The organism is Peptostreptococcus sp. MV1 (assembly GCF_000758885.1).
GTDB lineage: Bacteria > Bacillota > Clostridia > Peptostreptococcales > Peptostreptococcaceae > Peptostreptococcus.
The window spans coordinates 57,672-115,342 of record NZ_JRNB01000119.1 but is presented as its reverse complement, the minus strand read 5'-3'; the positions used below and the strand labels follow the sequence as shown (position 1 = coordinate 115,342).

The window sequence follows — 57,671 nt, the reverse complement described above, 5'->3', positions numbered from 1 at the left end:
TCCCTAATCTCTTATGCCACTAAGCCTTCATCACACTGCCAAGTATGCCATTAATATACTTGTAGGCATCGTCATCACAATACTTCTTGGCTATATTTACTGCCTCATCACAGGCTACAACCTCCGGTATCGTGAACATAAACTTGATCTCTGCAATTGCCAATCTCAGTATAGCCACGTCCACTGCAGGCATAGTATCTGTAGTCCAGTTTCTAGCAAATTTATTTATATAGGTATCAATTGCCTCTATATTCTCCTCCACAGCCTTGGCTACATCCATCAAATATGAAGAATCTAGAAGAACCTCCCTATATGATTCCAACATATCTATATCCTCGCCACCATGTGACTTATGAATTTCTAGGGCGTCATCCTCTACTGAATCCAAAAAAGTATCCAGGTCCTGGCACAGACCCTCCCATCCAACATTTGATACAGACCTACTATAGAGATACTTCATAAATATTTCTCTAGAAACCTTCCTCTGCATTATTAAATTATTAGCTCTAGTCATTTTCTTTCTTTTCTACCTTTTCTTTTTTTAGTACTAGGCTGTCAACATGAACATTGACCTGGGCAACCTTAAGACCTGCCATAGTTTCAACTGCATTTACTATATTTTCCTGAACCTTCATAGATACGTCTGGTATTACCTGACCAAACTTGACAGCTATATCGATATCTATTATGGCCTTTTCGTCTTCTACCTTTACCTTTATTCCGTGGTTTCTAAATAACTTGTCTGTAAATGAAGTAGACTTGTCTATTCCATCTATTTCTAGTGCTGCAAAACCAGCGATTGTCTGTATTACATCATTCGAAATCTTTATCTGACCTAAATTTTCCATTGTACACCTCCATGATTATTCCACTATTATCTATGCTACAATAATACCAAAATATACTTATTTTTGCAAATTATTTTTCCTTAATTAGACCGCTCCTGTAGGCTGCTAGTAGGTCTTTAAGATCTTCTACCATCTCCAATAGTTGCTGGCCATCATTTGTATCCTTAATCATCTTCCTCTTGGACTTGTGCTCAACCAAGACTGTAGACGATATGATATCTCTCTCGTTCTTTACAGCATCCTCCTTTGATGTAAAAGGTTCGTGAGCTACTAGCTGTAAGGTCCTTGAGTTATATATCAGTGTATAGCCTGCCATACCTGTCTTGCTCTGATAGGCCTTGGAGAAGCCCCCATCTATTACAAAGACCTTGCCCTGGGCCTTAACTGGGCTTTCCCCCTTCTTGTACTTGACAGGTACATGACCATTTATAATATGGTCTTCTTCAAAATCCATATCAAACTCATCAAATATTTTTTTGAGTATAGTCATATCCTCTCTAAGACTGAAGTATGGATTTTTATTTTCCTTGTGGGTGACCTTGTCCTCTATAAAGTACCTCTCATAGGTAGTCATATCGTCCTTACCAAAGAGTGATGAACACTTACCAGTCCATAGGTACCAGAACATATCCAAGCCATAAGACCTCTTGTCTTCATCCTCTTCATAATAGGCCTCTCTTACTAGGGACTCCATCTTGTCAAGTAGGGCCTTGCCTGAATACTCCTGTCCTCTTAGTTTCATCGACATAAAGCTACCATCGTCCTTTAATGGAAGACCACCGTGAATTAATAGGTTGCCATTGTACTTTAGGTAGATACTTCCCTTTGAAAACAGGAAGTTGATATGCTTTTGAAGCTTGTCACTGGACCTAAAGGCATCTGCCAGCTTGTCTATGATTTCCTCTTCTTCAGATGTCAACCTATAAGGGTCTGCAGGATCTATAGTCGGGAAGTTAGTATCTTTCAAAGGGTATGTCTTGCCCTTGATGACTATAGTTCCCTTGTCGTAGTCCACCTTGTCTAAAAGGAGCCTATGGTCCATCTCATACTCTGGCCTCCTGCCAATAATAGCCCCTTCTAACTTGAACTGTATGATGCTGATAGCCTTGTGAATCTTGGCTATCATGGATATTTCCCTCAAATTGGAGTCATCCCTGTCCACCTTAGGTTGGAACTCACTACATGGGTCATTCTTATATGTGCTTATGGCAAAACTCGCCAGCGGTAGGAGGTTTATACCGTATATATCCTCTATGATATCTAGGTTATCATACCTTGAAGAAATTCTCAGGGCATTGGCTATGCAGGTTTTCTCACCGGCTGCTGCCCCCATCCACAAGATATCGTGGTTACCCCACTGGATATCGACACTGTGGTGGTCCATGAGACGGTCTATAATCAAGTCTGGCCTTGGCCCCCTGTCATATATATCACCCACTATGTGTAGCCTGTCTACAACCAACTTTTGTATAGCCTTGGCAAGGGCACCTATAAAGTTTTCAGACTGGCCTAGGCTAATTATTGATTCCACCAAGGATACATAGTACTCTTCCTTGTGCTCGCTCTTCCTGTGCTCATGCATTAGTTCTTCTATTACATAGGCATAATCCTTTGGCAAGAGCTTCCTAACCTTAGACCTAGTATACTTACTAGAACAGTATTTGCAAAGCTCTACCAGCCTGTATATAGAAATCCTATAGAAGTCTTCCATACTGCTCTCAGTCCTTTTTACCATCTCCATCTTGCTGTAGGGATAGTAGACCAAGGTAGCTAGAGACCTTTTTTCCGAGTCCCTCATTGTATTGGTAAAGAGTTCGTCAATCTTCCTCCTTACTACTCCTGAGCCGTTTTTTAATACATGAATAAAGGGCTCGTGCTCACCATGTATGTCTGATAAAAAATGCTCTGTCCCCTTTGGTAGGTTCAATATTGCTTCCAAATTGATTATTTCTGTACTTGCTTCAGATATTGTCGGATATTGGTTGGCCATGAGTTTCAAGTATTTGAACTTTAGGTCCCTATCGTCGACAGCTAAATTATCTCTCATATCTACCTCCAAAATACTAGTTCACCAAATCCTATCATATTATCCACATATTTAAGCTGATACCCACTCATATTCATATAGGATTTGTTCTTCACTCTTTTATATATTATTTATCTTCATTTTCCTTGTCACTTGATATATAGGCCCTGATTTCTTCAACCACATTTCCATCTACAAACTGTATAGCCTGCCTGATAGCATTTTTGATGGCTCTGGCATCAGAACTACCATGGGCTTTTATTAGGCCACCCTCAACTCCCAAGAATGGGGCACCACCATGTGATGAATAATCAAGTGAGTCCTTCAAACCTTTTAGACTATCCTTCATCAAGAGGGCTCCTATCTTGGCCTTAGTTGATGACATAATAGTTTCCTTCATCTTCTTGAAAAGTGATAGGACTGTTCCCTCTAGGGTTTTCACTATGACATTACCTATAAAGCCATCACATATTACTACATCACATACACCATTTAATATTTCCCTAGTCTCCATATTACCTATAAAATTCATATCTTTCCTGTCCTTTAATAGGTCATATGTAGTTTTTAACAATTCGTTTCCCTTGCCCTCTTCTGTACCTATATTGGCTAGGGCAATCCTTGGATTATCTATCTTCATAACCCTCTTGGCATATATATTGCTCATGGCTGCGAAGTCAACCAACTGCTGGCCATTACAGTCAACATTTGCTCCTGTATCTGACAGTAGGCTGACACCACCATCCATAGTAGGTATAGCAGTACATATGCAAGGTCTACTGATACCCTTAATTCTCTTTATGACGAATACTCCTCCACTTAGCAAGGCTCCTGTACTACCAGCCGACACCATTGCATCAGCCTCTTTATTTTTCACCATGTTTAGGGCTACAACCATAGAAGAATCTGTCTTTCTCCTGATGGCTGCTACAGGCTTTTCATCGTTTGTGATTATCTGAGTCGTGTGCACTATCTCTATCTTTGACTTGTCACAATCGTGCTTGGCTAGCTCTGCCTCCAACTGGTCCTTGTCACCTGTAATTACTATATCAACACCGTATTCCTTGACGGCCATGCAGGCTCCCTCTACAGGTGCCATAGGTGCATTGTCACCGCCCATTCCATCTATAACTATTTTCATATTTACCTCCATAAATCTAAGTACTATAATTATACCATATTTTCAAACGTAAAAATAGCGTAAGCAAAAAGCCTACGCTACCTAACAATCATATTCTGTTTTCTAAAATCTAATTAGTCAACTGATACTACTTCTTTACCATCGTATGATCCGCAACTTGTACAAACTCTGTGTGGTAACTTTGGTTCGTGACACTGTGGACACTCTACAAAACCAGTAGGAACCATCTTTGAATTAGACGCTCTTCTCATTTTAGTTTTAGATTTAGATGTTCTACGCTTTGGTACTGCCATGAAGACACCTCCTTACTCTATTTTAACAATTCTTTTAATTTAGCAAATCTAGGATCAATGTCATCTTCGTCCATGGAGTCTTCACACACGCAGTCATGGGTATTTAAATCTACCCCACAGCCCGAACATATTCCTTTGCAATCTTCGCTACACAACACTTTTTGAGGCATATTATAAGTCAGTGTACTATCTACAAGTTCCAAGAGGTCAACCTCTGTACCTTCTAGAGGAAATACGTCTACATCTTCATAACTATCCTCATCATATTCTTCCTTCATTAGGTATGCATCTATCTCATAATCAACCGGAACCTTCATGTCCTTTAAACACCTCGAGCAGGCTCCTTCATAATCAAAGGCAACGCTAGCCCTTAGCAAAAAGTTCCTTCCAGCCCTGGATATCCTACCAGTCAGATGCAGTGGTGATATCAAATTATATTCCACACCATAATATTTAACCGACTCTAGTTCTTCACTAAAATCAAAGTCTATACTTTCTCTCTCTTTATTAGTTAGAGAATCTATATTTAGCTTCATAAATTTATCACCTCTAAAACATTACTTATCTATTATACATATTTGAAACCAATTTGTCAAGTATTTTTAACTATTTAGACAGTCTCAATGTATCTCTTGCTATCATCAATTCTTCATTAGTTGGTATCAACAATACCTTTACTCTTGAATCGTCAGCAGAGATTATCCTGTCCTTGCCTCTTACATCATTCTTTTGGGCATCTAGCTTGATTCCCATAAAGTCCATGTCGGCACAGATCATTTCTCTCATTCCTATACCATTTTCTCCAAGACCAGCAGTAAATACAATTGCATCCACACCGTTCATCTCAGCAGCATAGGCACCTATGTACTTCTTTACTCTCTGAGCATAGGCAGCTAGGGCATTTATAGCTAGCTCATTTCCTTGAGCAGCTGCATCCTCTATATCTCTAAAGTCTGAAGATATACCAGTCATACCGTATACTCCTGACTCCTTGTTCATCAACTTGTCAACGCCATCAGCATCTAGACCTTCCTTCTTCATTACGAAAGGTATGATAGCTGGATCTATATCACCACATCTTGTTCCCATTATTAGACCCTCTAGTGGAGTTAGACCCATAGATGTATCAACTGACTTTCCTCCGTCAACTGCAGTTATAGATGCACCATTACCTAGGTGGCAAGTGATGATCTTTAGGTCTTCTGGCTTCTTGCCTAGCATTTCAGCAGCCTTCTGTGATACATATAGGTGAGAAGTACCGTGGAAACCATATCTTCTAACACCATGCTTCTTATATAATTCATGAGGTAGACCATACATAAAAGATTTTTCTGGCATTGTCTGGTGGAAGGCTGTATCAAATACACCTACCATTGGGACATCAGGAAGTATAGCCCTGCAAGCTTCTACACCCATTAGGTTGGCTGGATTGTGTAGGGGAGCAAGGTCACTACAATCCTTGATTGCAGCTATTACTTCATCAGTCAATACTGCAGAAGAAGCAAACTTTTCTCCACCGTGAACTATCCTGTGTCCAACAGCATCTATTTCCTTCATTTCCTTTACAGCTCCAACAGCTGGATCTGCAACAGCAGTAAGGACGTGGTTTATTGCATCCTTGTGGTCCTTCATTGGCTGCTCAACAATATGCTTGCCTTCTAGACCTTCCTTTTCATGCTTAAGTATAGAACCTTCTATACCAATTCTTTCTACCAATCCCTTACAAAGTACTGCTTCATTATCCATATCAATTAACTGATACTTCAATGATGAACTACCACAATTTAACACTAAAACTTTCATTTATTACTTTCCTCCACTTAATGATTAATTATTATACCTTTGTTAATATAACACTTTTTTTAGAAAAAGTACATATACTTCTTAAAAAAACAAACTTAAAAATTCTACTTGAATCAAAAGTTAAACCTTGTATCAAAAAAGTCTGCCTGCCCCCTTGCTAGTAGGTCTGGATTCTTGGCATGATACTTCTGATAATATATGGCTGAGGTTCTGAGATCTATATCTAGAAGCTTCCTGTACAAGGAATCCTCCCTATAGATATGACTATTTATAGCCTTGGCTGGACTAGTTATTATATTTATGCTAGACCTTTCTTTTGCCATCCTCAGTATATCTCTGCCCTTATTATTCATTCCTAAAACTCTAGCATAGGGAAGGGATTTTATAACTTTGGCCTGGTCCATATCCGACTTTGTGATTCCTAAAAGGATATTATATATGGCCCTTCTAATTTTTGAGTGCGTATGGGACTTGTTGCTGAGACTTGCTAGAACACCTGCCATGCTGGTAGATGTCAGTACAGCCCTCCTTATAGAGTGCTCAAGTCCACCATTGACTTCAAAATATTTTCCTAGACCCTGGTCCTCTCTGGCAAGTATATAGGATATTTCTTGGAAAAAACTATCCTCTCCCATAAAATCTATACCTTGTCCACTCAGGGATTTTAATATATCCAAGACAGACTTGTCTAGAAGCTTGCCTAGGATTTGATCTATGTTTTGCCCTATAGCGTCTCCATACTTACATTCGTCTTCTAGCTGTCCAATATTTTCAAATTTTCCTAGCCCTAGTATTGACCTTCTAATTGCACTTGCTGATGGCATAGGCCCATCCATATCTTGACTATTGTAGGAAGCTCCCTGTCTCTTTATTGTGACTGCCTCCATGCCTGAGTCCAGCCTCCTAGCCTCCTTTAGATATTCTAGTCCCAAGATATTATTAGATTGACTGAGGATAGCCCCAATATCGAAAGACTCAAAACCTTGTCTGATTGCCTCTTCCCTCGCCTTGGCATAGGACATGCTATTTTTCATCAGTAGTCCCGCCCTCTCATCTATCAAAGCTGCCTGGTCGTATATATAGCCTGCAAGCTCTCTTAACCTGTCTATATTGCCATCTTCTGAACCAAAACAAAAAGAATCTACACAGCCCAATGAATTTAGACTGAGTAGACCCCCTCTAGCAAATATTTCAGCAGTTTGTCCGGCAAATATGCTTGGTATCTCTATGACCAAGTCAACCCCATTATCCAGGGCCATCTGTGTCCTGGCATACTTATCTACTAGGGCAGGACCTCCCCTTTGGACAAAGTTACCACTCATGGCCACCACAAGATGGCTGCAAGACGATATCCTCTTGAACTCTTCTATTTGGTAGCTGTGACCCTTGTGAAAGGGATTATATTCTGCTATTATTCCACCAATCTTCATAGGCCTATAGCTGAGACTTACCCTTCCTAACATCAGACAGGATTTCTACCAAGGTAGCTTCCACGCTCTCCAACTGTTCTATAGAGTAATTTCTTGCCCCTGTTCTCAAGTCTCTAGAATAATCTGTGGCTTCTTTTATCATCTTCTCAGACCTGGCCTTGGCATCCTTATTTATCTTGCTCTCAGATACTAGCTCTTCAGCCCTCATTGTAGCTTCCTTCATCATGCTTTCGATTTCTGAATCTACCTGCTTGTTTTTGATGATTATTTCGTCGTTACATTCTCTTATCTTCTGTTCTCTTTCTCTCTTTGCCTCTTCCCTAAGGAAGTCTGCATCATTCCTAGCAGATTCAAGGATAGAATCCTGTTCCTTTATAATCTTTAGGGCAGTGTCAAGTTCATAAGGTAGGGCTTCCTTCAACTCATCAATCAAGTTTAACATTTCTTCCCTATCTACACCTACTTTTTTTGAAAGTGGAAAACCACTAGCCTGGTTTAGCATTTCTTTCATCTCAGCAAGTATTTCCATAATCTTAATATCTTCGCTCATATTTATCCTCCAAATTCATATACTTATTTATTTTTTTCTTTTAATTTCTCAATCACACAGGTTGGTACTAGGTTACTCACATCAGCATCAAAGTGAAGCACTTCTTTAATAAGTGATGAACTAATAAAAGAATATGTCTTGCTAGTTGGCAAGATAATGGTTTCCAAGCCGTCATTTAATTCCTTGTTCATATGTGCCATCTGTAATTCATACTCCATATCTGCTATGGTCCTAACCCCTCTGACAAGTACACCTATATTATTCTTCATACAGTAGTCTATCAACAAGCCATCAAAGCTAATAACACTCACATTGTCCAAATGTTTGGTTGCCTCTCTTATCAGGTCCACCCTCTCATCCATGGTAAAAAGTGTCTTCTTGTTGGGATTTATCAATAAACCAACCTCCAAGTGGCTGAACATCTTGGCAGCCCTCTCAATTATATCTATATGGCCATTGGTAATTGGGTCAAACGATCCAGCAAATATGGCCCTAACATCCTTACTCATTGCAATCCTCCAAACAGTAGAAAGTCAGCATTGTAATCCCGTACTTTTTTTCCTTGAAAACGTCTAGACCCTTTATATGACCTATACTAGTACTGGCATCGTGCTCAACTATGACTATTCCGTCCTTATTCAATATATTACAGGCCCTTATGGTTTCAAGAACATCTTCAAACAAGTCCTTGTAGTAGGGAGGATCCACAAAGATCAAGTCAAAAGTCTGACCCTTGACCTCCATATCACTGAGACATTTCTTGAAGTCACAATTTAGCAAGTGGCTCCTATCAACCAGCCTGGCCTTTTCAATATTTGATTTTATTATCTTGATACTGTCGAGACTCTTATCACAAAATACTGCCTCTTTGGCCCCCCTCGACAAGGCTTCAATACCTAGGGCTCCACTGCCTGCAAATAGGTCCAGAACCTGACTATCGTAGACCCAGTCCTGTATAATGTTAAACATGGATTCTTTTACCCTGTCAGTAGTAGGTCTTATCCTGTCATCGCTTGGTGTATTGAGTTTTAGCCCCCTGGCACTTCCGGATATTACTCTCACTCCTAATCCTCCTAATAAAATCTTTACTTAAATATATTCTATCATACAATATAGTATTTAACTAGATTAATGTTCTTATTTCAGACAAAATATTAGATAGGCAAACTATGTCTACGCAGTCTGCCCTAGCATACCTACCTATAATCATGCCTAGCTCCAATTAATCTAGTATAAGACCTATCCTTTAGAACAAACACCTATATGGATATATTACCACCTATTGTATTGAACATCTCTTCGACCTTTATCCTGATACCTTCATTGTCTCTTAATCTTAGGGATGGGTCTGATGAATAGATTTCTCTGGCCTCTTTTTGGACTAGCCTAAGTATCTTTATATGCTTAAATAGGTTGGCTACCCTTAATTCTGGTAGACCATGCTGCCTAGTTCCAAAAAAGTCTCCAGGCCCTCTTAGTTCAAGGTCTCTCTCGGATATCTTAAAACCGTCATTAGTCTCTTCCATTATAGACATCCTATTTTTACATATTTCAGTCTTTGAACCGTATATAAGTGTACAGTAGGATTTTTCACTTCCCCTGCCTACACGCCCCCTCAACTGATGAAGCTGGGCCAGACCGAACCTCTCAGCATTTTCAATAATCATCAGGCTGGCATTTGGAACATTTACCCCTACCTCTATTACCGTAGTAGATACCAGTATATCCAATTCGTGATTTTTAAAGGCCTCCATAACCTGGTCCTTTTCACTAGCCTTCATCCTACCGTGTAGAAGACCTATTCTCAGGTCCTTGAAAAAGGCATACCTCAATTCATCATAGACCTCCGTAGCAGACTTTAGGTCCATAGTCTCGCTCTCTTCAACTAGGGGACATACCACGTAGACCTGCCTTCCCTTTTCAATTTCTGACCTAACCTTGGACATATAGTAGGACTCTCTCTTCCTCTTCTCTATAGCTAGGGTCTCTATAGGCTTCCTACCTGGTGGCAATTCGTCTATCACAGAAATATCTAAGTCACCATATAGAATAAGGGCCAAAGTTCTAGGTATAGGTGTTGCAGTCATAACTAGGACATCTGGATTTTCTGACTTAGATGTCAGCCTCCCCCTCTGCCTTACTCCGAACCTATGCTGCTCATCTGTAATGACCAATCCCAAATTGGCAAAGTCTACCCTATCCTCAATCAGGGCATGGGTACCGATTAAGATGTCAATCTGACCACTTGCTAGGTCTTCTAGAATTTCCCTAGCCTCTTTCTTGGTCGAACTACCTGTTAGGACCTCTACCCTTATACCACTTCCATCAAAAAATTCCTTAAAACTCTCCATATGTTGCTTGGCCAAGATTTCAGTCGGTGCCATATAGGCCCCCTGGTAGCCATTCAGGACGCAGTTAGCCAGAGCTAATTGGGCCACAACAGTCTTTCCTGATCCCACATCACCCTGGACCAACCTATTCATTATCCTATCCGATGCCATGTCGGCCACAATATCGTCATAGGCCTTCTGTTGGGCACGAGTCAGCCTAAAAGGCAGGCCTTCTTCTATCTTATCCATGTCTGGATGTCTCTCAAACCTTATACCCCTGCCTACCTTGTTATTACCCTTTACTGTAAATAGGCCTAGCTGGAGGAAGAGTAACTCCTCAAATATAAGTCTATACATGGCAATCTTTACATTTTCTTTTTTTTCGGGAAAGTGCATATTCCTTATGGCAAAATCAACCCCACACAGGTTGTACTTTTCAACCAGCCATTTTGGCAGGTATTCCCCTATACTAATATCCGAGGATTCAAAAATATTCCTTATCATCCCCATTACATCCTTATTGCTGACACCTCCTGTAAGGCTGTATACCGGCATGATAATGCCCGTATTTTTATCTATCTTGTCGTATTCTATCTCACAATTATGTAGCTCGGTCATAGGTCCAGCATGCTTCTTGACGCTACCGAATACCTTGACTATGTCGCCTACCCTAAAGGTATTTCTCAAGTAGGCCTTGTTGAAAAATACTAGCTTGGCCCTGCCAGTTTCATCACTTACATAAAATTCGGTAATACTAAGCCGCCTTCGACTGCTAGAATTAATCCTGTCTATCTTGACCCTGACACCAGTTTTTTCTCCCTCTTCTAACTGGAATATTTTCTTCTGCCTAGACCTATCTTCAAACTGTCTTGGAAAATAGTAGAGGGCATCTTTGACTGTAAATATACCTAGTCTAGACATCTTTTCTGCCTTCTTGGGGCCTATCCCCTTAACAAATTGTATATTTTCATTTAATACGCTATACATACTACCTCCATAATCGAAAAGAGTATAGGCAAGAATACCTATACTCAAATACTTAACTACAAGCTAAAATTAGCTCCTTATTCTATCCTATTCTACAGATATTAGATAGTAGTATAGAGGCTGACCTCCATAATACAACTCTACATCCAAATCATCAAATTCATCCTGAATATTTTCTGCAAATAGCCTAGCTTCATCTTCCTCAACCGCTTCACCGTAGTAAAGTGTGATGATACCTGAATCTTCATCGACCATATCCCTAATTACATTCCTAGTAACCTCTTCAACCTTCTTGCCTGAAGATATTAGGGCCTTGCCAGTTATACCTATGATATCTCCTTCAGAAACCTCTATTCCACCCATTACAGTATCTCTAACTGCATAAGTAATCTCACCTGATTTGATTGTTTCAAGTATAGACTCAAAGTTTTTCATATTAACCTGAGGATCTGCATCATGGTCAAATGTTACCATGCAACTGATACCCTGTGGTATATTCTTTGTAGGAACTACAAATACATTCTTCTCTGACAGTTCCTTGGCCTGGTTAGCAGCCATTATTACGTTGCTGTTGTTAGGCATAATAAATATGTTCTTGGCATTGACCATCTTGATGGCATTCATAAAGTCTTCCGTGGATGGGTTCATTGTCTGGCCACCTTCGATAACAATATCCACACCCAATTCATCAAATATATCTGCTAGACCCCTACCCATTGTTGTAGTGATAAAACCAAATTCCTTTTCTTCTGCATTTACGACAAATCCTTCATCAGCTGATACCTGTTCAAGCTCTTCCTGTTCATCATCTGTGATTATCTGGTTCTCATGCTGAAGTCTCATATTTTCTATCTTGATAGTTAATAGCTGACCAAACTTCAAGGCTTCTTCTAGGGCCTTGCCTGGATTATTTGTGTGGACGTGAACCTTGATGACACCATCATATCCAACCACAACTAGACTATCTCCATAGCCCATCATTATATCCCTGATCGTATCTGAATCAACGTCCTGAGACTCTAATATAAATTCTGTACAATAACCGAACTTGATATCTACATCCCTAGCACTCTCACTATGAACACCTGTAGCTGGTGCTGACTTTGAGTCCTCACCTGCATTTAGCAATTTAATAGTAGTACCCTTCAAGGCACTAAGCATACCCTCGTACAGACATACCAATCCCTTACCACCAGAGTCAACTACGCCTGCATCCTTAAGGTTCTTTAATAGATCTGGAGTCCTTTCAAGAGACTTCTCAGACTCCTCTACCACCTTTTCCATAAATTCAATAAAATCCTTAGACTTCTTTGAATTTTTGACAGCAAATTCACTTGATTCCCTCACTACTGTCAGGATTGTACCCTCTATAGGCTTGATTACAGCCTTGTAGGCAGTGTCAGAACCTGACTTTAGGGCCTTGGCAAAGTCATCTACACTTAGCTCATTCTTGCCCTCTATAGACTTGGCTATACCCCTTATAATCTGCGACAAGATAACACCTGAGTTACCCCTTGCCCCCATCAATGACCCCTTTGAAAGGGCCTTGCCTAGGTCAGTTATTGAATCAGACTTTATTGTCTTTAGTTCTCTTATAGCTGAAGCTATTGTCAGTGACATATTAGTACCAGTATCTCCATCCGGAACTGGGAATACATTCAGCTTGTCTATTAAATCCTTGTTATTCTGTAGATGGTTTGCACCAGAGATAAACATCTCCTTTAACAATTTACCATTAATACTTTCTATCATTTCTCTCCTCCTGATTATTTGACTCTTATTCCTTGAACACTTACAGTTACTAAATTAACCTTTATTCCAGAATACGTCTCAACAGTGTACTTGATTCTCTCAATAATATTATTGGCAACTGTTGTAATATTTGTACCATACTGTAATATAACAGAAATTTCTATGTCTATCTTGTTGTCATTAATTTCTATGATATTAACACCCTTAGTGGCGTTCTCACCCTTTAAAAGTTCTACTATTCCCTTTGACTTTGATGAAAAGCCAACCAAGCCATAGCTCTCTGTAGCAGCCTTATATGTTAGCTGCGCCAATACGTTTTTGTCTATTTCTATATTTCCTAATTTACTAGTTAAAATTGAACTCATGTTGACCTCCTAAATTCGTATATATATTCCTATATACACTATTATACAAAAAAATAAGCGGTAATGCAATTTTTTACTTGATTTTTTCATACCACTATGATATTATTAATTATGTTTTTAGGCTTAATATTTCAGTATTAAGGAGGTGTACGTAATGTCAAAAGTATGTAGCGTGTGCGGTAAAGGTAAAGTATCTGGTAACCAGGTATCACACTCAAACAAGCATAATAAGAGAACTTGGTCAGCTAATATAAAGAATGTTAAAGCGGTTGTTGATGGAACTCCTCAGAGAGTGTCTGTTTGTACAAGATGCTTACGTTCTGGAAAAGTTGAAAGAGCATAGTAACGACAAAAGATACCAAAATTTGGTATCTTTTTTTGTGTCTTTTTTATTTTATTATTTGTTTTGCCTCTGAAAGGATACAAGTAACACTTATGTCCTTACCTCCTAATCAAGATACCTATCTCCCAATACATCATATAGGCCCCTAGTCCTGATCCTAATTTCAGGAATTACTGGCAGGGCTATAAATGATAGGGCTATAAAAGGTTCTATACCATCCGGCACACCCATCTTGTGGGCCCTAGCTATCATCCTAGATAAAACTTCGTTCATCTTGCCACTATCTAGGTCGCTCATTAGTCCCATGACTGGAAGCGGTAGGGCATCATAGACATGTCCCCCTTCTACTAGGACATAACCCCCCTTGCTTTCTTTTAGCTTTTCAAGTGCAAGCATCATATCCCTGTCATTGTCTCCGATAACTATTACATTGTGGGAATCATGGGATACACTAGATGCTACTGCCCCATTTTTTATATTATAACCCAAGACCTTGGCTACATGATAGCGACCTGTGTTGTGGTGTCTCTCTATTACGGCTACCTTAGATATTTTGTTAGCCATTGCCTCTTTCCTATCATTATCAGCAAACTTCAGGCAGGCTGGATCATCCATTTGGCTATCATACCTAGCAAGATCATTATGGCACTTATAGTTATCAAGATCGATCAGTTTGGTCAAGATTTCCCCCTCTACCATACCTATAGCATAGCGGTGACTCTTATAGGCCAGCATATCCTCATCAAACCAGTCAATATGAAGGCTATCTATAAGCTGTGGGTCTACACTCATCTTGTTGCCCTCGTAGACAGGACTTATAAAGTCACCCTCGTACATAACCCTATCTATTAGGACATTTTCCATATCACTAAGTATTATCAAATTCGCCTTTTTACCAACTGCTATCATACCCAGGTCATCAAGCCCGTAGCACTGGGCAGGATTCAGGCTGGCCATCTTGTAGGCATCTATTGGCTTGAGTCCAAGAGAAATAGCCTTCCTGACATTGTGACTGATATGACCATCTTTTTGTATATCCTCTATATGCTTGTCGTCAGTACAGAAGGTAAACCTAGATATATCCGTCTTATTTTCTACTATACCTCTTACTATGGCCTCTAGATTTCTAGCAGCAGAGCCTTCCCTGATGTGGACATACATTCCATTTCTAACCTTCATCATAGCATACTTGTACTCTGTAGACTCGTGGTCAGTCAGTATACCTGACATGGCATAGGCTGCTAGGTCTTTACCTTCTATAGATATAGCATGACCATCCTTGACCCTATCAGAAAATAGGTCCAGCTTGGCCATCATCCTATCCTTTAGGCCTATGACACCCCCCTCGTCCATCACCTCACCCAGACCCAAAATTCTAGGATTGCCCAAGAGCTTTTTAAGGTCACTAGCCTCCATAAGACATCCCGAGTCCTCACCTTCCTTACATGGAACACATGACGGTGCCATAATGTAGACATCCCCACTGGCATCTTGAGTCTGGTCAAGTATATAGTTTATCCCCTTGATGCCTGCAACATTTGCAGCCTCGTGTGGGTCTGCTATAAAACCTGTCGTACCGCTCAGTGATGCATAGTGGACCAACTCCTTGGGGTTTGCCAAGGTTGACTCAAAATGTAGGTGGGAGTCGATAAAACCTGGACATACATATCTATTACTACAATCTAACTCTTCTAAGCCCTCATAGTCACCAAGGCCTACTATATATTTGTCCTTGATAGCCAGGTCAGCCTCTATTACTTCTCCAGTTTGAACCATTATTAGCTTGGCATTTTTTAGGACTAGGTCTGACTTTTCCTGACCCAAGGTATATTTGACGTATTTTTTATAGTTTTCTATATTCATATAATCCTTCCCTCCTACTTCTAAATTTTTTTAAATATAGGACCTATAGTTCTTGCGATTATAGGCCCTAGGATTGTATTTTCGTATATAATTTTATGAAATTTCTTGGCTTATCTAGTCTTTTAACAGTAGAACTACACCTACTATAAATATTAGGATCAAGCTTAGAACACCGTTTCTAACATCACCTGTAATCTGAGTCACTATACCAACCAAGAATGGCCCCATTATAGCGGCAAACTTTCCAAATATATTATAGAATCCAAAGTATTCATTGGAATTTTCCTTTGGTATCATCTTGGCAAAATATGACCTACTCAAGGCCTGTATACCACCCTGGGAACTACCAACCAAAATCGATAATATCCAAAATTCCCTGGCTGACTTGAGGAAGAAGGCAAATATACATATGACGATGTAAATGCCTATACCTGCTATCAGCATGGCCTTGCCCTTGAATATCTGGGTAAGCTTGCCGTATATTATAGCAAAAGGAAAGGCTACAAACTGTGTAACTAGTAGTATGACCAACAATGTAGATGAGCCTATGCCTACAGCCGTACCAAAACTCGCCGCCATCCTGATGATAGTATCAACGCCATCTATATAGAAGAAGTAGGCACATAGGAATAAAAATGCCTTTCTATTTTTTCTTACTCTCAGAAAGCTCTCCTTCAACTTTCTCATAGAATCCTGTGGCTTGAACTTTTCATAAGGCTTGCCATGTACCTGTTCTACATTTTTGTACATAGGTAGGGTAAATGTCAACCACCACATAGTAGTAATAAAAAATGATATCTTGCTAGCCGTGATGCTTGATATAGGTATTATAGACTTCTGAGCAGCCATTATTATACCCATACAGACTATAAATGGTATAGTACTACCAATATATCCAAAACCATATCCTAAGGATGAAATCATATCCATCCTGTCTTCTGAAGTTATATCAGTCAAGAATGAATCATAAAATACATTACTCAAGGAATAACCTATCAGAGAAATTATATATGTTACTATTAACAGCTGCCACTGGCCATAAGGTATAAAGGCTATCATACCTGAAAAAATAATACCTAATAGGGTAAATACAGTAAAGAACTTTTTCTTTACACCCATATAGTCAGCCAAGCCACCCATAAATGGCGATAAAACAGCTACGACTAGGGATGCTATTGCATTAGTATAACCCCAGTATGAAGTTGCCATCTCCTTTGATAGGCCTACCTCTCCTACCATAGCCGTAAAGTATATAGGTAGGATTGTAGTCAACATAGTCATGGTGTAGGCCGAATTTGCCCAATCGTACAAGATCCACGATTTTTCTTTCTTTGAAACTCTTAACACTTTAAACCTCCAAAATCTCCACTATTGCCCTGCCATCAGTGTCCTTCATTTCTAGGCCAAGTATGGCTGCTAGTGTCGGTCCTTCATCTGTCAGTGACATTTCTTCTAAAAACACATTTTTCTTTATTCCCTTGCCTGCTACTAGAAAGACTGTCTCGTAGTTTTCCTTAGTAGAAGGGTTGTAACCATGATTGTTTATGCACAGCTTTGAAGACCTCTTGGGTGCCTCTAGGGCCCTTATCAATGGTTGGTCTTCCACCTCATCCATAAAGAAGTAGCCAACAGCTGCCTCCAACATAAGCCTACAAGATGGGTCAGCCCCCATAGCCCTAGCCTGGTCTGGACTATAAACTGCTTCAATGGCGCCTTCATCTATAAGGGGCTGAATTGCAGCTAACAAGTCTTGGTCTCTTATATCTTGACCTGCATATACATAAGCCGATCCATCAGCTGACTTGCATATGGCCTTGTAGCTGGCAACTAGGTTGTCGTCAGTCTTTGTCAATAGGCCTGCTGCTTCAAACAGCTTGTTTGGATATATATTTGTATGGCCATCTATACTACTGTGGTCCCCCAAGACAACTATTACTGAATCCTCATAGATGCCCTTGTCCTTTAGCTTGGCAACTAGGTCTCCCAACCTCTTGTCTAGCCTGTACATGGCTTCCTTGGCTTGATTTGAATTAAAGCCATACTCATGCCTTTGTGAGTCTAAATCTATATAATGGACCATGTTTATATGGGCTGGATACCTATCCAAGGCATACATAAATGATGCGTGGGAAAAATTATCCAACTCCGGCTCCTTATGACCATTTCTCAACTTGCCAAACTTGGAATTAAGGTCATACTGGAAGTAGGGACTACCATTTCTCATAGACACCCAAATCTGACTCTGCCACTTCCTATTGGCAAATATCTCTGGCATATTATACTTTATGTCCTTAGATCCTGCTGTCACAGGCCAAAATATAGATAGTATATCATAACCTGCCTTCTTGGCATAGGACTGGAAGGTCGGAACCTTTATATCCCTGTCATACCAATACCAGTCTGGACTCAACCTATCTGGCTGAAGTCTAGTATTATTGATTACACCATGCCTTGCCGGATATACACCGGTTGAAATTGTAGTATGGGCACAATATGTCAAACTTGGATAAATAGTTTTTACATTTATACAACCAGACGCCTCCTTGAAAAACTCTCCAAAGGCTGGTAACTTCTTCATTTGATCTATGTCTACCCTTGATAGGCCATCAAAGGATAGGACATGTAGATATTTTTTATTCATCACTGCTCCTTATCTATAGAATAACGTTTTTATTCCATATAAAAATATTTCTTTCACTCAAACCTATTATACAATAAATTTGTAATTTTCTAGCCCTATATTCCAAAATAAAGTAAATTATAAGCTAAAAATTAAGTTTACATAATAAAAGACCATCTTGATAAAATACATACCAAAATGGTCCACAATCCTTCTAGATTTTTTTTCGCTTTGAAGAACTCAAATAACCAATCTCTTCCCTATACTTGGCTACTGTTCTTCTCGCTATATCAAAACCTTCTGCCCTCAGCATATCTTCCAACTTTTTATCACTAAGGGGTTTTTTCTTATTTTCATTTTCTATTATGTCTTTTAGCTTGTTCTTTACCACAGATATAGAAATCGTGCTACCCTCATCAGTCTCTAGACTACCTGAGAAAAAGCTCCTAATCTCAAATAGCCCCTTCTTGGTAAGGATATACTTGTCATTTACCCCCCTGCTGACCGTAGAAATATGGCAGCCAACCATATCTGCTATGCTCTGTTGGCTCATAGGCTCCAATTGACCTTCATACTTAAAATAGTTAAACTGAACCTCCACAATAGCTTCTGCTATAGCTATAACTGTTGATTTCCTTTCTTCAACATCGTTTATAATCTTCTTGGCTGATGACAATTTTTCCTTTATATAGGACTTGACGCTAGGGTCATCTGTCTTTATATACAGGTCTCTGTAGTAACTATTTATATTTAGTTTTAACCTCTTTTCATTGTAAGGCCTAACCACCAAATTACCCATTTCGTCCTCTTCTAAGACTACATCAGGATAAGCATAGACAATTGCATTTTTGAAATATCTTTCTGCAGGTCTAGGATCCAAACTTTTGATTAATTCTAGGTAGTCCCTTATTTCATCCTGTTTTTTCTTGTACTTAGATGCTAGTTGCTTGGTATTAGAATTGGCTACTAGGTTGATATTGTTGACTATAATATCTTCTAGTACATCATCATATATACCATCACTATGCAGTTGGAGGATTATACACTCTTGTAGATTTCTAGCACATATACCCGCCGGCTCCAGTGTCTGGACAAGACCTATACACTCTTCTACCAGGTCCAGGCTGACACTCAATTTATCCGCTATATCACTTTCCTTTTCCCTCAGGTAACCATCTTCATCTAAACTATCCACGAGATAATCACATACCTTCATCCTCGTCTCATCTATGCCCATAATCTTAATCTGGCCGTGCAGTTCATCATAGAGACTATCCTCATCACTGGTCATATTTTCGAAGTCATAATCTGAGCTATCTGTATATAATACTTCATTTTTGTCAAAATCATAGTCGAATTTTTCTTTTTTAAAATACTCTTCCCAATTTATCTCATCATCTTTTACTTCTACTTCTAATACTGGATTTGACTCTGATTCAGCCTCAACAGCCTCCTCCAATTCATACCTACCCATATTAAGTATATTCAAAGACTGAACGATCTGGTTTGAAATATTTAACGTTTGTGTTTGTTTTTGTTGTATCGAGTTGTGTAGAGCCATACCATCCCTTCTTTTCAGCAAAATTTTAATGTTCCTTAGGTTCTAGGTCTTTGCTAGACCATAAGTACATCATTAATGATATTATACCACTAATTAGTAAAACTGAATAGAAGTTTGCTATCCTTGTTAACAACATTCCAGGTATTAGGAGTTTTTTTCCATAGAAAACTCTAAACATACCTAAGAAGAGTGATTCACTGGCTCCTACCCCACCTGGAAGTGGCAGGGATGATACCGCTATATTAAGTATAGCCTGCATCAAAATCAAGTCCATTACCGAATAACCACTCAAGCCAAAGCCCTTGTATATTACATATGGAACTGCATACAAGAAACTGATTTGCACAACTGTTAATAGAGTAACCTTCAATATAAGTATAGGGTTATTTCTCATATATATAGCCCCACGCTCGTATTCCTCCACACAGGCTGATATCTTTGTTTCAATTCTTTCCTTGTTCTTTATTATCCTACTCTTGTGGAGTAGCAAGCCGAATAAATTCAATATCTTAAATACTAGTTTAGGCCAGTATACCAACATTACTATAGCAATTAAGAGTAGGGCATTTGTTATAAAACCAAAGGCCAATAAAACCGTATTGGCAAGCTGAGAACCACCTATGTTTGTATTAGTTACAACACCTATAAGGGCATATATTACTACTACTAGCTGGTGGGTAAAAAGAATTAACATCAGGCTCAATGAAGATGAAGTTACACTAATCCCATCCTTCTTCATAAAGTATACCTGGGCTGGCTGACCTCCTGATGCAGAAGGCGTTACGGAACTAAAGTAAAAGCCTACAAATCCGTATCCAATACACTTAATCAGAGATGTCTTTTGCTTGAGACCCCTGATAATCATCCATATGTTTATACCTTCGCATGAGGCATATATCATCATCATCCCTATACCTACTATGATATAGATAGGCTTGACTGATTTGAGAGTCCTTACTATAGAATCAACAGACTCTCCCTTGAGAACTTGTGATATAGTCAAAGCCATCAAGACTAGCATTATACCTATACCTATAAATTGACTTTTTTTATTTTTCAAACCCTCCATTTTACCTCCTCAATTTCTTACCTACATCTATGGCAGTATGAAGTCATACCCCTTGTCCTTTAATTCTGGTATAGCCAACCTCAAACCTTCTATAGTATTCTTAGGTGCTCCTTTTGCTCCACCAGAGTTTTCACCTGCATCGTGCAGGCATATTATACTAGTTGGACTAGTCCTGTCCAATAATTTTTGTCTTATAGATTCTGGGCTGGCCTTTGCCTCCCAGTCTTCTGCCATCACATCCCAATATATCATCTTCATGCCGTACTTCCTTACAAAGTGGTTGGAAAATATATTTGTATGCCCCCAAGGCGGCCTGTAAAGTAGTTCTTCTACACCCAAGTCCCTCATAATTCTGGCACTGTTTTCAAAATCCTGTCTTGTATATGAATATGAGTATAGCATAGCATTTTTATGTTGCCAAGAATGTAGGCCAACCCTATGACCGGCTGCCATTATCTTGTCTACTATCTCCCTATTTTTATGGGCATTTTCTGCAACCATAAAAAATGTAGCCTTGACCCCATTTTCATCAAGTAGGTCCAAAAGGTCGTGTATATACCTTTCATCTGGTCCATCATCAAAGGTCAACATTATCTTATTATCTTGACCAGTTGACTTGACTACACTCCTATTGAATATTTTGTTGTAGTAGGTAGGCAGGATCGAATGAATCACAAATACCAAAACTACTACTAATAGCAAGTACAAAATATACATTTTTTCATCTCCTTAAATAGACTAAAAGTTGCCCGCAAAGGCAACTTTTAAGACTGTATTTATATTAAACATTAAATCTCATTTGCTGACTAATCATTTACCGTGATTATATTATAGCTAGTAGCTATATATCTTTCTCGAATCATGGCACATCATTAGACCGTAGTTACGATTATAACCATACCTGTAATCCTTAAAGTATGATGTATTTAATCTGTCTACAAAGTTAGCCATACTAGCTCTCATAGAAGCTAGAGCCTTGTCATCATTTACTATAGAAACTATTGTCCTAACACTGGCTTCCATATCCTCAGTCAAAAGAAGACCAAAGTTATTTTCCTCGATAAAATCTACATTTCTCTGCTCATTTGGTAGCGTTGGAGCAAATGATAGGATAGGTGTATTTGAATAAATAGCCTCAAACACTGTGATTCCACCCGGCTTTGTCACTATGCAATCCGCCCTGTCCATCAAGACATCTACCTGGTCAGTAAAACCAAGGACAGTAATATTTTCATACTTACCATGTAAACTATTATATATTCCCTGGTTGTTGCCCGCTACTATAGTAGTATGAAACCCTTCAGCTGAATTTAACTCCTGATAAAAGGCATCACCCTTAGGTAATATTCCCAGTCCACCACCCATTATCAATACTTCCTTGCTGTCCTTGTTCCTAGGCATATTGATTATCTTATCTCCAATCAAGCTAGGTCTTGGCCTCCTAATTTCCTGTCTATTTTTAAACTTGTCCGCAACAGGTATGCCATAGACAACTATCCTATCTGGGTCTACTCCCTTGTGGATCATTTCAAACTTGATATCCTGACAGGCCACTAGGTATTGGTCGGTTCCCTCTACCAACCATTCATAGTGACTGCTCACATCTGTGATACAGGTAATCAGCTCCAGGTCTGATCCATATCTTTCCTTGTAGTAGCCCACCCCCCTAGAAATCATAGGGAAGGTAGATATTACTAGGTCTGGGCTCTTGTCTTCTACCAGCTTGTTACAAGCACTGGCAAATATCCTCGTCAATAGATCGACACCTGTAACCCTCTTATCGTTCATTGAATAGTAGAAGCTATATATCCCTTTAGCGTACTTTAGCAATAGGTCAAAGGACTTGTACATATACTTAGATAGGTGTGGCAAGGCATATTCATAAAAGTCAATTATCTCTATATCGTCATTCTTGTAATGACTTTGTATGTCTTGCATTATTGACCTTGACGCTGACATATGACCCATGCCAAACTTTGCAGTCAAAATTACTATCTTCATAAGTATCCCTCCTTTTACTAAATTGTTCTTCTATGTTAAAAGCCTTTTTATTTATATTAATAGTATAACCACAAAAACTAAATATAAAGTATATACAAATCTTAAGTTTTTATAAAGTTTTTGAGAAAAGTAGCTACTAGACCCTTGCTTGCCGTCAAAAAGGCCCCACCACAGCACCTAAGCTGTAGTGGGACCTTATCTATTTCTTACATTGTGATCATGAGCCATAATTTTGTATAAAATTATTATTTTCTTTTTTTATATATCAAGCAATATCTCATTTTTTGATATCCACAACCTGAATTCATCCTATTGTTGGCAAGCATTGCCAAGCCCAATAGGACTAGCAAGCATCCATACCACATAGTATTTTCCCTATAGCCAGTCTTGGGAAGAAGGTTCTTGCCAACCCTGCCCCTAGTATTTGCTAGAGGACGGCTGATATTCGCCACACTAGTATTTGCCGAGGAATGCTCACCAGTCGCTCCCCTACTAAAGCTATAGCGATTGAAAAAAGTCATATCCTCACGCTTGTATCCAGCCTGGTCTAAAATCCATACATAAACACTTAGTCCACCCTGTGAGGCGATGACCCTTACATGCAAGCGATAAATACTACAATCTTGCTTGCAATTTTCAATAGATATGTCCTTATTTTGGTAGATAGTATAAATATAATCTCCAGCCCTATCATAAGTCATATCAAGCTCTTTTTCTCCATCTCCCTGAATAGAAAAACTATAAGTATCCTTTCTTCCCTCTGGAAGGGGGGTATTTGAGCCTTCTGCCTTCATAGTATAGTGAAAGACATCCCTTGGTTTGCTATAGCCACTATCAACTACTATCACCTGTTTGACCTTGACAGGATGACTGGTCACTTCTTCTGCATACGAGGAAATATTTAAAGAAAGTATCATAAAGGTGAATAGGAAACATAAAGCAATACTCTTTATCATATTTTTTCTTTTCCTATACATCTTTTTTCCTCCTTCCTCTTTCGGTATCTCTCATATATCCAATATATCACAACAAGAATCAACCACAAGACAATCAATAGACCAAACCAGTCAATGTTTTCTACCTTTTTGCTCCATCCTATATATGGGTTCCTCCTTATTTTTTCATGAAATGTGTTCTTTGGAATATTGTCTGTGAGTTTGCCTACTAATATATAGCGTCCATTGGTCACAGATAGGTCACAGGTATCCAAAAATACCAACCTATCCCCCTCGCCTATGTGCATAGGTCTTTGCAATATTGCATTCTTTTTTACATAGGAAATCAGGGCCTGCTTTTTTTGACTTTCTTGCAGGGCTGGTGTCAAGACTACTGTATCGGCTCCATGTGTTTTTACAAAGGCAAAAAAGTCTACCCCCAGGCTCGGCAAGTCAGTCCTATGTATGACCCCGTACCTATGTTTGTCAAAAAAATCTTTTTGTTCAAAGCGGTCAATATCCCCAAACATCTTCCTCTCAGCCATATGGTGCCCATAGATGACATGGTTAAAGTCTGTCAAATCCCTTCGGTTTCTATAGTCCAAAAATATACTGCCACCAGTGGAGTATTCCTTTGATACTGTCTGATTGAGGTAGGCCCAGTTGTCCCTAGCCTGAACTAGGGGATAGTCTATCCTTGTTCCATAGATATCTATCCAGCCAATCACATCAGGGTTGAGCCTGGTCAATGTTTTATAAGAGGTTTTGTTGTCCTTGGTCGGCTTGTACATGATGAACTGTTCCGGACTAGCCGCTTCATAGACCTGTTTTCTATCCCATAGAAAATAGCCACCTATGACAAGTAGGGCTATAGAGGCAAACAAGATGATATAGTCTAGAGCCAAGGATATTTTTTGGGTAATTTTGATATACTTCTTTTGTTTTGCTTCTTCTGTATTATTGGACTTGGGAGTAGCACAAAGGCCACCCCCATCCTTTTTACTTGTCTTTTTTATTTCCATCTAGGCTATTTCCTTTTCTAAAAAGAATTCTTGTATCCCTTAGATATTAGAATTCCTCTGCCCTTCTCTTGTTTCTTACAAAGAATAAAATTCCCATACCTGCTATGGCAACAAGTATGATAAATGGAAGGTTGTCTATTATAACACCAGTTGGAGTCTGCTGAGTGTTGGTAAAGGCTATAATATTACCTCCTGTATTATCTCCTAATAAGGCACTTGCTACAGTTCCATCTGTTTCACTACCAGCTATTCCGTTTGAAGTAACTTTATATTTAGCTGTATAGCCAGCTGAGTCTGTTTCTGTTACAGTTGCCTTGGCACCAAGTAAAACCTCTGTCAAAACAAGCTTGTGTCCCTTAGCTAATTTAAATGTCTCCTCGTTTTTGTAAGTTCCAGTCTTTTCCTCAGACATGTCAGTTCCATCTTCCTTTGTAACTTTATACTTGTAAGTAGTGACTTTATCATCGGCCCCTGCAGGCTTTTCGATCTTTATTTTAAATTCGAACAACTGAGTATCTGAAGCATTATCTCCAGTTACATCTTTCTTGACAAGTAGACCCTTTTTGTCATCATCTGAATCACCTGTTGTTGGGTTACTATTTCCACCTGTTGGGAAGTATTTGTTCTCAAAGGCAAAGTTGTTGCCATTGCCACTAGGATCGCCAGGAGTGTATTCTGTTTTTGTTGTACTAGTATCATTTGTTCCGTCTTCCTTTTTATCCTGTTTTATCTGAATTGACTTAACCTTGAATTTACCGTCTTTAGTTCCTTCAACGAAGATAGATACTAAGTACTCTGCCTTTGAGTATGTCATACCAGCTTTTCTTTGAGTTTGAGAAGGTTCTACTTCTTTTACCTTATATACATACTGTCCCGCCTTAGTCCATGCCACGCCTGTTAATACATCGCCTGTAGTCTTTACAACCTGCTTACCGGCTTTTGTATCATCGGCATCTTGAGTGTCACTAGCGACATATTCTGCTTTGGCGTTAGCAATAGCTGGGCAAGTGTCAACATTTTCAGTCTTTCCGTTAAAACTTACTTTAGTAAATTCAAAGTTGAAAGTTTCAGCAGGTGTAGCTACCCCTTCACTAGGCATTGTTAGTACCTTTTTAATTATTAATGTTTTAGGAGTTTCTTCTGCAAATGCTGTTTTCTGCACTGCTAGGTTTCCTGCAAAGCCTGTTGCTACCAATGCCATAGCCATGGCAAGTGGTATCATTTTTTTCTTTAATTGATTCATTTTCATAATCTTTCCCTCTCTTTTCTTATATTTTTTATATACCTCTGCCCCTTACAAGGGCAAATATTTTACCTAGGATGTCTTTCTTGTCCATGGGGCCAAAGAGCCTGCTATCTCCTGCCGCATCCCTGTTGTCCCCCATGATGAAGTACTCATCCTCTCTCAGTCTGATGGGGTACTTGATTCCCCCTCGGAAGGCTCTGGTGGACTTGTAGACCTTGGGTTCATTCTGGTTGTATCCATTGACCTTGAGGCCGCTATCATCCAGGTCTACCTTGTCCCCCGGCAGTGCTACCACACGGGCGGACCTTTTTTGACCCTTATATGAGTAGACTAGGGTATCCCCCACAAGGTACTTCTTCTCCAGCCTATAGTAGATGACCAAGTCTCCCGGAGCTAGGTTTGGCACCATGCCCATGTCCTTGATCCTTGCCAAGCCAAAGACAAAGGTAAATACAGCTGCGACCACAATAAGTATGGTGACCATCTTGATGGACAGCCCTAGAAGGGCCCTTGCCAGCGGATCCTTTGGGCTTGCCCTCCCCTTGATTTTACTTGATTTCTTAAACACTCTCATCTGTCTGCCTCCTATTTATTTGGACAAGCCCATAGACTCCAAGTAGGATTCCTCCTAGAAGAATGAGTAGCACTTGCGTATTTCCGCCGTCATGGACTCCTACTGGAACTCCCATAGTCACCTTAACGGTTATCTCTACCTCGTCAGAATTACCATCCCCATAGTCCACAATTACAGTCGCCCTTTGTTCGCCAAGCTTACCCGTATCAGGATCTTTTTTCCAAGTATATTTTGCATTTTCCGGTAAAGAAGAAGTATTTTCAATGCCCTCTTTTGCATTTGGAACAGCTGCCCCCAATTCAACTTGCAGATTCCTTCTGATTGGATTGTAAAAGCTAAGGATTGGTCCTTTTATAGGATGCTCACCATTTGGTGCATAGGCTACAATCTGACCCTTTGAACTATTTTCTACTTTGTTAGCAGCTAGTGTCATTTCATATTCGCCCTTTTCCAATTTATCAAAAGGAATTTTTACTTCAGCAAGTACCCTTTTCTCGTCATATTTTTTTGTCTTAGGATCATATGGATAAAGCCTTACAATTGCATCTCCCGCCTTTTGGTCTGTAACTTTTAAATCTTCTTCCGGTTTTGCGGGATTTTTAATCAAGGGTTTTGGAAGACTTCCCTTAATCTTATTTTCCACAGATGGATTGTATTTGGTCTTTTGGGCAGTCGGTTCCTTTACAAGATAATCTGAAGCGTCATTTGGTTTGGTATTATCCTCTAGTATTTCCTGTCCATCAGGCACACCGTCCCCATCAGTATCTACAAGCTTGGGATTTGAACCGAATTGATATTCAATAAAGTCAATAAGACCATCACCGTCTGTATCTCTTACGTCCAGTAGGCTGTTGTGTTCAGAGTTTTCCAGAATCTTCCAAGGAGTTCCGTCATCTTTAGCGAATCCAAAAATCTGCTTATCTGGCCAGTCTGCATAAAGGCGAGAAGAAAATGGTAGGAAGCTATTGTTTTCTGTCTGCTTTGTCGCCTCAATAAGTTTCCTTGCCGCTTTCGGATCCTTTAAAGAATCCTTTAATTTGTATGATATTGTATAGAAACCAACCCCTCCTGCAGGAGCAGTTAACACATTGGATTGAATGTAAGATCTAACTTTAGCAACATCACTATTAGTCTTTACATTTTTATGACTCATTTCAGGAGAATTAAAAGTATTAATAACTCCATCTTTAGGTTTATCAATTCTAGTTTTCACTACATTTTTTGTAGGGTTACCATAGGTATCTGAAGAATAAATATACACATTATCCCAGTCAATGAAATCTGTAAGTTCAGCAGGGAAAGTTTCTTCAATTACAGCTACATAGCCACCTCCTGGAAAAGAAGATTCGTACTTGATGGCAGGCTTATATTGATGAACAGTCCTAATTTCATCAAACTTATTTTCTTGACTTCCTTCTATTAAGGCCTTAGCAGTAAAGCCATCCATGGTAAGATTGGACTTATGGATATCTTTTTCTTTTGTCTTATCGTAGATGTATCCAGAACTGATGGATTCTTCTGCAATAAAATTTGGAACCGTAGTTCCACCATGACCTGTAAGCCACATAGAAGAAAATTTGATTTTCTTGTCTTTTAATCCCAAATCATCCAAAGTTTGACCATTTTTTAGTTTGATTGTAACAGTGGCAATGGTGTTGGAATTAGTTTTACCCGGCCACATAGCACTGCCTGCAATTGCATGCGTCCACAGCGAGCCGTCCTTTTCAGTACCTACATCGTAATAATTTTCCATGGTATCTTCCCTTACCCCAGATTTTACTTTAATGGATTCAATATTTTGGTAAAACTCGGGATCTGTAAATTCAAGAACATATCTGCCGGCAAAATAGTAAGAATCTTCTTTATTCTCTGTAACAATCTTCCAGTAAGTACCTCCGTAATTAAGATTGCTCCAGTTCAAAGTAATTGTATCACCTTGAGCCTTTACAAAAGTGATGCCTGCATAAGCGAGCGATGTCATTCCTATACCATTGGCAGTCACGCTTCTAAAGTCTCTTGTACCTCGATTGGGAAGTTTTATTGGTGGGGACCCTTCCTCGTATGCATAGGCTGTAATCATTTGTGCAACAATAATACTGATAGCAATTACAATAGAAGAGAGCTTGATACCGACTTCTTTCATTCCCAATCTTGAATTCATTTGCTTATGTTTTTCTTTCAAATTCTCCACCTCTTTTTCACATTGGATGGTCTCTCATCTTGCTTTCTCATCGTTTCCTATCCCTCTTCCCTGATTCTTAATAATAAAAAAACATATATTCCACCCTTAGGGCAAATGCCCTAAGGGTGGAATATATGTTTAGTTTAAATCTTTATAAAAAAATGTATGAATAAAAAAGCCTGCCACTAGGCTTGCTTGCTTGCTTGCTTGCTTGCTTGCTTGCTTGCTTGCTTGCTTGCTTGCTTTTAGATTATCCCCTTTAGCCATCATATTTGTCAACCCCTCTTACATACATTTGTTTGTATTTATTTATATAGTATCTATATAGTATTTACAAGATACCATAAAACACACACTTATCAACATTATTTGATTCCAATACAAAATATATTAATTTCATAAATATATAGCAACACTTTTCAAAGCTTTAGTTGCTTTTGTATTTCTAAAGTATTATAGCATACTCTTGAAATTTTTTCAACCACCAATTTTTTTATAATTTTTATATATTAAGTCCTAAAACACAAAATCTTCATCTGTCAATTCTTCGTATATACCCTTTTGGTAGCCATTACCCTTGGTTGAGAAAAAGTCGTGAGTCTTGGTCTCAGTACTCAAACCGTTTAATACTATAGCATTTACAGGCTCCACCTTGTAAAATTCCTCAAAGCCCATATTGGTAAGGGCCGTATTGGCATTATATTTCAAGAAATTAATTACCTGCTCCTCCAAACCAGAACCTTCGTACAAAAGCCTAGTATATTTTTCTTCATTTTCCATCAATTCTTTAAGCAGCGAATAAACCCCATCCTTTAGTTCATTCTTGTCATCATAGTGAAACTCGTTGAATTTTTCTTGGGCCAAAAGACCTATATACTTACCGTGTAGAGATTCGTCCCTCAAGATAAGGGATATTATCTCACCGCTTGATATCATCTTGCCCTGACCTGCCAAGAATAGAGGATAGAAAAATCCACTATAGAAAAGGAAGGACTCAAGAAATACACTCGTAGCCATAGACATATATAGGCCCTTGGCTGTATTAGTATTCTTGTACTGTCTCAAAATCATCTTGGCCTTGTTTTGTAGTAGTGGCTCCTCTTCTATCCATACAAATAGGTCATCTATCTCTTGCTTGGATAGGAGGGTAGTAAATATACTGGAGTAGCTTTTGGCATGAATTTCCTCCATCGTTCCCATAAAAGAAAGGACAGCCTTCCTCTGAAAATTCTCTGTCAGCTCCATCATGGATGGTATACCGTCATTTCCCTGCTTGGTATCCAAGAGAGTTAGTCCTGCTAAAACCCTCTTGTAGAGAACCCTCTCACTCTCTTTTAGGTCAGACCAGCTAGGTATGTCCTTTGAAATAGGCACCTCTTCAGGCAACCAAAACTGCTTTACATTTTGGTCCCAAAAGGCCTGGGTAAAATCGTCATCTTCCGTATCCCAATTTACAGCCTTGTGGACTGTATTATAAACATCTACATATTTTTCCTTTATCATAACCTCTCCCTATCTAAAATAAAAACGTCTACCTACACTGAACAAGATAGGCATTCATTATTCAACTCTCTCAACATCTTTGTCCTAGTATAATAAAGACTCTTTAGGCCCTTTTTATAGGCATAGATATAGTACCTAGCTATATCCCTAGTAGTCCTGTCATCAGTGACAAAAAGCGTAGTCGATATACCCTGGTCTACGTGCCCTTGGACAGCTGCCACCACATCTATAACCTTGAACATATCAGTATTATAGGCAGACCTATAGAAGAGCATATTTTCATTTGTCAAAAATGGCATTGGATAAATCGTAGTCGAGTCACCATAAATCCTAACCTCTATCTGTTCTGTAATCGGCATGATAGAAGATGTGGAATTTTGAACATAACTGATACTCTGGGTAGGTGCTATAGCCATCAGGTAGGCATTGTAGATACCGACCTCCTTGACCTCGTCTAATAAGCTTGCCCAGTCATTCTTGTCAGGAATATATATACCCTCAAATAGCTTTTTCACCTTTTCAGACTTTGGCATAAAGTCTTCTTCATAGTATTTTCCTAGGACATCACTAGTCCTAGCCTTGGCATATTCTGACTTTTCAAATCCCTCGAAGCTAGTCTGTCTTTCCCTTGCTATTTCCATAGAAGTCCTAATAGCATAGTACCTCATCATGGCAAAAAATACATCAGCAAATTCAACTGCCTCATCACTGGCATACATTATATTATTCTTCATCAAATAACCATGTAGGTTCATGGCACCCAGACCTATAGAATGACTCCTATCATTACCCATCTTTATAGTTGGCACCTGATGTATATCAGTCCTATCACTTACATCCGTCAAAAACCTGACCGCCGTATCTATGGCCTTGTCGATTTCCCTGCCTTCCATAAGATTGACTATGTTCAAGGAACCTAGGTTACAGGAAATATCCTGCCCCCACTTGCTATGGCTTGAACCATAGGATTCTATCTGTGAAGGCTCTTGGTACTGGAATATTTCACAGCACAAGTTTGACATCCTAATCATGCCCAGGTCTTTTAGGGTATGGTTCCTATTAGCCGTATCTATAAAGACAATATATGGGTAGCCAGACTCCATCTGGGTAGCAGCTATCCTAGTTAGGTACTGTCTTGGATTGATTTCCTTCTTCTTGATATCAGGGTCTGCCACTAACTTGTCATACCACTCATCCATATTCAGGTCATCTAGATGAAGACCGTATTTTTTATATATAGAATGTGGATAGAAGGCATATCCAGTTTGGTTATTCTCTGCTAGTCTCATAAATACATCAGGTATAATGGCACCTATAGACAAGGTCGCCAACCTAACTCTTTCATCTGCATTTATCTTCTTTGTATCCATCAAGGCATCAAAGTCTGCATGAAGGACGTTTAGGTAGACTGCACCTGCCCCCTGCCTGGCCCCCATCTGGTTGAAGTAGCTAAAGCTCTGTTCCAACATCTTGGCAACACCTACTACACCACCACTAGCTCCCTCTATACCCTTGATAGATTCGCCCCTAGCCCTTAGTCTAGTGAGGTTCAAGGCCACACCACCACCAATTTTTGATAGGTGGTTGGCAGAAGAAACTGCATAACTGATACCCTCGCATGAATCTTCTACGGTTAGCAAGAAGCAACTCACCAGCTGTCCAGCCCTCTTCCTTCCTAGGTTTAGGAAGGTAGGTGTGGCTGGCTGAAATTCTTGCCTAATTAGCCTCTTAGCTACTTTTTTTGCTACATCCCTATCACCACTGGCAATGGCTAGTGAACATATCAAAATCTTATCGTTATAGTCTTCTAAAATAGCCTCGCCATCATCTGACTTTAAGGAATAATTTTCATAGAACTTGCTGGCACTCATATATGACTGAAAACTAAAGGCAAAACCCTTTATATATTCGTACAAGTCCTCTATAAAGGCCATATCGTACTTATCTATTATCTCTCTTTCATAGTAATTATTTTCTACTAGATAGTTTATTTTGTCTGATATAGAATCAAACTTAATAGACCTCTCCATAATTGAATCCCTCAGATATAGGTCCAAGGCCTCCTTGTCCTTGTGGAGCTGGTATTTACCTTCACTATCTCTCACAATAACTTCATTATTTAACTCAATATAAGTCGTCATTAAATGTCTTTCCCTTCTCAAATACTTATGCTTTATCTATACCCTTCCAAGAAAAAAATAAGCACCTACAATCAATATCTTGATTGTAGGCACTCTTAAAACCCTAATGATGCACTACTACTGGTATTCCTTCTTTAGAAAGCGCATAGAACTGAGCCACCTTGCTATAAGGTGTGTTGATACATCCATGAGATCCAGCATATAGGTATCTAGATCCACCATAGGCTGGCTGCCAGCTGGCATCATGTATACCTATATTACCGTTGAAAGGCATCCAGTATGAAACCGGTGATGCATATCCTGGCCCCCTAAGTATAGCATGTCTAGTCTTGTAGTTTAGAGGGTAAATACCTGGAGGTGTAGCATCTCCTTGATTTGGATTTCCTGATACTATAGGAGTTTCTACCAATACCTTACCATCTCTTACAAACCACATATGCTGCTTTGATAAATCTATCTCTATAAATTCATTACCCATATCGTTATTTTCCCTACTTATAGCAGTTTGGGCATATATAGGTTTTCTATTATTTTCACTCTTTTTAGCTTTTACAAGCTCGTATAGGTAGTCAGTTTCCTTCTCCCTATCTATCAACCAACCATATACACCACCAGTTACCTTCAACTTGCCACCTGTTGATGCTGATGGTATCTCTCTAGGGTCTCCGTATGTGGAGTATTTTCTACTCAGACTTCTCACAAATTCTCTGACTTTGTCCTTGCTTAGTTCTACCTTATAATCTACTTCTGAAGCCACATCAAACATCTTACTTATGTCCTTTGTGTCAGCAATATACTTTTCCTTTTCGAAATCATAGACAACCTTTACCCTATCGTATTCCTTCAATTGAGATATAGCCTTGTCTATCCTCTTGTCATTTGCCTTGTTCTTCTGGCTCTTATAGGCGGATGCTGGGTATTCAACCTTTCTAGCTTCTGCCTTAATAGATGTAGCTACAAAATTTTTGATAGAAACTTCTATAGGAGTGCTACCCGGGTCACCCTTGTCAACTACATAATCACCCTTCTTTTCATCATATCTTGGAAAGGCACTGACTGGCTCTTTTATATTCTTCTTGTCAAAAACATTGAACTTCTTTACAAGATCATTTAGTTTTACATTATCGTACTTAATATTTAGCTTTCCATTTATGTCTTCCTTCTGGAAAAATGCTATTGGCCAAGCAAAAAATCCCTGTTCGGCCTTTATCTTGTCAGCACTACCGTCCTTGACATACTCCATATCGACATCTTTTCCACTTATAGAATCCTTGACATCCTTCCTACCTAGAATATCTAGCCTGTAGTTAACTATCTTTTCAGCTGCAAGTTTATCTATTTCAGCTGCAGTTTTCAAATCTGCCTTGATGCCATTTATACTAGTATTTACAAAATACCTATCCTTAAATACCAGACAACCTGCAAGGTATATAAGGGCTATAATTGCTATTAAAATTATGCACAATCTCTTGAAAAATTTCTTAAAGCCACCTTTTTTAGGCTCGTGCATGACTTCCTGCTGGAAGCTACTTTCTGCTAGAGACCCTTGCTTTATATTATTCTCTTGAATCTTGATATCTTCTGCTTTTATTTCTTCTGCTTTTGTTTCTTCTGCTTTTGTTTCTTCTGCTTTTATTTCTTCTGCTTTTACTTCTCCTACAGTATCCTTAGTTTCTTCCTTTTCCTTGTCACTCATCTTCTTTTTGAAGCCACCTTTCTTTCTACTGAATAGTTGTGATTTAGGCTCATCACCCTTGGCCATATCCAAGTTAAGTTGCTGAGTCTTCAGTTTTTCTCTTTCCCGCAACTCTTTCTCAATTACCTCTTTTTTTATTTGCTCCTGCTTTAAGATTTTTTCTTCTTCTCTCTTGTATTCTTCATGTTTGAGTTTTTCAGCCGCGAGCCTCGATTCAGCAACCCTTACTACATCTTCAAATGGAGCTCTTTCTATGTCAATATGCTTAATTTGGTTAATATTTATATCAGAATCCTGACTAGTGTCTAAACCCTTTTCTGGTTTGTCATCATACACTCCTCTACTTATATCTTCTTCTGTCATTATATCATCAACAGTCATTAGTGGCTGGGATTCTATATCACTAGCATGGTGTTCCCTTAAGTAGGCCTGTCTTCTCTTTAGTCTCATTTCCTCGTCTTCCACCGAAATGATCCTATCAGCAGTTTTCATATATCCAAGCTTGGACCTGTTTTTACTTTTCTGTTCATACTTGAAGTCTTGCTTATTATCAAAGTTTTGGTTTGATGGTTTCCTATCTTCAACTCCACCACCTACAGAATCTATAGTAACTCTTTCATCCTTGTCATCATCTATTTTAATCGACAAATTGCTAGACTCATCAAGCTCCAAGGAAATATCCCTATTTTCTATCTCTTTTTCGCTAAATTTGAAAAGTCTAGTTTTTTTATTCTTTTTAGCTTCTTTTTCTAGTCTTTTTCTTTCAACTCTAGACATGATTGTTTCCTTTCATACTTAGAATATTATTACCATTTTTTATTATTTTACACTGAGTAGCATACTCACATATGCTAGGCTCCTATATATATTATCATAAAAAAAGCTCTAAACAAGGATATTTACTAAATTGTTACTTTTATTTTTAATTTATTCACTACATTAAAACGAGGCCCATGCCTTTGTCATGAACCTTGTCTATATGCAAATATATGCAAAAATATTTTTTTATATTCTATCAGTCAAGAAATCAACCAAGTTGTTTACAGTAGCCATATCTTTTCTTTCTAAGTCAGTTGGCTGTAATGATAGGTCTAGCTTGTCTTCTATTCCCAACAATACCTCAATTATAGCTAGTGAATCCAACATCTCATTTTCAAACATATCCAAGTCCTGGTTGTCTCTTATCTCATCACTACCCAAAACCTCTTCAAATATTTCTATTACACTTTCTCTTATATCCATTTTTACCTCCAAATCATACATCTATAAATAAACTAATTCTCAATATACATATATTATACTCTTAAACCTTAACTTTTTATTAATAGATGATAATTAAATGACTCTCCAAAAATGACGTCTAAGAAATACTTCTTAAATCACTAGCCATCCATAAAATTACAATAAGCAAAGATACCCATACACTTTAATATCTAATATAGAAATTTAAAAAACCTGAGAATATAAGCATACCAAAGCAAACTATATTAAATGTTATAAATATCTGTAACCTCTGAAACCACTTTTCCTTCTTGTGTTTTTTATAGAATTTAGACTTTTTGGTGAACTCGTCAGTCAAGACAAGCATCAAACCTTGATAGACACCATAGGCAATATAATACCAGGTCAAGCCATGCCAAAAGCCCATGACTGTCATAGTTATCATCTGGGCCACATGAGATGCGGTTGCCCTATTTTTATACTTTTTGTTTCTCATAGCATTTAGGACATATCTAGAAAATATATAATCTCCAAACCACCTAGACAAACTTATATGCCACCTAGTCCAAAATTCCTTCATATCCTTTGACAAAAAAGGCTTGTTGAAGTTATCTGGTGCATGTACCCCAAAGATATAGCTGGTACCTACCGCTATTAGACTGTAACCAGCAAAGTCAAAGAACAAGTAAAGCGTATAGCCATACATATATAATACTATAGGTATTATAGACTTGTCCGGATGAATATTACTTATCCAATACATATGTATTAGAGTAGCTATGGCAAACTTGTACATTATACCCAGAAATACCTTCTTAATACCAGGCAAGAGATAATCGTTAAAATATTCCTTGCCTGGTATCCTCTTATTAATCTCTTCTTCAAACCTCCTAGACCTATCTATTGGTCCAGAGCTCAAACTAGGGAAGAATAATATAAAGTATACCATATCAAAAAACTTCAAGTCACTGATGGCGCCATCATATATTTCTATAATAATCTGTATAGTTCTAAAACTCAGGTAGGATATACCTATAAAGCCCAACACACCTATTGGCAGCTTGGCCGATACCTTATTTATTATCAGGGGTGCCATAGTAGCCAGCAAAAACAGCCTGAATGTCCACTTATTTTTTTCTCTTTTCCTAGACCACATAAATAAATATATACATGCTAGTTCCCAAACCATAAAGGCTAGTAGGAACTTGAATTGTATATCCAATCCTATTATCAGATATACCATAAAGGCAGTCGCAAGCATACCATAGTATTTAATTCTCCTACCACTTAAGCCGAGTCCTATGGCCGGTATCATAGTAAGGAGAAGTATATACATATATAGGTAACCTTCATACTGTGAAAATTTCATATTCTCCTCCCACCTACAATTCCTCTGCCAATTTTTTTCTATCTATCTTGCCATTAGTATTCATAGGCAACTTGTCGATTATAGTTACATTTCTAGGAACCATATAGTCCGGTATCAACTTAGCTAGGTCCTTTTTAATCCTTATTCCATTTTTTAGATTGCCTAGATCATTTTCTAGCTCTAGCTCAACTATAGCCTTTAAATATGCTATTTTCTCATTTTTATAAACAGGTAAAACCACTGCATTCCTGATATTTTCTACCTTTCTTAGGTTGTTTTCAATATCTTCAATTTCAATCCTATATCCATTTAACTTGATTTGAAAATCCTTCCTACCTGCATACCTAATATTGCCAGTCTCATCTATTGAGCCCAGGTCACCTGTCCTGTATGCCCTAAATCTTAGGTCAGCTAGTTCTATGGGAGATTCATTTTCCAAGCCGGGATCACTTGTCTCAAGGTAAAAAGCTTCTTTGGTTTTTTCCTCATTCTTGTAATAGCCCTTGGATACTGATGGGCCTATAATTACTATCTCACCCTTTTGTCCCTTTTCAACTTCATTTCCATCTTCACCTACTATTTTTATCTTACAATTAGGCATTGGAATACCAACTGGCAGCGACTTATCTGACCCTATATGTTCATCATTTATCACTACATGGCTGATACCTACTGTTGCCTCAGTAGGTCCATAGCCATTTATAATATCTACCTCAGGAAATCTTTCTCTCAACTTTCTAGCAACTTCAACAGGCAGGACTTCACCTATATATAGCATTTTTCTCAGTTTAGGCAACATATCCTGGTTGAATTCCTTGTCAACTAGACACATTCCCACAAAGGAAGGTGTAGAAACCCATACTTCCATATTAGACTCTCTCATATGCTCAAATAAGACCTTAAAATCTGCCACTACATCCTTTGATAGTGAATATAGGGTAGCCCCATTTGCCAAACCTGGATATAACTGAGATACGCTCAAGTCAAACGAATATGCAGGTTGGTCCATAACTACTTTTTCATTTCCATCCAAGCCCAAGATAGGACTCATCCACCTCATAAAACTGTCTAAGTTATAGGCACTAATTTGGACACCCTTTGGTTTGCCTGTAGAACCTGAAGTGAACAAGATATAGGAATTTTCGTCACCCTCAACCCAATTTTCACTTGCGACTTCATTTGATAAAGGTCCTTCTTGCCCTCTAGCTATCAAGTCCATTAAGGCATTCTTGTCTATTATCTCATAAGACCTATACTCCTCCTTGACCTGTCCATTTTCGTCATAGAAGAAATCCTTACCTGATATGTCAAAAACTATATTAGGTCCTACACTATCTAATACGTCCATAACCCTCTGTTCTGGAAAACTTACATCCATAGGAACGTATGCCCTCTTTGACTTCAATGCACCAATCATACAGGCTATGATCATAACATCCTTATTGCCATATATAGCAAGGGGTGTATTTCCCTCATATTTATCACTTATATAATTTGCTATAATATCTGAATACCTATCCAAGTCACTATAGCTTAATTTTTCATCATTGCAAACAACTGCTAACCTATCAGTTGTAGCATACTTCTTTATTCCGCTGACTATGTTCATTGTCTTCATCCCTCACTATCTAAAACTCATTATATATAAACGGTAACTCCTTAAAAGGTAAAAACGTAAAAACCAAAATACATATGACCATTGCCAGGCTAATTACCAAGGCCATCTTCATATACTTCTTTGCTTCATCTGTCATAATATCCTACCTTTCATATATATCATAAATTTGTTCACACAAGTCTGCCCATCCAAGGGTTCCTAGATGCATTATATCCCTCAAATAGTAACGCTCATTTTCCCTAGATGTCAAGTCTAAGAACTTGCTATCGTATTGGCCTGCTATATTCTTTAACTTTTTAGCAAAAGCCCTCCTGTCCTTGATACCTATACCTGCATAGTCATAAAATTCCGGCATGCCCGGCAATAAAACTACAGTTGGCTTTATGCCCATATCCCTACAAGTATCTAAAAATATCCTTACATCAGTGTATTCTTTTGAGTCAGTTAATTTTACATAGCTATAAAAGCCCTTAAAAACCTCATCCTTATTCTTCATATATTCTCTGTAATAGCCCTTGTCAACATAGACATTCCTATTACCCAACCTGTGAATATTCTTACCAACCCTATTTTTCGCCTCCGTCTTGGCATATTCTCTTTCCTTGTCCCAGTCTATTTTTCCGGCTATATCATGAGACTGGTCAGTCTTATTATAGAGATGTCTCAAAGATTTGTATGTTATTCCCTTATCCTTCAAACTCACCATAACCCTTCTGGCCTTAAAATATGGACTCAATAGAGTCTTTAAACACTGGTGGGCTACATCATTATTTAAATAAAGATTTGCGTATAAGGCCTCAGCCTTGTACTCTCCAGGTTCTTTCATTAAATAAGATATCCTCCTGGCATATTTTTTCTTTGTACTTTTACTAACAACTGGATTGGACATAAAGTTGTAAAATTGAACTGGAGAAAACCTAGTAAGGAAGTGATCTGCTGTCACACCATCCTTTTCCATAAACCACTGCATAGATAAGAGTAAGACTATATTCTTGTTTTTTATATCATTGTCCAAAGAACCCACTATACTAGCATGTTGAAGCGACTGGGTATAGGCCCTTCCTATAGCAAGAGCCTTGTTCTTAGTCCTTCCCGTGTTAAAATAATAATCCGGATGCTGCCTAGTTGAATGGCTCAGTTCCGATGAACCCATAAATAAGATCGCTCCCTCATGTGCCAAATAGTTATTGACATATACTCCCTTGTCCTTGACCAAGCTCACTGTATCGTGTAGCATTGGGTAGAGGTCCTTGGCCTCCATCATCTTATTATTTTTATAATCTAAATACTTGTCCAAGCTAAACACACAAGCTACTGCTACCATAATTGGTATCAGCAAAGCAAGTATCACATACCTAATTTTCTTCATAATTCACACCTACAAACTATCTTTTAGTAGACTATAAAGCGTCTGCTCGAAAGAAAACTCACTTCTAAGAGCCTCTATTTCATCTATCAATTTTTTTCTTTTTTCCCTACTGACCTTGGACCTAACAGCCCTAATCAAAATATTTTTTGGAGAATGTTCAAAATCTATAAATTCTATCAACTGCGTCTTATAACCCATGGCTTCCAATATATTTGCCCTGATACTGTCCGTCATCAAGGCTGCCATCCTCTCTTGGATTAGCCCGTATCTTGTTATTATAGATAACTTATCCGCCTTTATACTAGCATTTATTTCATGTTGGCAACATGGAACTGAAAATATCATCTTAGCCTTCCAATTTACGGCATTGAATAGGGCATAGTCTGTTGCCGTATCACAGGCGTGAAGACTGATAACTATATCGACATTATTCTCAAGCTTGTAGCCATTTATGTCACCTAGTTCAAACTTCAATCTATCATAGCCGTACTTTTGGGCTACCTCCTTGCACTTGTTAATTACGTCTTCCTTTAGATCCAAGCCTGTAATCTCAACATTCATCTTCCTAATTTCGACAAAGTAATAGTAAACCACAAATGTCAGATATGACTTGCCACACCCAAAGTCCAGTATCCTCAAGACCTTGTCTTTGCCATCTATATAGTCGCTTGGAAGTTTTTTGACTTCATCATCTATTATTTCTATAAACCTGTTTATCTGCTTATACTTGTCATACTTGGAATTGATTATTTTGCCATCCTTGCTAAAGATTCCTAAATCTACAAAGGCAGGTATATCCATACCTTCTTCCAATATATAATTTTTCTTTTTATTGTGATTTTTGTCTATTTTTAGCTCATTTTTCTGACTGTGCTTTGAGTAAAATATCTTGCCCTTTTTTGAAATTCTGATATCAAAATTGTAGTCTTCTGAAATTGCTGTTAACTGCCTAAACCTGTCCATCATATCCTTTATATAGGAAGGCAAGACACCTAATTCTATATTTTCATGAAAAACCTGTTTGTCAGTAAACTTTTCTACCTGATAAAATTTCCTATCCTTTGCCTTTGTTAAATTTATTTTAACCTTTTTGTAGTCGTAATTTTTATCAGATTTATTGCTAAAAACCAATCTCAGAGGTTCAGATTTAACTATATCGTCTATGTATACTATTATGTCCATGATTCCTCCTAACTTATAACTCAGAATATTACCATAAAAAACTTAAATTAATCCTAGTAAAATTTTAAAGAAAATTTAAAGATTCTATCGATCATTATCCATGAAAAAGGCAATTAAGTCCCCACCTAATTGCCCCTGTAAAGTATACTCAAACTTGCTAAAATATACCCGTCACAAAACAAAGCCTTGCCTAAAGTTTGGCCTTGACAGATGCTAGTTTTTGTTCCATACTAGCCTGCTTGTCTCTTCTATCATCAACCTTTATAATAGAGTAAACCCTATCTACTCCCTTGTCAAAAACATCTTCCTGAATCTTTCTAATCAAGGCAAATATCTCATCAAGGTCACCTTCCATTACAGTTCCCATAGGATTTAGTAAATACTTAATCTTATCCTGGTCACTCAATATCTTCTGCGCTCCTGCTACATATGAACTTGCGCTTGTTGTTCCAGTCCCTAGAGGACACACTGTTAACTCTACTACTGCCATAATTCTGCCTCCTATATTTTTAGAATATTTTCTTTAAACCTACTTAAATTATACGTCTAAGAGGCCTATTTTTCAAGTAATTTTCCATATCCAAAAAGCTCCAATAATTTCGTCAAACCGTCTTCAATATCCTCTAGAGACATTGAAGCAAACCCTAGAACCAGCCCCTCCTTGTGGGCCTCACCAATATAGTAACTGGATAGACTTGTCACCCTTATGTTCCTTTTATCAGCCAGGTCCGCTAGCTCATCTCCACTTATATCACATAGGTTCTTTTTGGTCTGTGAATCAGACCCAGCCTTCCTAATATCCCCAAGCTCATTTGGCACCATATCTATATTCTCAAAGTTCTTATACCCTGGTCTATCCCAGGTCAAAACAAGATGTAGGCCTGTATCTCCCCCCTCTAGGTTCAAAAATTCATATCCATCAACTATATCCTTTACCAGCTCCATTTTTTTCTTGTATATCTTCCTCATCCTATTGATATGCCTGACAAAGTAACCCTCTCTAATAAATATATCAAGACTCCTCTGGGCCAAGACCGGAACTGGACAGGCCGTATATGAAACTCTCTTATGATATATACCAACTAGAATGTCCGGTAACACCATATAACTAATCCTCATGGCAGGACTGACTGTATTGGAAAAAGACCCCATGAATATGACCTTGTCCATTTCATCCATACTCTTCATGGCTGGAAGAGGCTTACCACTATACCTAAATTCCCCATCATAGTCGTCCTCTATAATCCACCTACCATCTTGGCTGGCCCATTTTAATATATCCAGTCTTTTGGCTACTGGCATAGTCTGACCGGTCGGAAATTGGTGGGCTGGTGTTATACAAAGTATATCTAAACCTGAATTCTCAACTGCCTTCTTACTGACCCCCTTGCCATCTAGGGAGAGTGCCTTAAAGGAAATATTATTTGTCCTAAAAAGTAGGCTCCACCTCTCAAAACCAGGATCTTCTATACCAAAGACCTTGTCATCCTCTAGTATGCAAAATAATATCTGAAAAAGGTGCTCTGTACTAGCAGAAATCAAAATATTTTCCATCTTAGCTCCTATACCCCTATAGGCCTTTAGGTAGGTGGCAATAGATTCTCTCAAACTCATATCTCCCATGGGATTTACCCTCTTTAATAGGTCACTACCTAGATCATCTATGGCCTCTTTGGAAATTTTTTTCCATACACCAAATGGAAATTTTTCATCGACACCGCCATAGGAAAAATCATACTTATATACTTTTTCCCTGTAGATAGGCCTGGATATTGTACCCATACTTTTTTTCATATAGTCACGTTTTGCTACAAAATACCCCCTACGCTCCATGGCTTCTATATAGCCCTCGTCCTGAAGCTGGGCATAGGCTATCTCCACAGTATTCAAACTAACTGACATCATGTGGGCCATGTCCCTCTTGCTTGGCAATCTTGTCTTCTCAGGATATAGGCCCGATATTATCTTTTCTTTTACATTCATATAAACTATTTCATACTTCTTCATACAACTTCTATCTCCAAATTTATCGCTTATATTGTGACTTTTATAGAATCAATCTGGTCCCCTTTTTTTTATTCAAATTGGTTCTTTTTTACCTACCACTTCTATTTTATACTATTAATGTAATCGATACAATATTTAGATAAATTTGATATGCGTATCGTAACAATTTATTTAAGGAGACTGAGTATTATGAATAAGGAAGATGTTACAAAACAATTTATCGGCGGAGTAATAATGGACGTTACTACTCCAGAACAGGCTAAAATAGCTGAAGCTGCTGGTGCTGTTGCAGTTATGGCACTTGAGAGAATCCCAGCAGACATAAGAGTTGCTGGTGGTGTATCAAGAATGAGTGATCCTGCTATGATCAAGGAAATAATGAATGCTGTATCTATACCAGTAATGGCTAAATGTAGAATAGGTCACTTTGTAGAAGCTCAGATACTTGAAGCTATCGGTATTGACTATATAGATGAATCTGAAGTATTGTCACCAGCCGATAATATCCACCATGTTGATAAGACTAAGTTCAAGGCCCCATTCGTATGTGGTGCTAGAAACCTTGGCGAAGCACTTAGAAGAATCCAGGAAGGTGCTGCAATGATTAGAACTAAGGGTGAAGCTGGTACTGGTGACGTTGTACAGGCTGTATCTCACATGAGACAGATCCAGGGAGAAATCAGACAGGTTGTTGCCCTAGCTGAAGACGAACTATTCGAAAAGGCTAAGGAATTCAGAGTGCCATATGACCTAATCAAGTATGTACACGACAATGGCAAGCTTCCAGTTGTAAACTTCTCCGCTGGTGGTGTGGCTACTCCTGCAGATGCTGCCCTAATGAGACAGCTAGGTGCTGAAGGTGTATTTGTAGGCTCTGGTATATTCAAGTCTGGTAACCCAGAACAGAGGGCTAAGGCAATAGTTAAGGCTGTTCAAAACTATGACAATCCTCAGATAATAGCAGAAGTATCTGAAAACCTTGGTGAAGCTATGGTTGGTATCAACGAGGACGAAATCGAAATCATCATGGCTGAAAGAGGAATCTAATAATATTTTTGAATGCAGACTATACAGGCAACCTCCTGTATAAAAATAAATACATAAACTCTTTTAACTTGGGGCTACCTATATGGTGGCTCCATTTTACTGTGCAAAATATGGTATAATATACTTGTATTGCTATTCAAGGTAAATACAATAGATATAAAGGAGATATACAATGTTTGACAATATTAAAAATAAAGCTATGAAATTGCTACTTCTATGTATGCCACTAGTCATGGTCCTAGCCCTTGTTGGCTGTAATCCTAGTAGCAATACTGGTAGTTCAAACTTTGAGAAAGCTACTGTAGTCAGGGTGATAGACGGTGACACCATCCACCTGATGATGGACGGAAAAAAATACAAGCTGAGGATGATCGGTGTTGACACTCCGGAGACTGTCCACCCCAATAAACCTGTCCAATTCTATGGCAAAGAAGCCAGTGATTATTCTAAAAGGCAACTAAAAAACAAGACAGTATACCTTCAAAAAGATGTATCCGACACTGACAAGTATGGTCGTCTCCTAAGGTATGTATGGCTAGAAATGCCTAGTAGCGACAACCCTAGCAAAGAAGAAATATCCAAGTATATGTACAATGCCCAGCTAGTTATAAATGGATATGCCTATGCCTATTCATTCCAACCTGATACCAGATATAGCGACCTATTCGCCAGCTTCCAGCACCAGGCCCAGGAAAAATCTGTAGGATTATGGAATGAAGCCAGCCTAAGAACCTTTAATGAAAGTCACAAAGACAATCCTGAGACAAGGCCACTCAACGATGGAAAAAGGCTAAAGGCAAAGAATCCTTCAGCCAAGGATAATATTACAATTAAAAAATCCCAGAAAAGTGTCAAGGGTAATAAAAATAGCAAGGTCTACCACCTAAAGGGTTCAAAAGGATATGATTCTGTAAGCGATAAAAATGCAGTCTACTTTGACAACGAAGAAGATGCCATAAATGCTGGTTATAGAAAGTCTAAAAAATAAGTCTAGTAGAAAATGATATAGTAGAACATTTGATTACTTAATTTAATACAAGGATAATACAAGAAAAAGGTAGCTTAGATACAAAATATCTAACTACCTTTTAAATTCCTTCTATTTTCTTGTAAGTCTTTTAAAAACATTGATGGACCGACCTTTTTTCCAAAGCGCTTGAGTGGACTGGATATGACTAATTCCTTCTTGCTCCTGGTGATGGCAACGTAAAAGAGCCTTCTCTCCTCTTCTATATCAACCCTAGCTTCATCGGCTACCTGGTAGGGAATTACTCCCTCATTTACACCGACTATATAGACTGACTCAAACTCCAATCCCTTGGAGCTGTGCATGGTTGTAAGGACTACACCTTCATCTGCCCTGGTTGCCAAACTTGATCCTGTAGTCTTGTCAGAGCTCTTCTTAACTTCTTCCCTAACCTGGTCTATATGCTTGAAAAAATCCAATATGGTCTTGTAGTTGGATGCAGCAGACTCTAGTTCATCTAATATCTCCACTATCTGCTGGGCCCTTATCTTGCGCTCGTGACAGTATTCCAATATATACCTATCATAGTCCAATGTCGTCCTGATGTAGGAAATTCCATACTGGGGACTAAGCCCCCTGACATAATTTAGGTCTTCATAGAGGTCTTCCAAATTTTTCTTTTGAAAATCCTTTATATCCTCATCATTCAAAAGGGCATCAAAAAAATCAACTGACCTCTCTGCCTTTGCAAGAGAATTTTTTGATATATACCTAAAGGGCTTGTTGATAACCCTGACCCAGTCTCCACTAGATCCTATATCCATGGCTATCCTCAGATAGGCTATTAGGTCCAGACTAACCCAATGGTCATAGATGGTCTTGGGGGCATCCTTTAAAATAAAGGGAATCCTCTTATTCATAAAGGCATCCACAAAGGCTCTGGCCTGCCTATTGGTCCTATAGATAACTGCAAAGTCGCCATAAGATGCGTCCTTTTGAGAGCCTATCCTATCAAAAATCTGCCCTGCCACCAATCTTGCCTCGTCGTCCGTATCCCTGGGATATATATAGGAAATTCTTGCAGACTCCTTACTAAAGGCCCTTATCATCTTGTCGTGTCTAAGCTTATTTTTTTTGATAAGGCTAGCTGACAGGTCTACTATATTCTCACAAGACCTGTAGTTTATATCCAAATATATATGCTTGGCACCAGGAAAATACTCATCAAACTCCAGCATAAAGTCCGGCCTGGCCCCCCTGAAGCCATAGATACTCTGGTCTTCATCACCAACTACAAATACATTCTGCTCTTGACCTGCAACTAACCTTATCAGCTCAAACTGTACCTTATTTATATCCTGAAACTCGTCAATCAGTATATACCGAAACACCTGCCTGACTATATTCAAGATAGCGGGCTCAGCCCTTAAGAGGTCATAGGCCCTTATCAACATATCGTCAAAGTCTATCTTGCCGTACTTTTTCTTCTCATCCTCATATATCCTATAGGCCTTTTGAAAAGTATCTTGATCAAAACTAAGACTCTCATAATCCCTATAATCCAATAGTTCATTCTTGACCAGGGATATCTCATTTAAAAGGTCCGCTACATCGTCATCATTGTAATTGGTCACCTTGAGATATTTGAGTATAGACTTAACCAATTTAAATCTATCTATATCAACTAATAGGTCATCTAGGCCAACTCCAGCATACCTCCTCAATATCCTAAAAAAACTAGAATGAAAGGTCCCAAAGCTAACCTTCTTGAGCCTTTTATCCTGACCGTATCCAAGCGTCCTCTTCTTCATCTCCACAGAAGATGCCTTGGTAAAGCTAATAGCCAATATCCTAGTAGGAGGAATGGCATGGTCAAGAACCATCGAAACTATCCTCTGGGATATGACCCTAGTCTTGCCGGATCCTGGACCAGCTAGGACCATGCAAGGTCCATCAATATGGGCCACTGCCTGGGCCTGGTTTTTATTTAATTTGACCATGCCTGAACCTCCTTCCTAAAAAAACTCAGCCTATCTGACTGGTCATCTGGGTCAACCAATCCAACATCTGGGCTGATTCATCCTTGTTGACCATAACAACCAACATATCTCCTCCAACTATTAGGGTATTCCCCCTCGGTAAAATCTCCTCTGCCCCCCTATATATGGCTACTACTAAACACTTTTCGGGCCAGTCGATTTCTGATATAAACTTGCCCTCAACCTGACTACCTATATGGACTGAAAACTCCATAAGGGTCTTGCTCTTGTCCTCAGTATGGTAGTCAGAATCCTTCTTGTGCTTTAAAATATCCTCTAGCAACATATCGTACACAGGCTCTACCCCCAATAGGTCTGATATCACCACCGCAATAAATACTACTACAGACAGGGGTAGTAAATGCTCAAATGAACCCGTCATCTCAAATATTAGGATTATGCCCGTTATTGGAGCCTTGACAGTTGCAGCAAAGTGGCCAGCCATAGCCAAGACTGCAAAATTAACTAGGAACTGGTGGGGAATCCCCAAATAAGTCACGCATACCGTTCCAAAAATATTACCCATAAGTGCACCTATGGCCAACAGTGGGAAGAATATACCACCCGGTACACCCGAACCGAAAGATGCAAATGTGAATAAATACTTTATAACTAAGTACAATATCAAAACTGCTAGCCCTAGGTGAAAATAGTTTATATTTACTATCAGTTCATGGCCCCCGCCTAATAGGCTAGGAAAAGCCATACCAATAAATCCTGCAAAAATAAATGGTATTAAAATTTTAAGCTCCTGCTTTACAGGCATAGACCTATAAATTGACTTTGACTTAACTACGCCGTGATTGAAGATATAGCTAGACAGTCCTATCAATATCCCCAACATCACTAGTGACCAATAGTACTTTATAGGCATAATGCTCAAGGCATCAAACCTCAAGGATGGGTTAATACCCAAGAAAGACTTGGTCACCATATCTGCCGTAACAGCAGATACCATGGCGGATACTAATACAACTGGTGAAAAGTTTTTGTGGACCTCTTCAAGTGCAAACATAACACCTGCTAGGGGTGCATTAAAGGCAGCAGCCAAGCCAGCAGATGCCCCACTGGTCATAAGGTATTTATGCTCATAGTCTAGCTTATTGGTCTTTCTGGATACACCTTCACCTATGGCAGCCCCCATCTGGATAGACGGCCCTTCCCTACCAACGGACAAACCTGCCGCCAGACACAAGATTCCACCAAAAAACTTATATACTAGGACAGTCCACCAGTTGGTTTTCATCCTTCTAGTCATAACGCCCTCTACCTGGGGTATACCGGAGCCAGATATATTAGGCTCCTTCCTAAGAAATAAACTGACAAGCATAGCCATCACTAGTAGTGCCAAAAAAACACCAATAGCCACTCCCTTATTAGTCTTGGAGATTATATATAGTCTGCCAAATAGACCCAAGAGTCTTTCACCAAGGATCCTGTAGGCCACTATTGTGCAACCAGTCAAGAGTCCTATAAAAAGTGAATGAACTATCATCTTGTACTTTAAACCATTTGTACTCCTTATTATTGTAGGCACATTTTCATCATTGTACCCTATAAACTTAGAAAACACTAAAAAACCCCCTCAAAGTCCAATTTACAGATCGTGTATTTGGATGCAGGCCCTCAAGGTATGTCTAGCCAGTACAGAGCTAGTAACAGAACCTACACCTCCTGGAACTGGAGTAATGTGGGCTACCCTGTCTAGTACATCATCTGTATCTACATCACCACACATATTGCCACCCTGATCAAAGTTGATGCCAACATCGATCACGACTGCCCCTTCCTTTATATATGACTGGTCAACTGCCCTAGCCCTACCCATGCATGAAACTAGGATATCAGACCCCTTAACTATATTTTCAAGGTCCTTGGACTTAGAATGGCAAATCGTAACAGTTGAATCCCTATTCAAGAGAAGCATGGACAGGGGCTTGCCAACCACCATAGACCTACCCAAAACAGTTACATTCTTGCCCCTTAAATCTATATCATAGTACTTCAAAATTTCTATTACACCCATAGGAGTACAAGGAGCAAACCCCCTCTTGTCCCCTGACATAATCTTGGCTAGACTAAGTGGAGAGAAACAGTCTACATCCTTCCTATCATCTATATAGTACTTGACAATTTCCTCATCTATCTGGTCTGGTAGCGGCCTAAAACACAAAATACCATGAACCGAATCATCCTTGTTCAGTGATTCTAGGGCCTCTAGATAGGCTTCTTGACTACAGTCCTCATCCAACTCAACCACCATAGTTTCTATTCCACACTTGGCACACCTATTTGTCGCCCCCCTCTGGTAAGATGCATCATCTGCCCTGTTACCAACCTTTAGCATGGCTAATTTTGGGAATATACCATTGTCATTTAACTTGCTTACCTTGTCTATAATATCATCCGTCAGGGCGTCTGCCACTGGCTTACCCCTTAGTAACTTTTCTTCCATTTATTTAAACCTCCTGAAAACTTCTTCATATATATAGTCAGACCTCTTAACTATATCAGCCACTAGGTCTTCCATCTCCTGACTAATAAGCTCCACATAGGCCTGGTCATCTATGTCCTTAATATTGATCATCACATTTAACCTAGCACTCAAGGCCGCCGACCTCAGTATTGCCACACCCACACCGACATCACTTAGGAGCATTACAGACCCCTTTTCTAGCAAGTCCTCATGTAGGTCTAGAACCTTGCTTGATAGGCGTAATAGGTCCATTGGCACACTAGCTGCCCCCCTTAGGCAGGCCTGCATCTCTTGATGCTTGTATTTCTTTTCTTGTTCAGTATCGCTAGGCAGCTTGTAGGCCTCAGCCAAGGGTAAAAAGGCCTCAGCATCCCTATCTACCATATCCATAGACTCCCTATGGTAGTCCTGACACCTGGCCAAGATTTCTTTTATATCAGCCTGGTATGCAGCATACTTTTTCTTGCCGTCTGTGAAATTGGCCACCATTGAAGCCAAACCATTGGCCAGATTTAAGGCATAGGCAGCCACGCTACCCCCTCCTGGCATGGACTTTTTAGATCCCAAGTCCTGGGCAAATTCCTCTAAACTAAATTCAAAATATTTCCTATCCATCGAACCCTCCATAATATTTTTCTCTTCATATATTATAGCATAGGTGATAGCATAAGGGTGGATTAATGTTTAATAGGTAGTGATAATAAATAACGGAAGCAAAAATGACATATTTGCTTTTTGATAAATCATAATATCTATATTTAGCACTCAACATTTGACAGTGATAACAGAAAGTGGTAGAATTAATCTATAAAAATATCAAACAGTACAGGAGGTATCAATATGACTACTGAAAAGGGTAAAGTATCTATCCACTCAGAGAATATCTTTCCAATAATCAAGAAATGGTTGTACTCTGACAAGGATATATTTGTAAGAGAATTAGTGAGTAATGGTTGTGATGCCATAGCCAAACATAAAAGACTAGCAGGCATGGGTGAGGCCGAGCTAAGAGATGACTACAAGGTTATCGTTAGGATTGACAGGGAAAATAGGACCCTAACATTCACTGACAATGGTATCGGTATGGACCTTGAAGAAGTCAAAAAATATATAAATCAGGTTGCCTTTTCTGGTGCCGAAGAATTCGTCAACAAGTATAAGGACCGCATGGATGAATCAAACGATATCATCGGCCACTTTGGACTTGGATTTTACTCTGCCTTTATGGTATCTAGCAAGGTTGAAATAAGCACCCTATCCTATAAAGATGGTGCCCAGCCAGTCAGTTGGATATCAGAGGATGGTATGGAATTTGAAATAGGCCAAGGAGACAGAAAGGAACACGGTACTAGTATAATCCTTACTATACCAGAAGAAAACGATGAGTTCCTATATGCCTACAAGATCAGAGAAATCCTGAACAAGTACTGCTATTTCCTACCAACTGAAATATACCTAGAAGATGCAGGTGAGGAAAAGAGACAAGAAGAGGAAAGAGCTAAAAAAGCCCAGGAATCACAGGCAAAATACGATGAAGCTGTAAAAAATGGCCAGACTCCAGAGCCTATAGAAGTAGACCTTCCAGAAGAAGCAAAACCTATAAACAATATCCATCCATTGTGGATGAAGACTCCAAAGGACTGTACAGAAGATGATTACAAGGCCTTTTACAAGGAAGTATTCCACACACATGATGAGCCACTTTTCTGGATCCACCTAAATGTAGACTTCCCATTCAACCTAAAGGGAATCCTCTACTTCCCTAAACTAAAAAATGAATTTGAACTAGTTGAAGGACAGGTAAAGCTATACAACAACCAGGTCTTTGTTGCAGATAATATCAAGGAAGTGATACCAGAATTCCTCCTTCTATTAAAGGGAGTAATCGACTGTCCTGATCTACCTCTAAACGTTTCAAGGAGCTTCCTACAAAATGATAGGGACGTAAGTAAAATTTCAAAGCATATTGTCAAGAAGGTTGCCGACAAGTTAAAATCCCTTCACAAGACTGAAAGGGACAACTACGAAAAATTCTGGGACGATATACAGGTATTTATAAAATTTGGTTGCCTAAAGGATGATAAGTTCTATGATAGGATAAAGGATGTAATCCTCTACAAGACTATTTACGACAAGCATATTAGCCTAGATGAATACCTAACAGCTAGGAAGGACCAGGAAGACAAGGTTGTCTACTACGTTACTGACGAGAACCAGCAAGCCCAGTATATCAAGCAGTTCAAGGACAACGGCCTAGATGCCCTTATACTTGACAATAGCCTAGATACACCATTTATGGGACTGATAGAATATGTAGAAAATATGGACAAGAATCCAGAGAACCAAAAAGAAATACTTAAATTTGCTAGAATCGACTCAGATATATCCAAGGTTCTAGACTCCGATACTCATGACAAGGACAAGGAAAATGACGAAAAAATATCCAACCTATTTAAGGATGTATTGGGTGAAAAACTAGCCTCTTACAAGGTTGAAAGCTTCAAGGATTCCAACCTATCTGCCATGGTAGTGGTCGATGAACAGAGTATCCGTATGGCTCATATGAAGGACCAATTTGAAGCCATGGGACTAGGAGGAGTCAGCTTTGAAGAAGAACAAAGCCTACTCCTAAACAGAACTTCACCTATTATACACAGACTCGTCCAATTGTCAGAGGACCCTGATAAGAAGGACCTTGTGGGTCTTATGTGCCAGCAGGTAGCTGACCTAGCTATGTTGGCCAACAAGGAATTAAAGCCAGACCAGCTAAATGAATATGTCGATAGGACAAACAAGCTGATGGCTATGATAATAGAAAAGTAATATCGCCAAAAATAATAATCTTTCCTTTTTGTAGGTACTTGTAATAAAAAATATAACGCCAAGTGAAAATCTATTCCATACAGAAAAATGATTCTCATCTTGGCGTTATATATTATCTAATTAATGTAATTCAATATGTTTGTTATATTCGTACAAAATTCCAGTTCAAATTCAGATGAAACCTGCTCAACAAATAGCCTTATCAAAATTTTCCTTTATCTATAGTCTACTTGCCTAGTAAGTTCATCAAAGCATCTGATATAGAATCTACTCCACCTACTACAGATATCTTTTCTGTGCCAGCTAGGTATGGCTTCAATTCTGGAGCTACAGTCTTGCCATTAACTAGAACAACTGGACTCATAGTCTTAGCTGTTACTGCACCTGCTGCTAGGGCATCTGCTGTCTTAACACCATTAGCAACCATTACAGACTTAGGATTAGCATATGCATGCTTGGCTATTGCTACAGAAGTTGCGTACTTGTTATCACCACTGATTCTAACCTTAGATTCAGCCTTAGCAGCGTCTTCTACAGCCTTAGATACACTGTTCACTCCACCAACAACTGTCAACTTCTTCAAGTTCCAAGCCTTAAGAGATGCGTCTACATCCTTGTTTAGGCTAGCTGCACCAGTTAGTAGAACTGGAGCCTTAATCTTAGTTGCAAATGCTGATACTGATAGGGCATCTGCTGTCTTAGTTCCATTTACAAGTATAGCTTCTTCCTTGTTGCCACTAGCTCTTACTAGGTCCGCTATCTTAATAGCGGTCTGGTACTTGTTGTCACCACTTAGTCTTACTACTTCTATACCTGCCTTCTTTAGCTGGTCAGCTACTGCAGCACTTACAGAACCTTCTCCACCAGCTATGTATACCTTCTTGGCACCTAGTCTAGTTATTTCAGCCATAGTTTCAGCTGGAATAGCATCTCCCTTAGTTAATAGTATAGGAGCTGACATACTAGCTGCTAGAGGAGCTGCTGCTAGGGCATCTGCATCCTTGTAGGCATTTGCTAGGATTACTGAATCAGCCTTGTTATAGTTAGTTGAACTAATCTTGGCTGCTGTAGCATACCTGCTTATACCTGCTATTCTATCTCTCTTTTTGTTGTCTTTATTTTCATCAGGCTTAGGATCCGGTGTTACCTTTTCTGCCTTAGAATAGTCAAGCATTAAGATAGCATCCTGGGCACCCTTACCCTTTATAGTCTTGGCATATGTACTAGCTCCACCACTAGCAATAGCATCCATAGCGTCAACTTCAACATTTATATATACCTTGTCTTCTTTTGTCTTGTTTCTTACAATCTTTAGAGTCTGAGGGAACTCTCTTGTCTTACCTTCTAGGTCCTTATCATTGAAAGTCTTTTCTACACTAACAGGTGACTTGGCTGTTCCAAGTCCTGCTTCGTATACATTCATTCCCCAAAGGTGACCAAATAAACCCATAAATGAAAGACCCTTCATATTGATATATATTTCTGCCTTTCCATCCTTCTCAACTACCTTAGCAACATGGTCTAAGGCTGCATTACCCATAGAGTCCTTGTCTTCGTGGGCATGCTTCATCTTAATTGGAACCTTATATTCAATAGCCTCTTCAGCGTTTACCATAGTTGGTGCTACAGCTGTAACAGCAGTTGCTGCTACCATAACAGTTGCAAATTTCTTAGTCATATTTTTCATAGTTTACCTCCAAATATATTTTTAATTATTATCTAAATCTAAACTTATATTTTATAGTTCCATATGCATTCTATTCTCAATTTATTCCCAAATAAATTACATACAATATTCACTTACCTCTAGTATACAATAAAATAAGCAAAAATACTATATATAATTATTATCTTTTTTAAATAGTTAATATCAGTTTTTTATTATTAACCTCAATTACTTCTAACTTGACCCCGAACATCTGCTCAACTGAGTAGGAAGAAATTACCTTTTCAGGGTCGCCCTGAACCAAAATATTTCCATCCTTTAGGCCTATAACCCTATCGCTGTAGTACATAGCTTGATTGATATCATGTAAAACCATTACTATGGTCATGCCTAGTTCCTTATTCAGTCTGTCAATTAGCTCTAATACCTCTATTTGATACCTAATATCCAAGTAAGTAGTTGGCTCATCTAGGAATAGGAACTTTGTCCCCTGGGCCAAGGCCATGGCTATCCAAGCCCTCTGCTTCTGGCCACCTGATAGGGAGTTTACTGTCCTATCCTGTATGTCCACTAGGTTGGTTGCCTCTATAGCCCAGCTGATCATCCTTTCATCCTCTTCATCATGCCTCTTCATCATGACCTGATAAGGAGTTCTACCATAACTCACCAACTGCCTGACAGTTATACCATCTGATACCCTGTTGTACTGGTGAATAATTGCTACCTTCCTAGCAAAGTCCTTCTGAGACATGGTAGATATATTTCTACCATTTAAAAGAATCTCTCCTGAATTAACCTTCAAGTTTTTTGTCATCAGGTCAAATAGGGTTGACTTACCACAACCGTTGGCTCCTAGGATAGATGTAATACTTCCCGTCTTTATCTTGAAGGATATGTTCTCCAAGATAGTTTTCCCACCCTCAGTGTAGGAGAATGTAAGATTTTTAACTTCCATAACTATCACCTCCATGCTTTAGAAGGAAGATAAAGAATGGAGCACCTATAATTGACATCATAATCGATGCTGGTATTTCATAAGGTGCCACCATAGTCCTTCCTATAGTATCGCATAGAAGGAATACAAAGGCCCCAAGTAACATTGTATATGGTATCTTGAACCTATGCTCACTTCCCACTAGCATCTTGGCCATATGAGGAACTATAAGACCTAAAAATCCTATCACACCTACTAGGGCTGTCGATATACTTACCAAGATAATTGCCACTAGGGCTACTATAAACCTATCCCTATCTACGTTGACACCCAGACCCCTGGCTGTCTTATCCTCTAGAGAAAGTAGGTCGCATTTTTTGTATAGACAAAAAGCCAGAATCAGACCTATCAATACATACCAAAATAGCATATTTACATCTGCCCAAGTCCTCTGGGTAATATTTCCTTCTACTATGGACTGGACCTTGCTCAGATTGGCTCCACCACCTGCAAAGGCCTTACAAAATTCGCTAATACCTGTAAAGGTCATATTTAAGGCAACACCCACTAGTATCAACTTTACAGGGTTTACTCCACCATCCCAGGCCAATGAATATATCAATAGGTAGGCCAAAAGACCTCCTGCAACCGAGAAAAATGGAATAGAAAAATATAGTGCTGGGAACATAGTACTTACCAAGACTGACACCAATGATGCCGCTGATGATATACCTATAATCCCCGGGTCAGTTAGAGGATTTTTCATAACTGCCTGTAATAGGACACCTGATACCGATATGGCTGCACCAGCCAAAATAGATATTACTATTCTTGGGAACCTTAAATCCCATATGGCTACCACATCCTGGTCTAATTTTACAAATAGCCCTCTCAATAATTTACCAAATCCCACGTTTATACTACCTGAAGTAGCTGCTATAAAAAATACTATTACCAATAATATCAGGGTGATAATAAAAGCTAGGGCCTTCCTGGTATTATTAATTGGCTTTTCCCTTCTATCATTTCCCGCCAGAAATTTGGAAAGACCAAATTTAAATTTTTTAGACTTCACTACTTATCACCTCCTGTTTCAAATATCTTACCTAAGTCTTGTAAGGCTTTTGGATATGTAAACTTTGCTGACATACCAAATTTTTTGTAGTCCAAATCATAGACCTTGTCATTTTTAACTGCATCAAACTTAGACCAAATCTGGTTTGTTTTAAATTCCTTAAAGAACATTTCCTTTACCTCATCTGGTAGGGCATGGGCTGTTCTAAGGATTATTTCTGGATTTTTCTTCAACATGTCTTCTGTCGTAACATTAATAAACTGGTCTTTGTCAGACTTGTATATATTCTCTCCGCCTGCCAGCTCTACTAGGGAACCAACATAAGACTTGTCAGTCGCTACTACATAGGATCCCGGTAAGCCCATCAAGACTAGGACCTTTTTCTTTTTCATATTCTTGTGTTTTTCCTTATAGTCTTTCATAAAGGCCTGGTATTCGTCTATCAAGGCCTTGGCCTCTTTTTCCCTGTCTAGGATTACGCCCATGTCCTCTATGGACTTGTACATACCTGGTATATTGTTCAAGTTCAAAAAACCAAACCTCAGGCCTGCATTTTCATATTTTGGCTCTAGGTCACTGACTAGGCTGACTGGAGAAAAAATCCAATCGGGATTCATAGTCTCTATCTTCTCAATTTCTGGAGCCATGGCCATGCCTACAGTAGGCTTGCCCTTGTACCTGTCTGGCAGCTTGTCCACCTTGCTATCCGGAACACCAATCAGGTCTACATTTAACTTTTCTAGTATATAGACAGTGGCCATGGAAGTAGCTATTACCTTTGGATTTTTGATCTTGGTAACCTGTCTAAGGTCTTGGACCTTGTCCTTGGAACCCTCTGGATGCTGGTTGACGCATCCACCAAGCAGACAAGCCACTAGACACAAGAACATACTTAAAAAACGCATCTTCTTATTCATAACTTGTCACCTCACTTGGCTCACACAAAATTTCCCTGTCTTCCAATTCATCAAATTCAAATCCCTGACTGTCCAAGCTATCAGATATAGAGTCATTCTTTCTCTTTATATAGTTAAAACCTAAAACTAGGGCAAGAGCACCAAAAATTAATACAGCCAATACAACAGCCACTAAGACTACGATTACTGTAAATAAGACCTTAGTAACTATTCCCCAAGGGGCATCTTTTGAATCTCTACCATCCATAAGGGTCTTGCTATCTCCAAAATCTTTGTTTGTTAGCAGACCATGGTCGTAACCTAGGTCACCCTGGTTTATCTTTTTATCGTCCTCTCCATTAGAAGGTGGTACTACTCCATTTCCATTGGTAGTTCCAGCCTTCGGAGTTACTTTATTGGCTGAATTCATCAAAGCCTTTGCCTTGTCATGTGAGCTAGTTCCACCAGTTTTACTAGCAGAATTACTTGAACTGTTTGAGCTAGTATTACTACTTGTTCTAGTGTCCGAACTTGTATTATTACTTGTATTTGAACCATTATTTGACGAAGACTGACTAGATGAATTAGATTCACCTCCAGCAGATGACTGACTAGAGCTGTTTGTAGACACCAAGGCCTTGAAATCTGTATTTCCTGCCTGTAGGTCATCAAAGTCTATGTAAAATACAACCGACCTAGAC

Annotated in this window: 51 protein-coding genes (1 of these 51 only partly in view); 4 read left to right on the top strand and 47 right to left on the bottom strand. The window is 38.9% G+C overall.

The annotated features are described in order from the left end of the window. Positions 1-19: 19 nt before the first annotated feature. From nusB to HMPREF1639_RS08515, 14 genes are all read right to left on the bottom strand, one after another. Positions 20-514 carry a transcription antitermination factor NusB gene (nusB, locus tag HMPREF1639_RS08580; protein ID WP_036765553.1) on the bottom strand — a complete coding sequence of 165 codons (495 nt, stop codon included), beginning with the start codon at positions 512-514 and terminating at the stop codon, positions 20-22. After that, positions 507-848: an Asp23/Gls24 family envelope stress response protein gene (locus HMPREF1639_RS08575; protein ID WP_036765550.1), complete on the bottom strand. Its 342-nt coding sequence runs from the start codon at positions 846-848 to the stop codon at positions 507-509. The genes nusB and HMPREF1639_RS08575 overlap by 8 nt, the downstream gene beginning before the upstream one ends. Positions 849-918: 70 nt before the next feature. Further along, positions 919-2,895, bottom strand: coding sequence for a fructose-bisphosphatase class III (locus HMPREF1639_RS08570; protein WP_036765548.1), 1,977 nt, complete (start codon positions 2,893-2,895; stop codon positions 919-921). A gap of 106 nt (positions 2,896-3,001) precedes the next feature. Continuing rightward, positions 3,002-4,015, bottom strand: a complete 1,014-nt coding sequence (gene plsX, locus HMPREF1639_RS08565; RefSeq protein ID WP_036765546.1) for a phosphate acyltransferase PlsX — start codon at positions 4,013-4,015, stop codon at positions 3,002-3,004. Positions 4,016-4,128: 113 nt separating this feature from the next. After that, positions 4,129-4,308, bottom strand: coding sequence for a 50S ribosomal protein L32 (gene rpmF, locus HMPREF1639_RS08560; RefSeq protein ID WP_036765545.1), 180 nt, complete (start codon positions 4,306-4,308; stop codon positions 4,129-4,131). Between the two features lie 17 nt (positions 4,309-4,325). After that, on the bottom strand, positions 4,326-4,844 hold the full coding sequence (locus tag HMPREF1639_RS08555; RefSeq protein WP_036765543.1) for a YceD family protein: 519 nt from the start codon (positions 4,842-4,844) through the stop codon (positions 4,326-4,328). A gap of 70 nt (positions 4,845-4,914) precedes the next feature. Then, positions 4,915-6,111 (bottom strand): acetate/propionate family kinase, encoded by a 1,197-nt coding sequence (locus tag HMPREF1639_RS08550; protein WP_036765541.1) that lies wholly within the window; start codon positions 6,109-6,111, stop codon positions 4,915-4,917. A gap of 113 nt (positions 6,112-6,224) precedes the next feature. Beyond that, on the bottom strand, positions 6,225-7,574 hold the full coding sequence (locus HMPREF1639_RS08545) for a tRNA(Met) cytidine acetate ligase (RefSeq protein WP_052045488.1): 1,350 nt from the start codon (positions 7,572-7,574) through the stop codon (positions 6,225-6,227). After that, on the bottom strand, positions 7,546-8,091 hold the full coding sequence (locus HMPREF1639_RS08540) for a hypothetical protein (RefSeq protein WP_036765539.1): 546 nt from the start codon (positions 8,089-8,091) through the stop codon (positions 7,546-7,548). Before HMPREF1639_RS08540 ends, HMPREF1639_RS08545 begins: the two co-directional genes overlap by 29 nt. A 23-nt stretch (positions 8,092-8,114) precedes the next feature. Continuing rightward, the gene (gene coaD / locus HMPREF1639_RS08535) at positions 8,115-8,600 is read right to left on the bottom strand and encodes a pantetheine-phosphate adenylyltransferase (protein WP_036765537.1); all 486 of its coding nucleotides are present in this window, start codon (positions 8,598-8,600) and stop codon (positions 8,115-8,117) included. After that, the gene (gene rsmD / locus HMPREF1639_RS08530; RefSeq protein ID WP_036765534.1) at positions 8,593-9,153 is read right to left on the bottom strand and encodes a 16S rRNA (guanine(966)-N(2))-methyltransferase RsmD; all 561 of its coding nucleotides are present in this window, start codon (positions 9,151-9,153) and stop codon (positions 8,593-8,595) included. Before rsmD ends, coaD begins: the two co-directional genes overlap by 8 nt. Before the next feature lie 197 nt (positions 9,154-9,350). Beyond that, positions 9,351-11,408: an ATP-dependent DNA helicase RecG gene (gene recG / locus HMPREF1639_RS08525; RefSeq protein WP_036765532.1), complete on the bottom strand. Its 2,058-nt coding sequence runs from the start codon at positions 11,406-11,408 to the stop codon at positions 9,351-9,353. 87 nt (positions 11,409-11,495) lie between these two features. Beyond that, on the bottom strand, positions 11,496-13,160 hold the full coding sequence (locus tag HMPREF1639_RS08520; protein ID WP_036765529.1) for a DAK2 domain-containing protein: 1,665 nt from the start codon (positions 13,158-13,160) through the stop codon (positions 11,496-11,498). Positions 13,161-13,174: 14 nt separating this feature from the next. Next, a complete protein-coding gene (locus HMPREF1639_RS08515; RefSeq protein WP_036765527.1) occupies positions 13,175-13,525 on the bottom strand; it encodes an Asp23/Gls24 family envelope stress response protein in 351 nt (116 codons plus the stop codon). A 154-nt stretch (positions 13,526-13,679) separates the two neighbouring features. Here HMPREF1639_RS08515 and rpmB point away from each other — a divergent pair, with 154 nt between their 5' ends. Beyond that, the gene (gene rpmB / locus HMPREF1639_RS08510; RefSeq protein ID WP_036765526.1) at positions 13,680-13,868 is read left to right on the top strand and encodes a 50S ribosomal protein L28; all 189 of its coding nucleotides are present in this window, start codon (positions 13,680-13,682) and stop codon (positions 13,866-13,868) included. 105 nt (positions 13,869-13,973) lie between these two features. Here the strand turns inward: rpmB and ade are convergent, their stop codons facing one another. From ade to pdxR, 24 genes are all read right to left on the bottom strand, one after another. Next, complete coding sequence (gene ade, locus HMPREF1639_RS08505; protein WP_036765524.1) at positions 13,974-15,731, bottom strand: adenine deaminase; 1,758 nt, start codon at positions 15,729-15,731, stop codon at positions 13,974-13,976. A gap of 114 nt (positions 15,732-15,845) precedes the next feature. Then, on the bottom strand, positions 15,846-17,078 hold the full coding sequence (locus HMPREF1639_RS08500) for an MFS transporter (RefSeq protein ID WP_036765521.1): 1,233 nt from the start codon (positions 17,076-17,078) through the stop codon (positions 15,846-15,848). 1 nt (position 17,079) lies between these two features. After that, entirely contained in the window at positions 17,080-18,372 is a 1,293-nt protein-coding gene (locus HMPREF1639_RS08495) for an alkaline phosphatase family protein (protein ID WP_036765518.1), read from the bottom strand. Positions 18,373-18,565: 193 nt separating this feature from the next. After that, the gene (gene rpoN / locus HMPREF1639_RS08490; RefSeq protein WP_242847308.1) at positions 18,566-19,933 is read right to left on the bottom strand and encodes an RNA polymerase factor sigma-54; all 1,368 of its coding nucleotides are present in this window, start codon (positions 19,931-19,933) and stop codon (positions 18,566-18,568) included. Between the two features lie 4 nt (positions 19,934-19,937). Beyond that, positions 19,938-20,981, bottom strand: a complete 1,044-nt coding sequence (locus HMPREF1639_RS08485; RefSeq protein ID WP_036765514.1) for a lysylphosphatidylglycerol synthase transmembrane domain-containing protein — start codon at positions 20,979-20,981, stop codon at positions 19,938-19,940. Between the two features lie 27 nt (positions 20,982-21,008). After that, positions 21,009-21,698 carry a polysaccharide deacetylase family protein gene (locus HMPREF1639_RS08480; protein ID WP_036765512.1) on the bottom strand — a complete coding sequence of 230 codons (690 nt, stop codon included), beginning with the start codon at positions 21,696-21,698 and terminating at the stop codon, positions 21,009-21,011. Positions 21,699-21,815: 117 nt separating this feature from the next. Beyond that, positions 21,816-22,982 (bottom strand): MGDG synthase family glycosyltransferase, encoded by a 1,167-nt coding sequence (locus HMPREF1639_RS08475; RefSeq protein ID WP_036765509.1) that lies wholly within the window; start codon positions 22,980-22,982, stop codon positions 21,816-21,818. A gap of 245 nt (positions 22,983-23,227) precedes the next feature. Then, a complete protein-coding gene (locus tag HMPREF1639_RS08470; protein ID WP_036765506.1) occupies positions 23,228-23,959 on the bottom strand; it encodes a Spy0128 family protein in 732 nt (243 codons plus the stop codon). After that, positions 23,935-24,939, bottom strand: coding sequence for a class B sortase (gene srtB, locus HMPREF1639_RS08465; protein ID WP_036765504.1), 1,005 nt, complete (start codon positions 24,937-24,939; stop codon positions 23,935-23,937). Before srtB ends, HMPREF1639_RS08470 begins: the two co-directional genes overlap by 25 nt. A gap of 46 nt (positions 24,940-24,985) precedes the next feature. Further along, a complete protein-coding gene (locus HMPREF1639_RS08460) occupies positions 24,986-26,188 on the bottom strand; it encodes a DUF7601 domain-containing protein (RefSeq protein WP_036765502.1) in 1,203 nt (400 codons plus the stop codon). 28 nt (positions 26,189-26,216) lie between these two features. Further along, positions 26,217-26,669 carry a signal peptidase I gene (gene lepB, locus HMPREF1639_RS08455; protein ID WP_278244235.1) on the bottom strand — a complete coding sequence of 151 codons (453 nt, stop codon included), beginning with the start codon at positions 26,667-26,669 and terminating at the stop codon, positions 26,217-26,219. Between the two features lie 76 nt (positions 26,670-26,745). Next, positions 26,746-28,941: a Rib/alpha-like domain-containing protein gene (locus HMPREF1639_RS08450; RefSeq protein ID WP_036765498.1), complete on the bottom strand. Its 2,196-nt coding sequence runs from the start codon at positions 28,939-28,941 to the stop codon at positions 26,746-26,748. A 138-nt stretch (positions 28,942-29,079) separates the two neighbouring features. Further along, the gene (locus HMPREF1639_RS09570) at positions 29,080-29,208 is read right to left on the bottom strand and encodes a hypothetical protein (protein ID WP_278244234.1); all 129 of its coding nucleotides are present in this window, start codon (positions 29,206-29,208) and stop codon (positions 29,080-29,082) included. Between the two features lie 249 nt (positions 29,209-29,457). Then, on the bottom strand, positions 29,458-30,444 hold the full coding sequence (gene nrdF / locus HMPREF1639_RS08445) for a class 1b ribonucleoside-diphosphate reductase subunit beta (RefSeq protein WP_036765496.1): 987 nt from the start codon (positions 30,442-30,444) through the stop codon (positions 29,458-29,460). Between the two features lie 32 nt (positions 30,445-30,476). Next, positions 30,477-32,585, bottom strand: a complete 2,109-nt coding sequence (gene nrdE / locus HMPREF1639_RS08440; protein WP_036765493.1) for a class 1b ribonucleoside-diphosphate reductase subunit alpha — start codon at positions 32,583-32,585, stop codon at positions 30,477-30,479. A 103-nt stretch (positions 32,586-32,688) separates the two neighbouring features. Continuing rightward, complete coding sequence (locus HMPREF1639_RS08435) at positions 32,689-35,058, bottom strand: L,D-transpeptidase family protein (protein ID WP_036765490.1); 2,370 nt, start codon at positions 35,056-35,058, stop codon at positions 32,689-32,691. 228 nt (positions 35,059-35,286) lie between these two features. Continuing rightward, a complete protein-coding gene (gene dltC, locus HMPREF1639_RS08430; RefSeq protein WP_084572500.1) occupies positions 35,287-35,523 on the bottom strand; it encodes a D-alanine--poly(phosphoribitol) ligase subunit 2 in 237 nt (78 codons plus the stop codon). 184 nt (positions 35,524-35,707) lie between these two features. Further along, positions 35,708-36,871: a D-alanyl-lipoteichoic acid biosynthesis protein DltB gene (gene dltB / locus HMPREF1639_RS08425; RefSeq protein ID WP_036765488.1), complete on the bottom strand. Its 1,164-nt coding sequence runs from the start codon at positions 36,869-36,871 to the stop codon at positions 35,708-35,710. 13 nt (positions 36,872-36,884) lie between these two features. Continuing rightward, positions 36,885-38,489: a D-alanine--poly(phosphoribitol) ligase subunit DltA gene (dltA, locus tag HMPREF1639_RS08420; protein WP_330371712.1), complete on the bottom strand. Its 1,605-nt coding sequence runs from the start codon at positions 38,487-38,489 to the stop codon at positions 36,885-36,887. Between the two features lie 10 nt (positions 38,490-38,499). Beyond that, entirely contained in the window at positions 38,500-38,625 is a 126-nt protein-coding gene (locus HMPREF1639_RS09565) for a hypothetical protein (protein WP_278244233.1), read from the bottom strand. A gap of 6 nt (positions 38,626-38,631) precedes the next feature. Continuing rightward, entirely contained in the window at positions 38,632-39,858 is a 1,227-nt protein-coding gene (gene dltD / locus HMPREF1639_RS08415; RefSeq protein ID WP_036765484.1) for a D-alanyl-lipoteichoic acid biosynthesis protein DltD, read from the bottom strand. A gap of 9 nt (positions 39,859-39,867) precedes the next feature. After that, positions 39,868-41,040: a class I SAM-dependent methyltransferase gene (locus HMPREF1639_RS08410; protein ID WP_036765482.1), complete on the bottom strand. Its 1,173-nt coding sequence runs from the start codon at positions 41,038-41,040 to the stop codon at positions 39,868-39,870. A 190-nt stretch (positions 41,041-41,230) separates the two neighbouring features. Continuing rightward, the gene (locus tag HMPREF1639_RS08405; RefSeq protein WP_036765479.1) at positions 41,231-41,530 is read right to left on the bottom strand and encodes an MTH1187 family thiamine-binding protein; all 300 of its coding nucleotides are present in this window, start codon (positions 41,528-41,530) and stop codon (positions 41,231-41,233) included. A gap of 65 nt (positions 41,531-41,595) precedes the next feature. After that, entirely contained in the window at positions 41,596-43,047 is a 1,452-nt protein-coding gene (pdxR, locus tag HMPREF1639_RS08400) for a MocR-like pyridoxine biosynthesis transcription factor PdxR (protein WP_036765476.1), read from the bottom strand. 189 nt (positions 43,048-43,236) lie between these two features. Here pdxR and pdxS point away from each other — a divergent pair, with 189 nt between their 5' ends. Both pdxS and HMPREF1639_RS08390 read left to right on the top strand, forming a co-directional pair. Then, positions 43,237-44,094, top strand: a complete 858-nt coding sequence (gene pdxS, locus HMPREF1639_RS08395) for a pyridoxal 5'-phosphate synthase lyase subunit PdxS (RefSeq protein WP_036765473.1) — start codon at positions 43,237-43,239, stop codon at positions 44,092-44,094. 172 nt (positions 44,095-44,266) lie between these two features. Further along, positions 44,267-45,082 carry a thermonuclease family protein gene (locus tag HMPREF1639_RS08390; protein WP_052045487.1) on the top strand — a complete coding sequence of 272 codons (816 nt, stop codon included), beginning with the start codon at positions 44,267-44,269 and terminating at the stop codon, positions 45,080-45,082. A gap of 89 nt (positions 45,083-45,171) precedes the next feature. On the opposite strand, the gene HMPREF1639_RS08385 is transcribed toward HMPREF1639_RS08390, so the two are convergent. The 4 genes from HMPREF1639_RS08385 to HMPREF1639_RS08370 are packed head-to-tail and all read right to left on the bottom strand — an operon-like array spanning position 45,172 to position 50,191. Next, the gene (locus tag HMPREF1639_RS08385; RefSeq protein ID WP_036765471.1) at positions 45,172-47,061 is read right to left on the bottom strand and encodes an ATP-dependent helicase; all 1,890 of its coding nucleotides are present in this window, start codon (positions 47,059-47,061) and stop codon (positions 45,172-45,174) included. 25 nt (positions 47,062-47,086) lie between these two features. After that, on the bottom strand, positions 47,087-48,673 hold the full coding sequence (locus HMPREF1639_RS08380; protein WP_036765469.1) for a ClC family H(+)/Cl(-) exchange transporter: 1,587 nt from the start codon (positions 48,671-48,673) through the stop codon (positions 47,087-47,089). 24 nt (positions 48,674-48,697) lie between these two features. After that, complete coding sequence (locus HMPREF1639_RS08375) at positions 48,698-49,555, bottom strand: bifunctional 5,10-methylenetetrahydrofolate dehydrogenase/5,10-methenyltetrahydrofolate cyclohydrolase (protein ID WP_036765467.1); 858 nt, start codon at positions 49,553-49,555, stop codon at positions 48,698-48,700. After that, complete coding sequence (locus HMPREF1639_RS08370; RefSeq protein WP_036765466.1) at positions 49,556-50,191, bottom strand: cyclodeaminase/cyclohydrolase family protein; 636 nt, start codon at positions 50,189-50,191, stop codon at positions 49,556-49,558. A 225-nt stretch (positions 50,192-50,416) separates the two neighbouring features. Here HMPREF1639_RS08370 and htpG point away from each other — a divergent pair, with 225 nt between their 5' ends. Continuing rightward, positions 50,417-52,399 carry a molecular chaperone HtpG gene (gene htpG, locus HMPREF1639_RS08365; RefSeq protein ID WP_036765463.1) on the top strand — a complete coding sequence of 661 codons (1,983 nt, stop codon included), beginning with the start codon at positions 50,417-50,419 and terminating at the stop codon, positions 52,397-52,399. A gap of 226 nt (positions 52,400-52,625) precedes the next feature. On the opposite strand, the gene HMPREF1639_RS08360 is transcribed toward htpG, so the two are convergent. From HMPREF1639_RS08360 to HMPREF1639_RS08340, 5 genes are all read right to left on the bottom strand, one after another. Then, complete coding sequence (locus HMPREF1639_RS08360; RefSeq protein WP_198021085.1) at positions 52,626-54,086, bottom strand: cell wall-binding repeat-containing protein; 1,461 nt, start codon at positions 54,084-54,086, stop codon at positions 52,626-52,628. 169 nt (positions 54,087-54,255) lie between these two features. Further along, positions 54,256-55,020 (bottom strand): ABC transporter ATP-binding protein, encoded by a 765-nt coding sequence (locus HMPREF1639_RS08355; RefSeq protein WP_036765460.1) that lies wholly within the window; start codon positions 55,018-55,020, stop codon positions 54,256-54,258. Further along, positions 55,010-56,074, bottom strand: coding sequence for a FecCD family ABC transporter permease (locus HMPREF1639_RS08350; RefSeq protein WP_084572499.1), 1,065 nt, complete (start codon positions 56,072-56,074; stop codon positions 55,010-55,012). Before HMPREF1639_RS08350 ends, HMPREF1639_RS08355 begins: the two co-directional genes overlap by 11 nt. After that, positions 56,074-56,991, bottom strand: a complete 918-nt coding sequence (gene isdE, locus HMPREF1639_RS08345) for a heme ABC transporter substrate-binding protein IsdE (protein WP_036765457.1) — start codon at positions 56,989-56,991, stop codon at positions 56,074-56,076. The genes HMPREF1639_RS08350 and isdE overlap by 1 nt, the downstream gene beginning before the upstream one ends. Beyond that, a protein-coding gene (locus tag HMPREF1639_RS08340) for a heme-binding Shp domain-containing protein (RefSeq protein ID WP_156955978.1) crosses the window boundary here: on the bottom strand, positions 56,984-57,671 show its 3' portion. The gene runs 443 nt beyond the window's last position; 688 of the gene's 1,131 nt are visible here — the last part of the coding sequence; its start codon lies beyond the right edge, outside the window; it ends in the stop codon at positions 56,984-56,986. The genes isdE and HMPREF1639_RS08340 overlap by 8 nt, the downstream gene beginning before the upstream one ends.

Excerpts from the sequence above, each read along its gene's own strand:
- nusB (WP_036765553.1), bottom strand. The coding sequence starts at position 514 with ATGACTAGAGCTAATAATTTAATAATGCAGAGGAAGGTTTCTAGAGAA.
- HMPREF1639_RS08575 (WP_036765550.1), bottom strand. The coding sequence starts at position 848 with ATGGAAAATTTAGGTCAGATAAAGATTTCGAATGATGTAATACAGACA.
- HMPREF1639_RS08570 (WP_036765548.1), bottom strand. The coding sequence starts at position 2,895 with ATGAGAGATAATTTAGCTGTCGACGATAGGGACCTAAAGTTCAAATAC.
- plsX (WP_036765546.1), bottom strand. The coding sequence starts at position 4,015 with ATGAAAATAGTTATAGATGGAATGGGCGGTGACAATGCACCTATGGCA.
- rpmF (WP_036765545.1), bottom strand. The coding sequence starts at position 4,308 with ATGGCAGTACCAAAGCGTAGAACATCTAAATCTAAAACTAAAATGAGA.
- HMPREF1639_RS08555 (WP_036765543.1), bottom strand. The coding sequence starts at position 4,844 with ATGAAGCTAAATATAGATTCTCTAACTAATAAAGAGAGAGAAAGTATA.
- HMPREF1639_RS08550 (WP_036765541.1), bottom strand. The coding sequence starts at position 6,111 with ATGAAAGTTTTAGTGTTAAATTGTGGTAGTTCATCATTGAAGTATCAG.
- HMPREF1639_RS08545 (WP_052045488.1), bottom strand. The coding sequence starts at position 7,574 with ATGTTAGGAAGGGTAAGTCTCAGCTATAGGCCTATGAAGATTGGTGGA.
- HMPREF1639_RS08540 (WP_036765539.1), bottom strand. The coding sequence starts at position 8,091 with ATGAGCGAAGATATTAAGATTATGGAAATACTTGCTGAGATGAAAGAA.
- coaD (WP_036765537.1), bottom strand. The coding sequence starts at position 8,600 with ATGAGTAAGGATGTTAGGGCCATATTTGCTGGATCGTTTGACCCAATT.
- recG (WP_036765532.1), bottom strand. The coding sequence starts at position 11,408 with ATGTATAGCGTATTAAATGAAAATATACAATTTGTTAAGGGGATAGGC.
- HMPREF1639_RS08520 (WP_036765529.1), bottom strand. The coding sequence starts at position 13,160 with ATGATAGAAAGTATTAATGGTAAATTGTTAAAGGAGATGTTTATCTCT.
- HMPREF1639_RS08515 (WP_036765527.1), bottom strand. The coding sequence starts at position 13,525 with ATGAGTTCAATTTTAACTAGTAAATTAGGAAATATAGAAATAGACAAA.
- rpmB (WP_036765526.1), top strand. The coding sequence starts at position 13,680 with ATGTCAAAAGTATGTAGCGTGTGCGGTAAAGGTAAAGTATCTGGTAAC.
- ade (WP_036765524.1), bottom strand. The coding sequence starts at position 15,731 with ATGAATATAGAAAACTATAAAAAATACGTCAAATATACCTTGGGTCAG.
- HMPREF1639_RS08495 (WP_036765518.1), bottom strand. The coding sequence starts at position 18,372 with ATGAATAAAAAATATCTACATGTCCTATCCTTTGATGGCCTATCAAGG.
- HMPREF1639_RS08485 (WP_036765514.1), bottom strand. The coding sequence starts at position 20,981 with ATGGAGGGTTTGAAAAATAAAAAAAGTCAATTTATAGGTATAGGTATA.
- HMPREF1639_RS08480 (WP_036765512.1), bottom strand. The coding sequence starts at position 21,698 with ATGTATATTTTGTACTTGCTATTAGTAGTAGTTTTGGTATTTGTGATT.
- HMPREF1639_RS08475 (WP_036765509.1), bottom strand. The coding sequence starts at position 22,982 with ATGAAGATAGTAATTTTGACTGCAAAGTTTGGCATGGGTCATATGTCA.
- HMPREF1639_RS08470 (WP_036765506.1), bottom strand. The coding sequence starts at position 23,959 with ATGTATAGGAAAAGAAAAAATATGATAAAGAGTATTGCTTTATGTTTC.
- srtB (WP_036765504.1), bottom strand. The coding sequence starts at position 24,939 with ATGGAAATAAAAAAGACAAGTAAAAAGGATGGGGGTGGCCTTTGTGCT.
- HMPREF1639_RS08460 (WP_036765502.1), bottom strand. The coding sequence starts at position 26,188 with ATGAAAATGAATCAATTAAAGAAAAAAATGATACCACTTGCCATGGCT.
- lepB (WP_278244235.1), bottom strand. The coding sequence starts at position 26,669 with ATGGTCACCATACTTATTGTGGTCGCAGCTGTATTTACCTTTGTCTTT.
- HMPREF1639_RS09570 (WP_278244234.1), bottom strand. The coding sequence starts at position 29,208 with ATGGCTAAAGGGGATAATCTAAAAGCAAGCAAGCAAGCAAGCAAGCAA.
- nrdF (WP_036765496.1), bottom strand. The coding sequence starts at position 30,444 with ATGATAAAGGAAAAATATGTAGATGTTTATAATACAGTCCACAAGGCT.
- nrdE (WP_036765493.1), bottom strand. The coding sequence starts at position 32,585 with ATGACGACTTATATTGAGTTAAATAATGAAGTTATTGTGAGAGATAGT.
- HMPREF1639_RS08435 (WP_036765490.1), bottom strand. The coding sequence starts at position 35,058 with ATGTCTAGAGTTGAAAGAAAAAGACTAGAAAAAGAAGCTAAAAAGAAT.
- dltC (WP_084572500.1), bottom strand. The coding sequence starts at position 35,523 with ATGGATATAAGAGAAAGTGTAATAGAAATATTTGAAGAGGTTTTGGGT.
- dltB (WP_036765488.1), bottom strand. The coding sequence starts at position 36,871 with ATGAAATTTTCACAGTATGAAGGTTACCTATATATGTATATACTTCTC.
- dltA (WP_330371712.1), bottom strand. The coding sequence starts at position 38,489 with ATGAAGACAATGAACATAGTCAGCGGAATAAAGAAGTATGCTACAACT.
- HMPREF1639_RS09565 (WP_278244233.1), bottom strand. The coding sequence starts at position 38,625 with ATGACAGATGAAGCAAAGAAGTATATGAAGATGGCCTTGGTAATTAGC.
- dltD (WP_036765484.1), bottom strand. The coding sequence starts at position 39,858 with ATGAAGAAAATTAGGTATGTGATACTTGCTTTGCTGATACCAATTATG.
- HMPREF1639_RS08410 (WP_036765482.1), bottom strand. The coding sequence starts at position 41,040 with ATGGACATAATAGTATACATAGACGATATAGTTAAATCTGAACCTCTG.
- HMPREF1639_RS08405 (WP_036765479.1), bottom strand. The coding sequence starts at position 41,530 with ATGGCAGTAGTAGAGTTAACAGTGTGTCCTCTAGGGACTGGAACAACA.
- pdxR (WP_036765476.1), bottom strand. The coding sequence starts at position 43,047 with ATGAAGAAGTATGAAATAGTTTATATGAATGTAAAAGAAAAGATAATA.
- pdxS (WP_036765473.1), top strand. The coding sequence starts at position 43,237 with ATGAATAAGGAAGATGTTACAAAACAATTTATCGGCGGAGTAATAATG.
- HMPREF1639_RS08390 (WP_052045487.1), top strand. The coding sequence starts at position 44,267 with ATGTTTGACAATATTAAAAATAAAGCTATGAAATTGCTACTTCTATGT.
- HMPREF1639_RS08385 (WP_036765471.1), bottom strand. The coding sequence starts at position 47,061 with ATGGTCAAATTAAATAAAAACCAGGCCCAGGCAGTGGCCCATATTGAT.
- HMPREF1639_RS08375 (WP_036765467.1), bottom strand. The coding sequence starts at position 49,555 with ATGGAAGAAAAGTTACTAAGGGGTAAGCCAGTGGCAGACGCCCTGACG.
- HMPREF1639_RS08370 (WP_036765466.1), bottom strand. The coding sequence starts at position 50,191 with ATGGATAGGAAATATTTTGAATTTAGTTTAGAGGAATTTGCCCAGGAC.
- htpG (WP_036765463.1), top strand. The coding sequence starts at position 50,417 with ATGACTACTGAAAAGGGTAAAGTATCTATCCACTCAGAGAATATCTTT.
- HMPREF1639_RS08360 (WP_198021085.1), bottom strand. The coding sequence starts at position 54,086 with ATGAAAAATATGACTAAGAAATTTGCAACTGTTATGGTAGCAGCAACT.
- HMPREF1639_RS08355 (WP_036765460.1), bottom strand. The coding sequence starts at position 55,020 with ATGGAAGTTAAAAATCTTACATTCTCCTACACTGAGGGTGGGAAAACT.
- isdE (WP_036765457.1), bottom strand. The coding sequence starts at position 56,991 with ATGAATAAGAAGATGCGTTTTTTAAGTATGTTCTTGTGTCTAGTGGCT.